The 54,062-nt window shown below is 71.6% G+C and carries 57 protein-coding genes, 1 tRNA gene and 1 pseudogene (2 of these 59 cut by a window edge); 30 read left to right on the top strand and 29 right to left on the bottom strand.

Features of this window, described 5'->3' with window-relative positions; translation table 11 throughout:
• From ACZ62B_RS23110 to ACZ62B_RS23095, 4 genes are all read right to left on the bottom strand, one after another.
• Positions 1 to 83, bottom strand: the beginning of a protein-coding gene (locus tag ACZ62B_RS23110; RefSeq protein ID WP_469691898.1) for a serine/threonine-protein kinase. 1,444 nt of this gene lie to the left of the window's left edge; the window shows 83 of its 1,527 coding nt (coding positions 1–83); its start codon is at positions 81 to 83; its stop codon lies beyond the left edge, outside the window.
• Positions 84 to 248: 165 nt separating this feature from the next.
• Positions 249 to 758 (bottom strand): hypothetical protein, encoded by a 510-nt coding sequence (locus ACZ62B_RS23105; RefSeq protein WP_468724954.1) that lies wholly within the window; start codon positions 756 to 758, stop codon positions 249 to 251.
• A 29-nt stretch (positions 759 to 787) separates the two neighbouring features.
• On the bottom strand, positions 788 to 1,057 hold the full coding sequence (locus tag ACZ62B_RS23100; RefSeq protein WP_469691896.1) for a DUF397 domain-containing protein: 270 nt from the start codon (positions 1,055 to 1,057) through the stop codon (positions 788 to 790).
• Positions 1,026 to 1,865: a helix-turn-helix domain-containing protein gene (locus ACZ62B_RS23095; RefSeq protein WP_469691894.1), complete on the bottom strand. Its 840-nt coding sequence runs from the start codon at positions 1,863 to 1,865 to the stop codon at positions 1,026 to 1,028. Before ACZ62B_RS23095 ends, ACZ62B_RS23100 begins: the two co-directional genes overlap by 32 nt.
• A 143-nt stretch (positions 1,866 to 2,008) precedes the next feature.
• Between ACZ62B_RS23095 and ACZ62B_RS23090 the strand changes: the two genes are divergently transcribed.
• Entirely contained in the window at positions 2,009 to 2,398 is a 390-nt protein-coding gene (locus ACZ62B_RS23090) for an ATP-binding protein (RefSeq protein ID WP_468725034.1), read from the top strand.
• Between the two features lie 123 nt (positions 2,399 to 2,521).
• Complete coding sequence (locus ACZ62B_RS23085) at positions 2,522 to 2,764, top strand: hypothetical protein (RefSeq protein ID WP_469691892.1); 243 nt, start codon at positions 2,522 to 2,524, stop codon at positions 2,762 to 2,764.
• 84 nt (positions 2,765 to 2,848) lie between these two features.
• On the opposite strand, the gene ACZ62B_RS23080 is transcribed toward ACZ62B_RS23085, so the two are convergent.
• Together ACZ62B_RS23080 and ACZ62B_RS23075 are read right to left on the bottom strand one after the other, a co-directional pair.
• The gene (locus ACZ62B_RS23080; protein ID WP_469691890.1) at positions 2,849 to 3,670 is read right to left on the bottom strand and encodes a serine hydrolase domain-containing protein; all 822 of its coding nucleotides are present in this window, start codon (positions 3,668 to 3,670) and stop codon (positions 2,849 to 2,851) included.
• Positions 3,671 to 3,688: 18 nt separating this feature from the next.
• Positions 3,689 to 4,159, bottom strand: coding sequence for a GNAT family N-acetyltransferase (locus ACZ62B_RS23075; protein ID WP_344564786.1), 471 nt, complete (start codon positions 4,157 to 4,159; stop codon positions 3,689 to 3,691).
• 96 nt (positions 4,160 to 4,255) lie between these two features.
• On the opposite strand from ACZ62B_RS23075, the gene ACZ62B_RS23070 reads away from it, so the two are divergent.
• The gene (locus ACZ62B_RS23070; protein ID WP_344564788.1) at positions 4,256 to 4,729 is read left to right on the top strand and encodes a MerR family transcriptional regulator; all 474 of its coding nucleotides are present in this window, start codon (positions 4,256 to 4,258) and stop codon (positions 4,727 to 4,729) included.
• Entirely contained in the window at positions 4,726 to 5,742 is a 1,017-nt protein-coding gene (locus tag ACZ62B_RS23065) for an aldo/keto reductase (RefSeq protein WP_469691888.1), read from the top strand. Before ACZ62B_RS23070 ends, ACZ62B_RS23065 begins: the two co-directional genes overlap by 4 nt.
• An 83-nt stretch (positions 5,743 to 5,825) precedes the next feature.
• On the opposite strand, the gene ACZ62B_RS23060 is transcribed toward ACZ62B_RS23065, so the two are convergent.
• From ACZ62B_RS23060 to ACZ62B_RS23050, 3 genes are all read right to left on the bottom strand, one after another.
• Positions 5,826 to 6,674: a DUF4429 domain-containing protein gene (locus ACZ62B_RS23060; RefSeq protein ID WP_344564792.1), complete on the bottom strand. Its 849-nt coding sequence runs from the start codon at positions 6,672 to 6,674 to the stop codon at positions 5,826 to 5,828.
• Positions 6,675 to 6,740: 66 nt separating this feature from the next.
• A complete protein-coding gene (locus ACZ62B_RS23055) occupies positions 6,741 to 7,958 on the bottom strand; it encodes an alpha/beta hydrolase (protein WP_344564794.1) in 1,218 nt (405 codons plus the stop codon).
• A gap of 54 nt (positions 7,959 to 8,012) precedes the next feature.
• A complete protein-coding gene (locus ACZ62B_RS23050) occupies positions 8,013 to 8,702 on the bottom strand; it encodes a TetR family transcriptional regulator (protein WP_344564796.1) in 690 nt (229 codons plus the stop codon).
• Between the two features lie 111 nt (positions 8,703 to 8,813).
• Between ACZ62B_RS23050 and ACZ62B_RS23045 the strand changes: the two genes are divergently transcribed.
• Both ACZ62B_RS23045 and ACZ62B_RS23040 read left to right on the top strand, forming a co-directional pair.
• Positions 8,814 to 10,433 carry an MFS transporter gene (locus ACZ62B_RS23045; RefSeq protein ID WP_344564798.1) on the top strand — a complete coding sequence of 540 codons (1,620 nt, stop codon included), beginning with the start codon at positions 8,814 to 8,816 and terminating at the stop codon, positions 10,431 to 10,433.
• 54 nt (positions 10,434 to 10,487) lie between these two features.
• Positions 10,488 to 10,796 (top strand): small hydrophobic protein, encoded by a 309-nt coding sequence (locus ACZ62B_RS23040; protein WP_344564800.1) that lies wholly within the window; start codon positions 10,488 to 10,490, stop codon positions 10,794 to 10,796.
• Between the two features lie 58 nt (positions 10,797 to 10,854).
• On the opposite strand, the gene ACZ62B_RS23035 is transcribed toward ACZ62B_RS23040, so the two are convergent.
• Complete coding sequence (locus ACZ62B_RS23035; RefSeq protein ID WP_344564802.1) at positions 10,855 to 11,610, bottom strand: potassium channel family protein; 756 nt, start codon at positions 11,608 to 11,610, stop codon at positions 10,855 to 10,857.
• Positions 11,611 to 11,681: 71 nt separating this feature from the next.
• On the bottom strand, positions 11,682 to 14,429 hold the full coding sequence (gene aceE, locus ACZ62B_RS23030; RefSeq protein ID WP_344564804.1) for a pyruvate dehydrogenase (acetyl-transferring), homodimeric type: 2,748 nt from the start codon (positions 14,427 to 14,429) through the stop codon (positions 11,682 to 11,684).
• 406 nt (positions 14,430 to 14,835) lie between these two features.
• On the opposite strand from aceE, the gene ACZ62B_RS23025 reads away from it, so the two are divergent.
• From ACZ62B_RS23025 to ACZ62B_RS23000, 6 genes are all read left to right on the top strand, one after another.
• Positions 14,836 to 15,273 carry a DUF3052 domain-containing protein gene (locus tag ACZ62B_RS23025; protein ID WP_030218400.1) on the top strand — a complete coding sequence of 146 codons (438 nt, stop codon included), beginning with the start codon at positions 14,836 to 14,838 and terminating at the stop codon, positions 15,271 to 15,273.
• Between the two features lie 109 nt (positions 15,274 to 15,382).
• Entirely contained in the window at positions 15,383 to 15,841 is a 459-nt protein-coding gene (locus tag ACZ62B_RS23020) for a peroxiredoxin (protein ID WP_344565073.1), read from the top strand.
• Between the two features lie 161 nt (positions 15,842 to 16,002).
• Positions 16,003 to 16,578: a calcium homeostasis/redox stress adaptation protein gene (locus tag ACZ62B_RS23015; RefSeq protein WP_073935773.1), complete on the top strand. Its 576-nt coding sequence runs from the start codon at positions 16,003 to 16,005 to the stop codon at positions 16,576 to 16,578.
• Positions 16,579 to 16,714: 136 nt separating this feature from the next.
• Positions 16,715 to 17,290 carry a TerD family protein gene (locus ACZ62B_RS23010; RefSeq protein WP_073935772.1) on the top strand — a complete coding sequence of 192 codons (576 nt, stop codon included), beginning with the start codon at positions 16,715 to 16,717 and terminating at the stop codon, positions 17,288 to 17,290.
• Between the two features lie 49 nt (positions 17,291 to 17,339).
• Positions 17,340 to 18,479, top strand: a complete 1,140-nt coding sequence (locus ACZ62B_RS23005) for a DUF475 domain-containing protein (protein ID WP_344564808.1) — start codon at positions 17,340 to 17,342, stop codon at positions 18,477 to 18,479.
• A 127-nt stretch (positions 18,480 to 18,606) separates the two neighbouring features.
• On the top strand, positions 18,607 to 19,344 hold the full coding sequence (locus tag ACZ62B_RS23000; protein ID WP_344564810.1) for a TerD family protein: 738 nt from the start codon (positions 18,607 to 18,609) through the stop codon (positions 19,342 to 19,344).
• A gap of 30 nt (positions 19,345 to 19,374) precedes the next feature.
• Here the strand turns inward: ACZ62B_RS23000 and ACZ62B_RS22995 are convergent, their stop codons facing one another.
• Positions 19,375 to 20,316, bottom strand: coding sequence for a TerD family protein (locus ACZ62B_RS22995; RefSeq protein WP_344564812.1), 942 nt, complete (start codon positions 20,314 to 20,316; stop codon positions 19,375 to 19,377).
• A gap of 182 nt (positions 20,317 to 20,498) precedes the next feature.
• On the opposite strand from ACZ62B_RS22995, the gene ACZ62B_RS22990 reads away from it, so the two are divergent.
• The 3 genes from ACZ62B_RS22990 to ACZ62B_RS22980 are packed head-to-tail and all read left to right on the top strand — an operon-like array spanning position 20,499 to position 25,155.
• Entirely contained in the window at positions 20,499 to 21,665 is a 1,167-nt protein-coding gene (locus tag ACZ62B_RS22990) for an HpcH/HpaI aldolase/citrate lyase family protein (protein WP_344564814.1), read from the top strand.
• 29 nt (positions 21,666 to 21,694) lie between these two features.
• Positions 21,695 to 24,343: a phosphoribosyltransferase gene (locus ACZ62B_RS22985; RefSeq protein ID WP_469691987.1), complete on the top strand. Its 2,649-nt coding sequence runs from the start codon at positions 21,695 to 21,697 to the stop codon at positions 24,341 to 24,343.
• On the top strand, positions 24,343 to 25,155 hold the full coding sequence (locus ACZ62B_RS22980; protein ID WP_344564816.1) for an HAD family hydrolase: 813 nt from the start codon (positions 24,343 to 24,345) through the stop codon (positions 25,153 to 25,155). Before ACZ62B_RS22985 ends, ACZ62B_RS22980 begins: the two co-directional genes overlap by 1 nt.
• A gap of 34 nt (positions 25,156 to 25,189) precedes the next feature.
• On the opposite strand, the gene ACZ62B_RS22975 is transcribed toward ACZ62B_RS22980, so the two are convergent.
• A complete protein-coding gene (locus ACZ62B_RS22975; RefSeq protein WP_468724926.1) occupies positions 25,190 to 25,981 on the bottom strand; it encodes a DedA family protein in 792 nt (263 codons plus the stop codon).
• 131 nt (positions 25,982 to 26,112) lie between these two features.
• On the opposite strand from ACZ62B_RS22975, the gene ACZ62B_RS22970 reads away from it, so the two are divergent.
• Positions 26,113 to 27,255: a sensor histidine kinase gene (locus tag ACZ62B_RS22970; protein ID WP_344564820.1), complete on the top strand. Its 1,143-nt coding sequence runs from the start codon at positions 26,113 to 26,115 to the stop codon at positions 27,253 to 27,255.
• On the top strand, positions 27,246 to 27,890 hold the full coding sequence (locus ACZ62B_RS22965; RefSeq protein ID WP_073935764.1) for a response regulator transcription factor: 645 nt from the start codon (positions 27,246 to 27,248) through the stop codon (positions 27,888 to 27,890). The genes ACZ62B_RS22970 and ACZ62B_RS22965 overlap by 10 nt, the downstream gene beginning before the upstream one ends.
• A 50-nt stretch (positions 27,891 to 27,940) precedes the next feature.
• Here ACZ62B_RS22965 and ACZ62B_RS22960 read toward each other — a convergent pair whose 3' ends face one another.
• From ACZ62B_RS22960 to ACZ62B_RS22950, 3 genes are all read right to left on the bottom strand, one after another.
• On the bottom strand, positions 27,941 to 28,156 hold the full coding sequence (locus tag ACZ62B_RS22960; RefSeq protein ID WP_073935763.1) for an FmdB family zinc ribbon protein: 216 nt from the start codon (positions 28,154 to 28,156) through the stop codon (positions 27,941 to 27,943).
• Positions 28,157 to 28,193: 37 nt separating this feature from the next.
• Complete coding sequence (locus ACZ62B_RS22955; RefSeq protein WP_344564823.1) at positions 28,194 to 29,633, bottom strand: hypothetical protein; 1,440 nt, start codon at positions 29,631 to 29,633, stop codon at positions 28,194 to 28,196.
• 74 nt (positions 29,634 to 29,707) lie between these two features.
• On the bottom strand, positions 29,708 to 30,526 hold the full coding sequence (locus tag ACZ62B_RS22950; RefSeq protein WP_469691883.1) for a DUF4097 family beta strand repeat-containing protein: 819 nt from the start codon (positions 30,524 to 30,526) through the stop codon (positions 29,708 to 29,710).
• A 207-nt stretch (positions 30,527 to 30,733) separates the two neighbouring features.
• Between ACZ62B_RS22950 and ACZ62B_RS22945 the strand changes: the two genes are divergently transcribed.
• Positions 30,734 to 30,805: transfer RNA gene (locus tag ACZ62B_RS22945), tRNA-Val, on the top strand.
• An 81-nt stretch (positions 30,806 to 30,886) separates the two neighbouring features.
• Here the strand turns inward: ACZ62B_RS22945 and ACZ62B_RS22940 are convergent.
• Entirely contained in the window at positions 30,887 to 31,228 is a 342-nt protein-coding gene (locus ACZ62B_RS22940) for a hypothetical protein (RefSeq protein WP_344564826.1), read from the bottom strand.
• A 66-nt stretch (positions 31,229 to 31,294) separates the two neighbouring features.
• Between ACZ62B_RS22940 and ACZ62B_RS22935 the strand changes: the two genes are divergently transcribed.
• Positions 31,295 to 31,528, top strand: coding sequence for a DUF2277 domain-containing protein (locus ACZ62B_RS22935; RefSeq protein ID WP_073935759.1), 234 nt, complete (start codon positions 31,295 to 31,297; stop codon positions 31,526 to 31,528).
• A 183-nt stretch (positions 31,529 to 31,711) separates the two neighbouring features.
• On the opposite strand, the gene ACZ62B_RS22930 is transcribed toward ACZ62B_RS22935, so the two are convergent.
• From ACZ62B_RS22930 to ACZ62B_RS22915, 4 genes are all read right to left on the bottom strand, one after another.
• Positions 31,712 to 32,314 carry a DedA family protein gene (locus ACZ62B_RS22930; protein WP_344564829.1) on the bottom strand — a complete coding sequence of 201 codons (603 nt, stop codon included), beginning with the start codon at positions 32,312 to 32,314 and terminating at the stop codon, positions 31,712 to 31,714.
• 276 nt (positions 32,315 to 32,590) lie between these two features.
• A complete protein-coding gene (locus ACZ62B_RS22925; protein ID WP_344564831.1) occupies positions 32,591 to 33,043 on the bottom strand; it encodes a DoxX family protein in 453 nt (150 codons plus the stop codon).
• A 249-nt stretch (positions 33,044 to 33,292) separates the two neighbouring features.
• Positions 33,293 to 34,939: an alkaline phosphatase D family protein gene (locus tag ACZ62B_RS22920; RefSeq protein WP_344564833.1), complete on the bottom strand. Its 1,647-nt coding sequence runs from the start codon at positions 34,937 to 34,939 to the stop codon at positions 33,293 to 33,295.
• A 101-nt stretch (positions 34,940 to 35,040) separates the two neighbouring features.
• Positions 35,041 to 35,685: an HNH endonuclease family protein gene (locus ACZ62B_RS22915; RefSeq protein ID WP_344564835.1), complete on the bottom strand. Its 645-nt coding sequence runs from the start codon at positions 35,683 to 35,685 to the stop codon at positions 35,041 to 35,043.
• Positions 35,686 to 36,089: 404 nt separating this feature from the next.
• On the opposite strand from ACZ62B_RS22915, the gene ACZ62B_RS22910 reads away from it, so the two are divergent.
• Entirely contained in the window at positions 36,090 to 36,671 is a 582-nt protein-coding gene (locus tag ACZ62B_RS22910; protein ID WP_085574683.1) for a TMEM165/GDT1 family protein, read from the top strand.
• A 206-nt stretch (positions 36,672 to 36,877) separates the two neighbouring features.
• Positions 36,878 to 37,540, top strand: coding sequence for an HAD-IA family hydrolase (locus ACZ62B_RS22905; protein ID WP_469691881.1), 663 nt, complete (start codon positions 36,878 to 36,880; stop codon positions 37,538 to 37,540).
• Between the two features lie 519 nt (positions 37,541 to 38,059).
• Here the strand turns inward: ACZ62B_RS22905 and ACZ62B_RS22900 are convergent.
• Positions 38,060 to 39,151 carry a peptidoglycan-binding domain-containing protein gene (locus ACZ62B_RS22900; RefSeq protein ID WP_469691880.1) on the bottom strand — a complete coding sequence of 364 codons (1,092 nt, stop codon included), beginning with the start codon at positions 39,149 to 39,151 and terminating at the stop codon, positions 38,060 to 38,062.
• Positions 39,152 to 39,312: 161 nt separating this feature from the next.
• On the opposite strand from ACZ62B_RS22900, the gene ACZ62B_RS22895 reads away from it, so the two are divergent.
• A complete protein-coding gene (locus tag ACZ62B_RS22895) occupies positions 39,313 to 41,433 on the top strand; it encodes an MDR family MFS transporter (protein ID WP_344564841.1) in 2,121 nt (706 codons plus the stop codon).
• A 48-nt stretch (positions 41,434 to 41,481) separates the two neighbouring features.
• Here ACZ62B_RS22895 and ACZ62B_RS22890 read toward each other — a convergent pair whose 3' ends face one another.
• A complete protein-coding gene (locus ACZ62B_RS22890) occupies positions 41,482 to 41,973 on the bottom strand; it encodes a GNAT family N-acetyltransferase (RefSeq protein WP_344564843.1) in 492 nt (163 codons plus the stop codon).
• Positions 41,974 to 42,131: 158 nt separating this feature from the next.
• On the opposite strand from ACZ62B_RS22890, the gene ACZ62B_RS22885 reads away from it, so the two are divergent.
• A complete protein-coding gene (locus tag ACZ62B_RS22885) occupies positions 42,132 to 42,806 on the top strand; it encodes a hypothetical protein (protein WP_344564845.1) in 675 nt (224 codons plus the stop codon).
• A 3-nt stretch (positions 42,807 to 42,809) separates the two neighbouring features.
• Positions 42,810 to 43,346 carry a hypothetical protein gene (locus ACZ62B_RS22880; RefSeq protein WP_469691878.1) on the top strand — a complete coding sequence of 179 codons (537 nt, stop codon included), beginning with the start codon at positions 42,810 to 42,812 and terminating at the stop codon, positions 43,344 to 43,346.
• Here ACZ62B_RS22880 and ACZ62B_RS22875 read toward each other — a convergent pair.
• A complete protein-coding gene (locus tag ACZ62B_RS22875; RefSeq protein WP_344564849.1) occupies positions 43,335 to 43,775 on the bottom strand; it encodes a DnaJ family domain-containing protein in 441 nt (146 codons plus the stop codon). The genes ACZ62B_RS22880 and ACZ62B_RS22875 overlap by 12 nt on opposite strands.
• Positions 43,776 to 43,876: 101 nt before the next feature.
• Here ACZ62B_RS22875 and ACZ62B_RS22870 point away from each other — a divergent pair, with 101 nt between their 5' ends.
• Complete coding sequence (locus tag ACZ62B_RS22870) at positions 43,877 to 44,269, top strand: FHA domain-containing protein (RefSeq protein WP_344564851.1); 393 nt, start codon at positions 43,877 to 43,879, stop codon at positions 44,267 to 44,269.
• A 24-nt stretch (positions 44,270 to 44,293) separates the two neighbouring features.
• On the opposite strand, the gene ACZ62B_RS22865 is transcribed toward ACZ62B_RS22870, so the two are convergent.
• Complete coding sequence (locus tag ACZ62B_RS22865; RefSeq protein WP_344564853.1) at positions 44,294 to 44,971, bottom strand: O-methyltransferase; 678 nt, start codon at positions 44,969 to 44,971, stop codon at positions 44,294 to 44,296.
• Positions 44,972 to 45,050: 79 nt separating this feature from the next.
• Positions 45,051 to 46,466: a glycine betaine/L-proline transporter ProP gene (gene proP / locus ACZ62B_RS22860; protein ID WP_344564855.1), complete on the bottom strand. Its 1,416-nt coding sequence runs from the start codon at positions 46,464 to 46,466 to the stop codon at positions 45,051 to 45,053.
• 392 nt (positions 46,467 to 46,858) lie between these two features.
• Between proP and ACZ62B_RS22855 the strand changes: the two genes are divergently transcribed.
• The 5 genes and pseudogenes from ACZ62B_RS22855 (at position 46,859) to ACZ62B_RS22835 (ending at position 51,589) form a co-directional block, all read left to right on the top strand.
• Positions 46,859 to 48,910 carry a bifunctional glycosyltransferase 87/phosphatase PAP2 family protein gene (locus ACZ62B_RS22855; RefSeq protein WP_469691875.1) on the top strand — a complete coding sequence of 684 codons (2,052 nt, stop codon included), beginning with the start codon at positions 46,859 to 46,861 and terminating at the stop codon, positions 48,908 to 48,910.
• Positions 48,911 to 49,027: 117 nt separating this feature from the next.
• A pseudogene (locus ACZ62B_RS22850) lies at positions 49,028 to 49,177 on the top strand (XRE family transcriptional regulator); the annotation flags it as partial.
• The gene (locus ACZ62B_RS22845) at positions 49,158 to 49,343 is read left to right on the top strand and encodes a DUF397 domain-containing protein (protein ID WP_344564859.1); all 186 of its coding nucleotides are present in this window, start codon (positions 49,158 to 49,160) and stop codon (positions 49,341 to 49,343) included. The pseudogene ACZ62B_RS22850 and the gene ACZ62B_RS22845, both read left to right, overlap by 20 nt.
• A complete protein-coding gene (locus ACZ62B_RS22840) occupies positions 49,343 to 49,999 on the top strand; it encodes a maleylpyruvate isomerase N-terminal domain-containing protein (RefSeq protein WP_468878665.1) in 657 nt (218 codons plus the stop codon). The genes ACZ62B_RS22845 and ACZ62B_RS22840 overlap by 1 nt, the downstream gene beginning before the upstream one ends.
• A 93-nt stretch (positions 50,000 to 50,092) precedes the next feature.
• Positions 50,093 to 51,589: a DUF4246 domain-containing protein gene (locus tag ACZ62B_RS22835; protein WP_469691873.1), complete on the top strand. Its 1,497-nt coding sequence runs from the start codon at positions 50,093 to 50,095 to the stop codon at positions 51,587 to 51,589.
• A gap of 88 nt (positions 51,590 to 51,677) precedes the next feature.
• On the opposite strand, the gene ACZ62B_RS22830 is transcribed toward ACZ62B_RS22835, so the two are convergent.
• The 3 genes from ACZ62B_RS22830 to ACZ62B_RS22820 all read right to left on the bottom strand — a co-directional run.
• Positions 51,678 to 52,097: an aggregation-promoting factor C-terminal-like domain-containing protein gene (locus ACZ62B_RS22830; RefSeq protein ID WP_344564865.1), complete on the bottom strand. Its 420-nt coding sequence runs from the start codon at positions 52,095 to 52,097 to the stop codon at positions 51,678 to 51,680.
• Positions 52,098 to 52,405: 308 nt separating this feature from the next.
• Positions 52,406 to 53,248 (bottom strand): ECF transporter S component, encoded by an 843-nt coding sequence (locus ACZ62B_RS22825; protein WP_344564867.1) that lies wholly within the window; start codon positions 53,246 to 53,248, stop codon positions 52,406 to 52,408.
• On the bottom strand, positions 53,245 to 54,062 hold the 3' end of the coding sequence (locus ACZ62B_RS22820) for an ABC transporter ATP-binding protein (protein WP_344564869.1). It continues 838 nt past the right edge of the window; only the last 818 of its 1,656 coding nucleotides appear in the window; its start codon lies off the right edge, out of view; it ends in the stop codon at positions 53,245 to 53,247. The genes ACZ62B_RS22825 and ACZ62B_RS22820 overlap by 4 nt, the downstream gene beginning before the upstream one ends.

Genomic DNA, 54,062 nt, shown 5'->3' with positions numbered 1-54,062 from the left:
CGCCCCATTCCGCCACTGCCGAGCCTGCCGAGGAGCCGGTAGGGCCCGACCTCCCGGGGATCGCCCGGTACCAGTTCGTCCAACGCTGCGCCCCTCCCCGTTCGTTGAGCCCCGAGCATATTCATCGGCGACGTACAGAGCCTGAACACCGCGTCCGGCGTCCGCCATGTGGAACACAACGCCGACGACCGCCCTCTCCCCTTCCTCCAGATGTGGCCGGCGCCGCTGGAGCCCGGGGGCGACCCGCGCTACGAGGTCGTCCACGGCGGCATCCGCCCGGACGGCGAGGAACCGGGACCGGGCGACGCGGCCCGCATCACGGACGCGAAGGATGTCGAGGCCGTCGCCGTCACCCCACCGAACTGCTCCTGTGGGAGCTGCGGGGCGAGCGAGCCGCCGCGCCGGCGCGACCGCGTTTCCGGGAGGAAAGGCACTTGGAGCAGGTGTGGGTGCGCGAGGCCCTGGAGGGCCGCGACGACCTGTGCCAGCGCGGAACGGGTCTGTTGCACGGCGGCCGGCAGGGAGCCGGTGTGCCGCTCCTCCTCCAGCAGCAGATTGCGCAGCGCCGTGTCCGGCGCCAGCGCGGTCCAGCCGCTACGGGCCTCCGGCGCCGGTACGAACAGGCCGAGCCCGGTGAGGAGTTGGAAGGCTTCGGCGAAGCTCGTTCGGGAGTGCTGATGACCGCGAACGGCGGCCCGCTCGGCGACGGTTGGCGCATCTCGCGCCTCGATGCGGTGTGCCCGGCGAGGGAACCGCATTGAGCCGTGCCGGCGACCCGATGCGCGGACTACCGCAGAGCGTCGACGAACGCCTGCCAGGCACCGGCGCCGACGGTGACGACCGGGCCGGAGGGGTTCTTGCTGTCGCGGACGGGGACGGTTCCGGTGGGGCAGGCGGGGGCGACCTCTACGCAATCACCGCCGGTGTTGCCGCTGTACGAGGACGTGCGCCAAGAGGCACCGTCGGTGACGGTGCATTCGACGCAATCCCCGCCGTTGCTTCCGCTGTAACTGGACTTACGCCACTCAACGTTCCTCAGTGCGGTGCTGGGTCGCATAGCGTTCCTCCATCACGCGGGTGATCAGTCTTGCCGAGTCCTCGGGGGAGAGGGCTGAGGCTTGAAGTCGAGCGTAGCCGACCGAGCGCTCCTTGATCACGTTCGGATTGGCCGTCATGTGACCCTGGTCGTAGCCGTCCATGTAGAACAGATCGGGGTTGTCGTCAAACCTCAGAAGATTGAACGACCCCATCATTCCGGCGTGTTGGCCCGGACGAAAGGGCAGGATCTGGACCTCCACCCAGGGATTGCTTCTGAAGGACAACAGGTGAGCGAGTTGCCGACGCATGACGTCGGGCCCACCGATCTCTCTGAGCAAAGCGGCCTCGTCCAGGACTGCCCAGAGTGCGGGTGGTTGGGCACGCTTGAGGATGCGCTGGCGCTCCATCCTGGCCGCCACCACCTCGTCCACCTTGCTGTGGTTCTCCACGCTGAGCACTGCCCGCGCGTACTCCTCCGTCTGCAACAGCCCGTAGACCAACTGCGCCTGGTACGTCGAGATGTACGCCGCCTTCGCTTCCATCTCCGCGTACGGCTGGAACCACGTGGGGAGTTGGCTGCGCAGCACCAGGCCGATGAGGCGGGAGAACAGGCCGTCCGTGCCGAGGGCCGCGTCCACGCGTTCGGAGAAGTCCCGCGTCGGGACCTTCTTCGTGGTCTCGATCTGGCCGATCAGCGAGCCCGTGCAGAAGATGATCTCGCCGAGCTGCCCCTGTTTGAGGCCGTGCGCCTCGCGCTGGCGGCGCAGTTCCCAGCCGTAGTAGTCGAGCGGGGAAGCGGTGGGGTCGAGCGACTGGATGTTGACCACGGCGGCACCTCACTTCAACGCCTCACGGCGTTCGTTTCGTTCCGTAGTCAAGCGTATGCGGAGCGTCGCATGATTATGACGTGAATCACGTAACTGATCCGCAGGCGGCGGACATCCGCACCGAGTACCACGCCGAGTTCGCCATGGGGGAGCACTCGGCCCGGCATCTGCGCCGCATCCTGCGGCTGTACCTCGTCGGCTCGGGACTGGCCGAGGTGACCGACGCCGCAGAGCTGGCGCTCACCGAGCTGGTCGCCAACGTCGTACGGCACGTGCCCGGCCGCCGCTGCCGCATCTGCTTCCTGCTCCGGCCCGGCGGAGTGCGGGTGGAAGTCGCGGACGACTGCCCGGAGCTGCCCGCGCGGACCGTCGGCGGCGGGCTCGGTGAGAGCGGGCGCGGGCTGGTGATCGTGGACGCGGTCGCCGACCGGTGGGGCGTCACCGTCCGTCCCGGCGGGCGGGGCAAGACGGTGTGGTTCGAGTGCCTGGGACGGTGTCGGGCGGCGCCCGTCGAGGCCGAGGCCGGACCCTGAGTCACCGGATCCCTGCGCGCCTTGAACCATCGTCGTGGCTCCGCCGTTGTGTCTCCTGTTCAGCCGCACAGGGTGCCGATGTCCTGCGTCGCAGGGTCCGGTTCCATCCACGAGGAGAGACGTATGAAGTCGTGGCGTTCCCGTATCGCCGCTGCCGCGATCGGTACCGCGCTGGTCACCATTCCGCTGACCGCGGCCCCGGCGTCCGCCGCCGGCACCAACCCCTGGGGCTACATAGCGATCTCCGGATGGAGGGACAAACTCGCGTGCGTGGACGACGGGCAGTACGCCCTCGCCCACGGGTACGTGAACTACTACTGCGACTGGGACGACCCGTACTGGGTCCTGTGGGCCCTCCCCGCGTAGGACCAGCCGCCGACGGGCGGCTGACCGGCGCGGGGAGCCGGGGCCGGCCGGTGGTCGTGGGGGCCGCCGGCCGGTGCGCGGGGCTCAGCCGCGCAGTTCCGCCAGCACCACGTCGGTGAACGGAGGCCACGCCTCGATCGCCCAGGGGCCGAAGGCGCGGTCCGTCAGGGCCACGCAGGCCGCGCCCGCGTCGGGGTCGATCCACAGGAACGTACCCGACTGGCCGAAGTGGCCGAAGGTGCGCGGGGAGGACGACGCGCCCGTCCAGTGCGGGGACTTGGAGTCGCGGATCTCGAGGCCGAGGCCCCAGTCGTTGGGGTTCTGGTGGCCGTAGCCGGGCAGGACGCCCTTGGTGCCGGGGTACTGGACCGTCATCGCCGCGGCGACCGTGCGCGGGTCGAGCAGGCGCGGCGCCTGCACCTCGGCCGCGAACCGCAGCAGGTCGTCCACCGTGGAGACGGCGTCCTTCGCCGGGGAGCCGTCGAGGGACGTCCGCGTCATCCCCAGCGGTTCCAGCACCGCCTGCCGCAGGTACTCCGCGAACGGGATCTCCGTCGCCTTCGCGACGTGGTCGCCGAGCTGCTCGAAACCGGCGTTCGAGTACAGCCGCCGCTCACCCGGTGCCGAGGTCGCCTTGTGCTCGTCGAAGGCGAGCCCCGAGGTGTGCGCGAGCAGGTGCCGGACCGTCGAGCCCTCCGGGCCTGCCGGTTCGTCCAGCTCGATCGCGCCCTCCTCGTACGCCACGAGCACCGCGTACGCCGCCAGCGGCTTGGTGACCGAGGCCAGCGGGAAGCGGTGCCCGGCGGGGCCGTGCGTGCCCAGGACGGTGCCGTCCGCCCGTACGACACCCGCCGCGGCGGTGGGAACCGGCCAGTTCTCGATCAACGCGAGGCTCTTCAGCGACATGCCGTCGAGCCTAAGCGCTCAGAGGGTCAGCTCCAGCAAGGGGTCCGGCTTGGGCCTGAAGCCCATCGCGACGTACAGCGGCTCCGCCTGCGCGGACGCGGTGAGGCGGACCCGCCGGGCGCCGCGCTCGCGGAACCACTCCAGCAGCGCCTCCATGCACCCGCGCGCGTAGCCGCGGCGGCGGGCGTCCGGGTCGGTGGCGACGCTGAAGACGTAGCCGTCGGTGCCGTGCGGATTGCGCGCGCCGCCGATGCGGTACTCCAGCGAGCCGGCCACCAGCGCCGCCAGCGCGCCCGGCCGCTCCGGATGGTCCACGACGAACGCCACGAAGGTGCCGTCCGGCTCGGACAGCCTGTCGCGCAGCACGGGCAGCGACTCGGCGTGCCAGGCCGTGGACGGGTCGGACAGGGGCATCGAGTCGATCATCACCTGGCGCAGACGCAGTACTTCCTCCGCGTCCTCGGGTGTCGCACGGCGTACAGAGATCATGGCCGTACGCTAATCAGCCACCCGCCTCCGCGTCCCGTCCGTTTCTCATCTTCGCCGCTTGCCTGGAGTGCACTCCAGGGTTTTAGCGTGGGGGTCATGACGGTGACGGAGACGGAGACCACCACGGGGGCCGGCGCGGACACCTGCGCCGGGCCGCCGCAGGGGGATCGGCGGCCGGACGGCGCGGACAAGTACACGATCAGCGAGGTCGTCGCCCTCACCGGGCTGACGGCGCACACCCTGCGCTGGTACGAGCGCATCGGGCTGATGCCGCACGTCGACCGGTCCCACACCGGCCAGCGGCGCTACAGCAACCGCGACCTCGACTGGCTCGCCCTCGTCGGCAAGCTCCGCCTGACCGGGATGCCGGTCGCGGACATGGTGCGGTACGCGGAACTGGTCCGCGCGGGCGACCACACGTACACCGAGCGTTTCGAACTGCTGAAGCAGACCCGCGAGGACGTGCTGTCCCGGATCGCCGAACTCCAGGGCACGCTCGCCGTGCTCGACCGGAAGATCGGTTTCTACGCGGACGCAGGGCGCGCCCTGGCGTCGGAGAGGGCACGATGACCAACGGCATGATCGGTACGGCGGCACTGGGCGAGGGCGGCCCCGAGGTGGGCGTGCAGGGCCTCGGCTGCATGGGCATGAGCTTCGCGTACGGGCCCACGGACGCGGACGCCTCCCGGGCGACCCTGGAGCGGGCCCTGGAGCTCGGCGTCACGCTGTACGACACGGCGGACGCGTACGGCGCGGGGGAGAACGAGCGGTTCCTCGCCCCCTTCTTCAAGGCGCACCGGGACGAGGTGGTCGTCGCCACCAAGTTCGCCCTGTCGATCCCGCCGGAGGACCCGACCCGGCGGGTCATCCGCAACGACGCGCCGTACATCCGCGAGGCCGTCGAGGCGAGCCTGAAGCGTCTGGACGTCGACGTGATCGACCTCTACTACATGCACCGGCGCGATGTGAACGTGCCGATCGAGGAGACCGTCGGCACCATGGCCGAGCTGGTGCGCGAGGGCAAGGTCAAGCAGCTCGGCCTGAGCGAGGTCACGGCCGGCGAACTGCGCGCCGCGCACGGGGTGCACCCGATCGCCGCCGTGCAGTCGGAGTGGTCGCTGTTCAGCCGGGACATCGAGGCGAAGGTCGTACCGGCCGCGCGTGAACTGGGCGTGACCCTGGTCCCGTACTCCCCGCTCGGCCGCGGCTTCCTGACCGGATCCTTCGCCGACGCCGACCAGGACCTGACGGCCGACGACTTCCGTCGTCAGATGCCCCGCTTCACGGGCGCCAACGCGACGGCCAACGCGGCGCTGCTGGACCCGATCCGCACCGTCGCCGAGGCCCACGACGCCACCCCGGGCCAGATCGCCCTGGCCTGGGTCCACCAGCAGGCGGAGCTCCACAACCTCCCGGTGATCCCGATCCCGGGCACCCGCAAGCCGACGAGGGTGGAGGAGAACACGGCGGCGACCCACATCACCCTGACGCGGGAGGAACTGGCCCTACTGGAGCCCATCGCCAAGAAGGTGGCGGGCACCCGCTACAAGGACATGGCGTTCACTTCCGCAGGCAGGGAGTAGAACAACCCACCCAGGGGCGCGGGGAACTGCGCGACCAGCCACAAACGGCCGTGGGCCGAAACACAACCGCACTAGGCGGAACGCTAAAGCTCCGCGAGCAACTCCGCCTTCTTGGAGGAGAACTCCTCATCGGTCACCAGGCCGGCCTGATGAAGCTCCCCCAAGTGCCGGATCCGCTCGGCGATGTCCGCGGGATCACGGCGCGCCCGCGCCGTGGATATCGCCGGCACCGGCGCGCAGTTGCGCACCGCGGCCAGCACGGCCGCCGCGAACGGCAACGACTCGTGCACGGGCCCGTACCCCAGCCCGAACACCACGGCGGCCGGATCCTGGTCGGCCTGCGCCGGCGGAGCCCCCGCGTCCCGCCGCAGCAACCGCAGATGCCCCTCGAACACCTCCGGCGACCGCCACTCCACCCCGCTCAGCTCACCCACCGGGAACCGCTGGTCCCCGGCCTTCCACTTCGCCGACGACGCCCCCGTCCAGAACCACCGGAACGCCACCGCGCTGCCGTCGAAGGTCGCCTTCCCGTCGTACGCCTTGAACTGCAGCGGCGCCTCGGGCGCGGCCACCAGATGGCGTTCGGCGGGCCCGGACTCGGTGAGCTGCGCGCGCAGTTCGTCGGCGTAGTACTCGGCGAGCGTCTCGCGTTCGGCGGGCAGCACCAGCCGGTAGGGGTCGCTGCTCTCCTTCAACTGCCCGGCGGCGGCCTCCATCAGCGGATCGGCACCGGGCCGGAGCTCGATCCGCAGGACCACCGTCCCGCGCTTCCCGGGCGCGAGGGTCACCCCCTCGACCGCCTCCAGCGGAACACGCCGCTCCCCGAGCGCCTGGAACAGCTTGGGTGTTCGAATCCCCCGTTCGTACCGGATGAGCACGGAGTCGGACTCGAACTCCCAGGCGGCATGAAATCCGGCCAGTACGTCACCCATGCGGCTCATCGTATGCGGCACGAGCTTCTCCGTCCCTTCCCCACGCATACCGCAGTATCTCCGCCTCTACGCGCGTCCGGTAGTGGTCGTACCGGACAAACCCGTCCGGCAGAGGTCGTCCTCGTCCGCACAGGACACCGCGCGGTATGCGCCAACACCGATCTCGGCGAAGTTCCGCAGACTGTCCGTGCCCGGTACGAAGTACCCGGCGTGGCCCTCGGCCTCCCGTGCCGACAGCACCCGCGCACCGAATTCCGCCGTCACCGGGTCGGCCCCGTGGCCCAGGCCGCCGAGCTCCAGGTACGGCACGTCCTGGATCCAGTCGTCGGCGTCCCGCATCGCCCACACCCGGGCGGTGGTGCGCAGTTGGGAGGCGTTCTCGACGCGCATGCCGGGGCTGCCGGCCACCGCGATGTCGGCCACCCGCTCCGGCAGACCGTGCGCGGCGATCCCGCACACCACGGAGCCGTAGCTGTGGCAGAACAGCGAGACCGGGGCGATCCCGGGCAGTCCGCGCACCAGCGCGTCCAGCCGCACCGCGCCGTCCTCGGCGCGCATCGCCGTGGCCGCGTCCATGCCGAGCCCGCGGGGGGCGGTGTAGTCGGCCCAGGCGATCACGGCCGTACGGGTCGTGGGGTCGGCGGCGCGCTCCGCCGCGTACAGGGACTTCGCCATGCCGGCGGGGGCCGAGTACGCGCGGTTCGTGCGCTGGAAGGTGAGCAGGTCGGTGTCGACACCGGGGACCACGACCGAGACCCGCTCGGCCTTGCGCAGGTCGCCGAAGACCTCGGCGACCCGGCCGGAGCCCGACGGGTCGAAGGCGAGGATGTGCCGGCCGGGGCGCATCAGCGCCTCGAAGCGGTCCATCCGGCGTGCCGCCTGCCGCTGGCCCGAGGCGGTGAGACGGCTGTCGTGCACGCGTTCGAGCTCGACCTTGCGGGCCTGCCCCAGCGCGATGCGGTTGGCGCGGTAGCGCAGCTGGACCGGTGCGCCGTTCATGTTGCCGACCGCGAGCGGGTAGCGGCGGGCGAGACTCGCGCGCTGCCCCACGGTGAGGGAGGCGAAGAACCGGGCCAGCCGCGCGGGCGCCGAATCCGGGTCCGGCAGCCGGTGGCCGGCTATCCGGCCGTGCTCCCACGCGTTGAGCGACGCCTGGAGCGGAGTGGGGTGGCGCTGATGGCGCAGCGCCGTCCAGCCCGTGGTCGCCAGCATCACGAAAACGACGGCGAGCGCGAGCAGCATGCGCCAGACGTTCAGTTGCGGGGAGGTGTCGAAGGAAGTCACTGAAAGGACACACTAGGAGAACGGGAGAGTCTCGCGTGACCCAAGTGACTGGGATCACGTTTCGTCGTGTCGATTCGGGGCTCGATCCGTACGCCAGTTCCCCGCGAGCGCGGGTCCCACGTGGTCCAGGCAGGTCGTCATCAGGTCCCGCATGGCCGACGCGCTGAAGTCGTCCCCGGCGGACCAGCGCCGCTCCGCCACCCGGATCACCCCGCCGAACGCGGCCACCAGGATCCTCGGCCGGGGGTCGGCGTCCACGTCGAGCCCCTCGCGCTCGGCGACGATGCGCGCCAGCTCCTCCTCCAGCTCCGCGGCGCGCCGCAGATGGGCGGCGAGCAGGGCGGGCGTCGACTCGATCACCCGGTAGACGCGCATGTGCAGTTCCAGGGGGACGAGCTGTTCGACGGCCTCGTTGATGCCGTCCCAGCTGTCCAGCACGGCCCGGCGCAGCACCTCCAGCGGCGCCTCGTCCGGCGGGCGGTCGCGTACGGCCTGGACGACGTGCGACTCCGCGAGCCGGGGGACGAAGAACGCCACCTCCTCCTTGCTCGCGAAGTAGCGGAAGAAGGTGCGCTGGGAGACGTCGACGGCCGCGGCGATGTCGTCGACGGTCGTCCCCTCGTACCCGCGCGTGGCGATCAGCTCCAGCGCGGCCCGGACCAGCGCGTCCCGAGTGCGCTGCTTCTTGCGCTCTCTCAGACCCGGCCGCGGCAGCGCACCCACGGCGGTCCCGACCGTCTCCATTGCCCCTCCTCGAACTGTTTCCCCAGTTCAGGCTATACGCAGATGTCCTGTCAGTAACCGACTAGTGAAATGGTTTGTCAACTGTCAGCGGCTGACATTAGTGTCGAACGTATGACTAGTCAGACCACCATCGACAAGACGGGGCCGGGGGACGGCACGCCGGCCGCCCCGTCGGACGGGACCCCGGGCAAGGGGCTGCGCGGGCACCCCTGGTACACCCTCATCACCGTCGCCGTGGGCGTCATGATGGTGGCCCTCGACGGCACCATCGTGGCCATCGCGAACCCGGCCATCGGCGCCGACCTGGGTGCCTCGCTGTCGGAGCTCCAGTGGATCACCAACGCCTACTTCCTCGCCCTCGCGGTCTGCCTGATCACCGCGGGCAAGCTCGGTGACCGCTTCGGCCACCGCCAGACCTTCCTCATCGGTGTCGTCGGCTTCGCCGCCGCGTCGGGGGCCATCGGTCTGTCCGACAGCATCACACTGGTCGTCATCTTCCGGGTCTTCCAGGGCCTGTTCGGCGCGCTGCTGATGCCGGCCGCGCTCGGTCTGCTGCGGGCCACGTTCCCGGCCGAGAAGCTCAACATGGCCATCGGCATCTGGGGCATGGTCATCGGCGCCTCCACCGCGGGCGGCCCGATCCTCGGCGGTGTCCTCGTCGAGCACGTCAACTGGCAGTCGGTGTTCTTCATCAACGTGCCGGTCGGCGTCCTCGCCCTCGCGCTCGGTGTGTGGATCCTGCTCGACCACCGCGCGGAGAACGCCCCGCGCTCCTTCGACCTGCTCGGCATAGCGCTGCTGTCGGCCGCGATGTTCTGCCTCGTGTGGGCCCTGATCAAGGCTCCGGAGTGGGGCTGGGGCGACGGCTACACCTGGAGCTTCGTCTTCGCCTCGATCGCCTGCTTCGGGGCCTTCGCCTTCTGGGAGACGAAGGTCAAGGAACCGCTGGTCCCGCTGGCCCTGTTCCGCTCCGTACCGCTGTCCGCGGGTGTCGTGCTGATGGTGCTGATGGCCATCGCCTTCATGGGCGGCCTGTTCTTCGTCACCTTCTACCTGCAGAACGTGCACGGCATGAGCCCGATCGACGCCGGTCTGCACCTGCTCCCGCTCACCGGCATGATGATCGTCGGATCGCCACTGGCCGGAGTGATGATCACCAAGGTGGGCCCGCGCATCCCGCTCGCCGGCGGCATGGCGTTCACCGCGCTCGCCATGTACGGCATGTCCACGCTGGAGACGGACACCGGCAGCGGTGTGATGTCCCTCTGGTTCGCCCTGCTGGGTCTCGGCCTCGCGCCGGTCATGGTCGGCGCCACCGAGGTCATCGTCGGCAACGCGCCGCTCGAGCTCTCCGGTGTCGCCGGTGGTCTCCAGCAGGCCGCCATGCAGATCGGCGGCAGCCTCGGTACGGCCGTGCTCGGCGCCGTGATGGCCTCCAAGGTGGACAGTGACCTCGAGGGCAACTGGGCGAAGGCCGGGCTCCCGCCGCTCACCCCGGAACAGGCCGACCAGGCCTCCGAGGCCGTGCAGGTCGGTGCGGCCCCCGTGGCCGGGGGCACCCCGGAGCAGATCGCCGCGAAGATCACCGACGTCGCCCACGACACCTTCATCTCCGGCATGAGCCTGGCGTCCCTGGTCGCCGCCGGAGTCGCCGCCGTGGCGGTGCTGGTCGCCTTCCTCACCAAGCGCGGTGAGAACGCGGAGGCGGGCGCGGGCGTCGGCCACATCTGAATTCACCGCGGAAGCGGGGGTACCCGCCATATCGGCCAACCCTTCAGGGAGTTGATGATGGCGAGCTTCGGACACCGAACGCGCGGGCACCCCCGCACACGTGGCCGGACGTGGTCACGGTCCGGGCCGGATCGCGCGACGCTCGGGGTCGTCGGAGCCGTGTGCGCGGTCGCCGGTTTCTTCGTGCTGGGGATCGTCCTCGGCCCGGTGGCGATCGTCTGCGGCTGGCTCGCCATGGGCCGAAGCCGGACGGGTCCCCGCCCGGTACCGGCCCTGGTCGCCCTCGTCCTGGGCGCCATCGACACGCTCCTGGCCGTCGTCTTCCTGGCCGGAGCGAGCACATCGGGTCACGGCATGTTCTGACCCGGAGGCCCGAAGAGGTAGTGATATCGAGGTGAGCCCCCGGCACGGCGCCGGGGGCTCACCCGTGTTCGGGCTGCGGCTCCGCGGCCGGGGCCGACTTCAGCGCCGCCACCTCGGCGCGCAGCGCCCGGACCTCCCGGGTGAGCGTCTCGATGGCCTCCGTCTGCCGCTGCTCCTCCGCGTCGTCCTTCTCGAAGCGGGCGATGAACCAGGCGGCGATGTTCGCGGTCACCACACCGAGCAGCGCGATCCCGGACAGCATCAGCCCCACGGCCAGCACGCGTCCCAGACCGGTGGTCGGCGCGTGGTCCCCGTAGCCCACGGTCGTCATCGTCGTGAAGGACCACCACACCGCGTCGTCCAGCGTCCGGATGTTGCCGTCCGGCGAGTCCCGCTCCACCGAGAGCACCGCGAGCGAGCCGAACATCAGCAGCCCGACCACCGCCCCGGCGACGTACGTCGTCAGCCTGATCTGCGAGGCCAGCCGGGCACGCTGCCCGACCAGCAGCAGCGTCGACACCAGCCGCAGCAGCCGCAGCGGCTGGATCAGGGGAAGCAGCACCACGCACAGGTCCAGCCAGTGCGTCCGCAGGAACACCCGGCGCCGTTCGGCGAGCGCGAGCCGGACGGCGTAGTCGACCGCGAACGCGCCCCACACCGTCCACTCCACGGCCGTGCACAGGGCGACCACGCCCTGGCTCGCGTCGGGCCGGACGATCGGCACGGCGTAGGCGACGGCGAAGACCAGGGCCAGGCCGAGGAGCGGCCGCTGGGTGCGGTGTTCCCAGCGGACCTGGGCGGAGTGCTGCTTCATGGCCCGCATCGTAGGAAACGGGACGGGGCGGTGCGCCCGCAGGTGCGCCGCCCCGCCGCCGGCCCCGCGCGTTACGCGTCGCCGCCCGCGACCCCCGGGTCCGCCGCCGCGACGTCCAGGAGCTGGTAGCGGTCGATGGCCTGCTTCAGCACCGAGCGGTCGAGGTGCCCCTCCCGCGCCAGCTCCGTCAGAACCGCCACCACGATCGACTGCGCGTCGATGTGGAAGAACCTCCGCGCCGCCCCCCGCGTGTCCGCGAACCCGAACCCGTCCGCGCCCAGCGACTGGTACGTCCCCGGCACCCACCGGGCGATCTGGTCCGGCACCGACCGCATCCAGTCGGACACCGCCACCACCGGTCCCTGCGCCGCCGCGAGCTTCCGCGTCACGTACGGGGTGCGCTGCTCCTCCTCCGGGTGCAGCAGGTTGTGCCGCTCGCAGTCCACCGCCTCGCGCCGCAGCTCGTTCCAGGAGGTCGCCGACCAGACGTCCGCCCTGACGTTCCACTCCTCCGCGAGGATCCTCTGCGCCTCGATCGCCCACGGCAGCGCGACCCCGGACGCCAGGATCTGCGCCGGGAGCGAGCCCGCCGTGCCCTCGCTGAAGCGGTAGAGGCCCTTGACGATGCCCTCCGCGTCGACGTTCTCGGGCTCGGCGGGGTGCTGGATCGGCTCGTTGTACACCGTCAGGTAGTAGAAGACGTCCTCGCCGTGCGGGTGCTTCTCGTCGGAGCCGTACATCCGGCGCAGCCCGTCCTGCACGATGTGCGCGATCTCGTAGCCGAAGGCCGGGTCGTACGCGACGCACGCCGGGTTCGTGGACGCCAGCAGCTGCGAGTGGCCGTCCGCGTGCTGGAGACCCTCACCGGTCAGCGTCGTACGTCCCGCGGTCGCACCCAGTACGAAACCGCGCGCCATCTGGTCGGCCATCTGCCAGAACTGGTCTCCGGTGCGCTGGAAACCGAACATCGAGTAGAAGACGTACACCGGGATGAGCGGCTCGCCGTGCGTGGCGTACGCCGATCCCGCCGCGATCAGCGAGGCCGTGCAGCCGGCCTCGGAGATGCCGTCGTGCAGCATCTGCCCGTTCGGCGCCTCCTTGTAGGCGAGCAGCAGCTCCCGGTCCACGGACTCGTACTGCTGGCCGAGCGGGTTGTAGATCTTCGCGCTCGGGAAGAACGAGTCCATGCCGAACGTGCGGTACTCGTCCGGCGCGATCAGCACGAACCGCTTGCCGATCTCCTTGTCCCGCATGAGGTCCTTGAGGAGACGGACGAAGGCCATGGTCGTCGCGATGGACTGCTGGCCCGAGCCCTTCTTCACGGTCGCGTACGTCTTGTCCTCGGGCAGCCGCAGCGGCTTCGACCGCACCACCCGCGTCGGCACGTACCCGCCGAGCGACTTGCGGCGGTCGTGCATGTACTGCATCTCCTCCGTGTCCGGCCCCGGGTGGTAGTAGGGCGGCAGACCGGACTCGAGGTCCTTGTCGGAGATCGGCAGGTGCAGCCGGTCCCGGAAGTGCTTGAGGTCGTCGACCGTCAGCTTCTTCATCTGGTGCGTGGCGTTGCGGCCCTCGAAGTTCGGGCCCAGCGTCCAGCCCTTGACCGTCTTCGCGAGGATCACCGTCGGCTGGCCCTTGTGCTCGGCCGCCGCCTTGTACGCCGCGTAGATCTTGCGGTGGTCGTGGCCGCCGCGCCCCAGGTGCAGGATCTGGTCGTCGGTCATGCCCTCGACCATCGCGCGCAGCCGGTGGTCGTCGCCGAAGAAGTGGTCGCGGATGTACGCGCCCGACTCGGTGGCGTACGTCTGGAACTGGCCGTCCGGCGTGGTGTTCATCCGGTCGACCAGGATCCCGTCCCGGTCCTGCGCGAGCAGCGGGTCCCAGGTGCGGTCCCAGATCAGCTTGATCACGTTCCAGCCGGCGCCCCGGAAGACCGACTCCAGCTCCTGGATGATCTTGCCGTTGCCGCGCACCGGGCCGTCCAGCCGCTGCAGGTTGCAGTTGACGACGAAGGTCAGGTTGTCCAGGCCCTCACGCGCGGCGAGGGTGAGCTGGCCCAGCGACTCCGGCTCGTCCATCTCGCCGTCGCCGAGGAACGCCCACACGCGCGAGCGCGAGGTGTCCGCGATGCCGCGCGCGTGCATGTAGCGGTTCATCCGCGCCTGGTAGATCGCGCCGATCGGGCCGAGGCCCATCGACACGGTCGGGAACTCCCAGAAGTCCGGCATCAGCCGCGGGTGCGGATACGACGACAGGGTGTACGGCGCCTTCGACTTCTCCTGGCGGAAGCCGTCCAGGTGCCGCTCGCTCAGCCGGTCCAGCAGGTACGCGCGGGCGTAGATGCCGGGGGAGGCGTGCCCCTGGAAGAAGACCTGGTCGCCGCCGTCGCCCTCGTCCTTGCCGCGGAAGAAGTGGTTGAAGCCCACGTCGTACAGCGACGCGGAGGACGCGAAGGTGGCGATGTGGCCGCCGACCCCGATGCCCGGCCGCTGCGCGCGGGAGACCATCACCGCGGCGTTCCAGCGGGTGGCGTTGAGGATCTTGCGCTCGATCTCCTCGTTGCCCGGGAAGAACGGCTCGGCGCGGGTCGGGATCGTGTTGACGTAGTCCGTGCTGCGCATCTCGGGCACGGCCACGCGCTTCTCGCGGGCACGTTCGATCAGTCGCAGCATCAGATAGCGGGCCCGCTCCCGGCCGCGCTCGTCGACCGCGGCGTCGAGGGAGTCGAGCCACTCCTGGGTTTCCTCGGGATCGAAGTCAGGAACCTGACTCGGAAGGCCGCCAATGATGATCGGGTTGCGATCGGATGCGGAAGCCACGCTGTTCCTTACCTGTCAGAGGGCCGTGAGACGGGCCGCTGTTTTTCACCGGTACGGCCCGGATTGCGCCGCTCCCCATGGTCCACCTCGGGGCCGTCGGCGTCATCTCTACCGGGAGGTAATCCGCGGTCGCGACCAGTACGGTGTGCATGGGGCTCGTCCATTCGAGTCTTCGTACACGTAGACGGTTCCCAAAGGGCCAAACGGGGCACAAAGGTGTGGTGTGCGTCACTTCGGGCCATGATGGTGTGCCTGGAGTTGCGGTGACCCGGCCAGGATCGTCACCGTTTCGGCGGTCTGCACGGCCGGGTACTTGCGCGATCCGTCCCGCCCGTGTGGACTACGGCCAATGCTTCGCGCACGCGCGTGGCTGAGATATTCCCAAGACATGATCAGGAGGCAACCCGTGAGCGCGACCGCGGACCACGCGGAGGAGCGGACGAACCCTGCCGCCAGGCTGGGGTTCCAGCCCGGGCAGGTGGTCCAGGAGATCGGCTACGACGACGACGTCGACCAGGAGCTCCGCGAGGCCATCGAGGGCGTCATCGAGAGCGACCTCGTCGATGAGGACTACGACGACGTGGCTGACGCCGTTGTGCTGTGGTTCCGCGACGACGACGGCGACCTGACGGATGCGCTGGTGGATGCCACCACGTACATCGAAGAGGGCGGCGCGATCCTGCTCCTCACGCCGAAGACGGGCCGTTCGGGCTACGTGGAGCCGAGCGACATCTCGGAGGCGGCCACCACGGCGGGCCTGACGGCGGCCAAGAGCGTCAGTGTGGGCAAGGACTGGAGCGGCAGCCGGCTGGCGACGCCGAAGGCGGCTAAGTCCAAGCGGTGAGCCACCCGCGGACGGGCCGGTCGCGTCACGCGTCGGCCCGTCCGTCGGCCTGTCGTGCTCCCTGCGTAGGGTGGTCGGAGCGAACCACCCCGAAGGGATGAACACGACGATGGCGATCCAGGTCGGCGACAAGGCCCCCGACTTCGAACTCAAGGACAACCACGGGGCGACCGTGAGGCTGTCCGACTTCCGCGGGCGGAAGAACGTGGTGGTGCTCTTCTACCCGTTCGCCTTCACCGGCGTGTGCACCGGTGAGCTGTGCGAGGTCCGCGACCGGCTGCCGCAGTTCTCCGACCGCGACACCCAGGTGCTCGCCGTCTCCAACGACTCCATCCACACCCTGCGCGTCTTCGCCGAGCAGGAGGGCCTGGAGTACCCCCTGCTCAGCGACTTCTGGCCGCACGGCGACGTCTCGCGCGCGTACGGCGTCTTCGACGAGGACAAGGGCTGCGCGGTGCGCGGGACGTTCATCGTCGACAAGGAGGGCGTCGTGCGCTGGACCGTCGTCAACGCCCTGCCGGACGCCCGTGACCTGAACGAGTACGTCAAGGCGCTCGACACCCTGTAGTCGCGTCAAAGCGCTCGACACCCGTGGATCCGGCCCGACACCCTGTGATTCTTCGGCCGCGGGGCCTGCGGCGGCCGGGAACCCGTCACTAGGATCGACTCGTTGATCCGACATCCAACGCACTACGGGGCACCCCGCCCCAGGACACCAATGGAGGACTCGTGGGAGTCAGCCTCAGCAAGGGCGGCAACGTATCGCTGACCAAGGAGGCGCCGGGCCTGACCGCGGTCATCGTCGGTCTGGGGTGGGACATCCGCACCACGACCGGTACCGACTTCGACCTCGATGCCAGCGCCCTGCTGCTGAACAGCGGCGGCAAGGTCGCCAGTGACGCGCACTTCATCTTCTTCAACAACCTGAAGAGCCCGGACGGATCGGTCGAGCACACCGGTGACAACCTCACCGGTGAGGGCGAGGGCGACGACGAGCAGATCAAGATCAACCTCGCCGGGGTCCCCGCCGACATCGAGAAGATCGTCTTCCCTGTCTCCATCTACGACGCCGAGAACCGCCAGCAGTCCTTCGGCCAGGTGCGCAACGCGTTCATCCGCGTCGTCAACCAGGCCGGCGAGGCCGAGATCGCCCGTTACGACCTGAGCGAGGACGCCTCCACCGAGACCGCCATGGTCTTCGGTGAGCTGTACCGGCACGGCGCGGAGTGGAAGTTCCGCGCCATCGGCCAGGGCTACGCCTCGGGCCTGCGCGGCATCGCGCAGGACTTCGGCGTGAACGTCTGAGAGGCCCTGCGGGGCGGCCACGCCCGAGCCCGGCCGCCCTCCGCGGCCACACCGCCCGGCGCCGCACGGTTTACGTGCGGCGCCGGACGCGCAGGACCACCTGAGAAACATCACCACCCGGGGAGGGACCAGCATCATGGGCGTCACGCTTGCCAAAGGGGGCAACGTCTCCCTGTCCAAGGCCGCACCCAACCTCACACAGGTCATGATCGGACTCGGCTGGGACGCGCGCTCCACCACCGGAGCCGACTTCGACCTCGACGCCAGCGCGCTGATGTGCAGCGGCGGCCGGGTCATGGGGGACGAGTGGTTCGTCTTCTACAACCAGCTCAAGAGCCCGGACGGCTCGGTGGAGCACACCGGTGACAACCTCACCGGTGAGGGCGACGGGGACGACGAGTCCCTGCTGGTCGACCTCCCCAAGGTGCCGGCTCAGTGCGACAAGATCGTCTTTCCGGTCTCCATCCACATGGCCGACGAGCGCGGCCAGACCTTCGGCCAGGTCAGCAATGCCTTCATCCGCGTGGTGAACCAGGCGGACGGCCAGGAACTCGCCCGTTACGACCTGAGCGAGGACGCGTCCACCGAAACCGCGATGATCTTCGGCGAGCTCTATCGCTATCAGGGCGAATGGAAGTTCCGTGCGGTGGGGCAGGGGTACGCGTCGGGGTTGCGGGGCATCGCTCTAGACTTCGGAGTCAACGTTTCGTAAAGCCGATCACGGCAGCGGGGGAGACCCGTTAACACACCTGGGGTAGCCAGTGGTTCTGAAAACCTTCGGCTGGTCGTTCGCGGTCACCGCGCTCGGCCTGGTCGCAGCGATCCTCTTCGGGGGGTGGACCGCCTTCGGAATCGTGGCGATCCTCTCGATCCTCGAGATCTCGCTGTCCTTCGACAACGCGGTGGTCAACGCCGGCATCCTGAAGAAGATGAATGCCTTCTGGCAGAAGATCTTCCTCACCATCGGCATTCTGATCGCCGTCTTCGGCATGCGGCTGGTCTTCCCCGTCGTCATCGTCGCCGTCAGCGCCCAGCTCGGCCCGATCGAGGCCGTCGACCTCGCGCTCAGCGACAAGGACCGTTACCAGGAACTCGTCACCGACGCCCACCCGGCGATCGCCGCGTTCGGTGGCATGTTCCTGCTGATGATCTTCCTGGACTTCATCTTCGAGGACCGGGAGATCAAGTGGCTGGCGTGGCTGGAGCGCCCGCTGGCCAAGCTCGGCAAGATCGACATGCTGTCGGTCTGCATCGCGCTGATCATCCTGCTGATCTCCGCCATGACCTTCGCCACCCACGCCCACCAGCACGGCGGCACGCACGTCGACAAGGCCGAGACGGTCCTGCTCGCCGGTATCGCCGGTCTGATCACCTACATGATCGTGGGCGGGCTCTCCGGCTACTTCGAGGACAAGCTCGAAGAGGAGGAGGAGCACGAGCACGAGGAGGAGGAGAAGGCCGCCCGCGAGGGCAAGCCCCGCACGGTGGTGGCCATGGCCGGCAAGGCCGCGTTCTTCATGTTCCTCTACCTGGAGGTCCTGGACGCGTCCTTCTCCTTCGACGGCGTGATCGGCGCCTTCGCCATCACCAACGACATCGTCCTGATGGCCCTCGGCCTGGGCATCGGCGCCATGTACGTGCGGTCCCTGACCGTCTACCTGGTCCGCCAGGGCACCCTGGACGAGTACGTCTACCTGGAGCACGGCGCGCACTACGCCATCGGCGCCCTGGCGCTGATCCTGCTCGTCACCATCCAGTACGAGATCCCCGAGCTCATCACCGGCTCCATCGGCGTCATCCTGATCGGCTGGTCCTTCCTGTCCTCCGTGCGCCGCAACAAGCGGCTCGCGGAAGCCGAGGGAAACGCAGGCGACAAGACTGAGGTCACCTCCGGGGTGTGACAGCCCTCCGGGTGAGGAACGCTCTCGACGGGGCGGCCACCGAGGACCACTCCTCGGGGCCGCCCCGTCGGCCGTCCGGGAGTTCCGGCGGCCCGAGCGGGGTTCGGCGACTGGACTTGGGGCGGGAATGGGTTTCCTGGACGGACTGTGGCGCGGACGTGAGAGCGCCTTCGACTCGGGCAGCGCGGCCAGCAACGCCATCGAGCTGACCAAACGGCACGGTCAGGTGTCCCTGACCAAACAGGGCGCGGCCACCGGCCATCTGCGGATCAACCTGAGCTGGCGGATGCGGACCTCCGACTTCGGCGGCTCCCAGCGGGAGAGCCTGCTGCGCCACCCCCTCAAGGCGCTCAAACCGCCGGAGGTCGTCGGCCACAGCCAGTCCATGGTCAACGTCGACCTCGACCTCGGCTGCCTGTACGAGCTCCAGGACGGCACCAAGGGCGTGGTCCAGCCCCTCGGCGGCTTCCTCGGCGACGTCAACGCCGCGCCGTACGTCAAGCTCAGCGGCGACGACCGGTTCGGGTCCGGCTCGGGCGAGACCATGTACGTCAACCTGGACCACCGCGAGAACATCAAGCGCCTGCTGGTCTTCGCCTACATCTACGACCAGACACCCGCGTTCGACCGCACGCACGCCATGGTCACGCTCTACCCCAGCAGCGGCCCGCGGATCGAGATCGGCCTCGACGAACGCCACCCCCAGGCCCGTTCCTGCGCCGTGGTGATGATCGAGAACGTCAAGAACGAGATCCTCGTCCGCCGCGAGGTGAAGTTCGTGTACGGATTCCAGGCGGAGCTGGACCGGCTGTACGGGTGGGGGCTCCAGTGGGGGAGGGGCTTCAAGACGAAGGCCGATCGCTGAGAAGCCCTTGATCGCGCGGGTGCCGGCCCGTCAGCGCCCGATGAACTGCGGGCCCTGCGGCGGAAGCCGGAAGTCCGGGTCGGGGGAGGCGGCGGCCGGCGGCGGGAAACCGTACCCGCCCGGCGCCCCCGCGGCGGCCGTGGCGGGCGCCGGCGGGTAGCCGTAGGCGGGCTGGCTGGTCGGCTGCGGATAGCCGTAGGCCGGCTGCGTGGCCGCGGGCTGCTGCGGCGGATAGCCGTAGGCGGGCTGCGCGGGCACCCCCGCCGGCTGCTCGGGCGGCAGCGGCCGGGACACCTCGGGCACCGGCGGGGCGAGCTGGGCCTGCGGCTGCGTCAGGGCCTCGGAGGAGGTCCGGTCGGAGGCCGGTACGTGCGCCGTCGGGGGCGGAAGCTGGGTGACGTCCGAGGGGTCGGGCTCCTGCGCGGCCTCCGACTCGTCCACCGAGATGCCGAAGTCGGTCGCCAGGCCCTTCAGGCCGTTCGAATAGCCCTCGCCGAGCGCCCGGAACTTCCAGCCCTCACCGCGCCGGTACAGCTCACCGCAGATCAGCGCGGTCTCCTCGCCGGTCTCCGGCTTGATGTCGAAGTACGCCAGCGCGTCCCCGTCGGCGGCCTGCGCGTCGTACAGCAGGATGCGCAGGTCCCGTACGCGGTCGAAGGCGACGCCGTCCGCCGACGCGACGAGCAGAATCCGGCCGACACCGGACTCGACACCGGCGAGATCCGTCTGGATCGTGTCGGTCAGGCCCTCGGCGACGCGCTTCTTGCCGAGTCGCCACACCTGCCCGGCAGGGTGCCGTGGCTGGTTGTAGAAGACGAAGTCCTCGTCGGAGCGCACACGACCGTCGGGGCCGAGGAGCAGCGCGGAGGCGTCGATGTCCGGCACCCCCTGCCCGGGCGACCAGCGCAGCACGGCACGTACCGTGGTGGCCTCGAGAGGGACGTTCGACCCCTTGAGCATCGCGTGCGTCATGCGGCCATCCTGCCTTCTCCGTCCTGGTCACGACAACGCGGGGGGTTGGGGTCGACACGGCGGGGTTACCTGAAGTTCATGCCCCGAGGGAACCGCTGACATGGATCCCTACGTACTATTACCGGCCACCTTCCGACATTCCACGGATTCCATAGATTCCAGAGAGGCCACGGGGGAGTTCAATGCGTCATTTCGGGCACATCGCCCCTGCGGTGCGGAAACGTCTCTTCTACCGGGAGCCCGGCGAGTTCACGCCGGATTCCCCGGCCCGGCTGCTCTCCGCGGCCCTCGGCGCCACGCTCTACAGCCCCGCGACCCGGCCCCGGCTCGCCGACGACGTCGTCAAGCAGGGCGGACGCGGTGTGGTCTCCATGGTGTTGTGCCTGGAGGACTCCATCGACGACGCCGACGTGCCCGCCGGTGAGGAGAACCTCGTACGGCAGTTCACGGACCTGGCCGGGCGGCCCGGGGCGGACCTGCCGCTGCTGTTCATCCGGGTCCGCACCCCCGAGCAGATCCCCGACCTCGTCCGCCGCCTCGGCCCCTCCGTCGCGCTGCTGTCCGGATTCGTACTGCCGAAGTTCACCGCGGAACGCGGCCTGCCGTTCCTGGAGGCGCTGGCCACCGCCGAGGCCGAAAGCGGCCACCGGCTCTTCGCCATGCCCGTGCTCGAGTCGCCCGAACTGCTCTACCGCGAATCCCGCGTCGAGACCCTCGAAGGCATCTTCCGCGCCGTCGACAAGTACCGCGACCGCGTCCTCGCACTGCGTCTGGGCGTGACCGACTTCTGCTCCTCCTACGGGCTGCGCAGGGGCCCCGACATGACGGCGTACGACATCCAGGTCGTCGCCTCCGTGATCTCCGACGTGGTGAACATGCTGGCCCGGGCCGACGGCACCGGATTCACCGTGACGGGGCCGGTCTGGGAGTACTTCCGGGTCCAGGAACGCATGTTCAAGCCACTCCTGCGGCAGAGCCCCTTCCACGAGGTGCAGGCCGTGGCACTGCGCGAGAAGCTGATCGAACACGCCATGGACGGCCTGCTGCGAGAGATCTCCCTCGACCGGGCCAACGGCCTGCTGGGCAAGACCTGCATCCACCCCTCGCACGTACTCCCCGTGCACGCGCTGTCCGTCGTCAGCCACGAGGAGTTCAGCGACGCCCAGGACATCCTCCGGCCGGAACGCGGCGGCGGGGGTGTACTCAGGTCCGCCTACACGAACAAGATGAACGAGGTGAAACCCCACCGCGCCTGGGCCGAGCGGACCCTGCTGCGCGCCGAGGTCTTCGGCGTCACCAACGAGGACATCGGCTTCGTGGAACTGCTCGCGGCAGGTCTGGCCGAGTGACCGGGACGGAGAAGACTGTGAACGAGGGGATGCGCCACCCGGCGCGTCACGCGACCCGGACCGGCGAGGACATATGGTCCGGCAGCTGGGTCACGGAGCGGCTCGGCGTCGAACTGGCCGGGGACGAGAGCCTGCCCGGACTGCTGGGGCTGGCACTGCGCCGCAACCCCAAGCGGGCCCACCTGCTGGTCTCCAACGTCCTCGGCAAGCACGTCCCCCAGTCCCCGTCCGTCGTGTACGGCCACGGCGTCGCGCTCGGCCGCCGGGTGCGGGAGCTGCTGGGCGACTCGGCGGAGGACGCGGTGGTCCTCGGCTATGCCGAGACCGCGACCGGTCTGGGGCATTCCGTCGCCGACGGCCTGGGCGCCGCACCCTATCTGCACTCCACCCGCCGCCCGGTCGCGGGAACCGCCACGGCCGGCGGCTTCGAGGAGTCCCACTCCCACGCCACCTCCCACCTGCTGCTCCCGGAGAACCCGTCCCTGTTGGCCGGGGACGGCCCGCTGGTCCTGGTCGACGACGAGTTCTCCACGGGGAACACGGTGCTGAACACCGTCCGGGATCTTCACGCGCGGTATCCGCGGGGGCGGTACGTCGTGGTCGCCCTCGTCGACATGCGGTCGCCCGCGGACGCCGGACGGCTGGACGGGTTCGCCCGCGAGATCGGGGCACGCATCGACCTGGTGACGACCGCGTCGGGCACGGTGCGGTTGCCTGACGGCGTCCTTGAGAAGGGGCAGTCCCTGGTGGCGCGGTACGAGAGTGCCGCGGGGAGTGGCCGGGCGTCCGCGGCTGCGTCGGGGCCGGCCGCGCGGTTCCCCGCGCCCCTCGAGGGAGATGCCCGCCCCCCGAGCCCGGAAGCCGACGCCCGGACAAACCCCCCGGGGGCGCGGGGCGCAGTCGAAACCGCGGCTGCCGCCGCGCGGGCGCGACCGGCCACAACCGGCCCGCACCCGAACGACGAGCGCACCACACGAGTGGACCTGCGCTGGCCGGACGGCCTCCCCGACGGCGGCCGCCACGGCTTCACCCCCACGCACCGAGCCCGCCTCGAACACGCACTCCCCGGCATGGCGGCCCGCCTCGCGAAGGCACTCCCCGATGACGCGCACCGCGTCCTCGTCCTCGGCTTCGAGGAGCTGATGTACGCCCCGCTGCGCCTGGCGGACGAGCTGGAGCGGACCGTCCGCGCCGACGTGCGTTTCTCCACCACCACCCGCTCGCCCGTCCTCGCCGTCGACGACCCCGGCTATGCGATACGCACCCGCCTGGTCTTCCCCGCCCACGACGACCCCGCCGACGGCCCCGGCGAGCGCTACGCCTACAACGTCGCCGGCGGCGGCTTCGACACCGTCGTCGCCGTCGTCGACTCGGCCGCCGACACCCCCGCACTGCACGCGCCCGACGGCCTGCTCGCCCGGCTCGCCGCGCACACCCCGCAGGTCCTCCTCGCGGTCGTACCGTCCTACGTACCCGCAGCCCAGGACGCCCGACCGGACGCCCCCGAAAGGCCCGCCACCATGCTGCCCGAGCCCCTCAGAGGCCCCGCCTTCTCCTCGTACGCGCCCGAGGAGGTCGGCTGGCTGCTCCAGGACCTCTCGGACGTGACGCTGGAGGCGCCGACCGAGGAGCGCGAGGAGGCCATCCAGAGCGGCGGCGCCCACTACGCGGAGTCGCTGCCCGTGGAGTACCAGCCGAGCGAGCGGTACCAGGAACTGTTCCACGCGGCCCTGAACGAGTCGGCGGCCCGCCTGGCCCACGCGGTGGGCGTGGTCACCGAGACCGTGCTCGCCGAACGGTCTCCCCGCCCGGTGCTCGTCTCCCTGGCCCGCGCGGGCACCCCCGTGGGCATCCTGATGCGCCGCTGGGCGCAGTACCGCCACCATCTCGCCCTCCCTCACTACGCTGTTTCGATCGTCCGCGGCCGGGGCATCGACGCCACCGCGCTGCGCTGGCTGGCCGCCCACCACGACCCCCGGGACGTGGTCTTCGTCGACGGCTGGACCGGCAAGGGCGCCATCACCCGCGAACTCGCCCAGGCCGTCGAGGAGTTCGAGAAGACCGAGGGCGTCACCGGCTTCGACCCGGAGATCGCGGTCCTGGCCGACCCCGGCTCCTGCGTCCGCACCTACGGCACCCGCGAGGACTATCTGATCCCCTCCGCCTGCCTCAACTCCACGGTGTCAGGCCTGATCTCACGCACCGTTCTCCGCGCCGACCTGGTCGGCCCGCACGACTTCCACGGCGCCAAGTTCTACCGCGAACTCGCCGGCGCGGACCTCTCGGTGGCCTTCCTGGACGCCGTCTCCGCCCGCTTCCCGGAGGTCACCGACGCCGCCTGCGCCCAGGCCAAGGAACTCCTCTCCACCGACCGCACCCCCACCTGGGAGGGCTGGGCGGCGGTCGAACGCATCAGCGAGGAGTACGGCATCCACGACGTGAACCTCGTCAAGCCCGGCGTCGGCGAGACCACCCGGGTGCTGCTGCGCCGGGTGCCCTGGAAGGTGCTCGCCCGAGCCGGAGCCGGCAGCGACCTCGACCATGTACGCCTCCTCGCCCAGCAGCGGGGCGTCCCCGTCGAAGAGGTCGACGGACTCCCCTACACCTGCGTCGGACTGATCCACCCCCGCTACACCCGCGGCGCCACCGGCGCCGACGGCAAGGCGGTGACCCGCTGATGCCCGTCATCGTCGCCAGCGACCTCGACCGCACACTCATCTACTCCGCCGCCGCCCTCGCCCTGACCATGCCGGACGCACGGGCACCCCGGCTGCTGTGCGTGGAGGTCCACGAGAGCAAGCCCCTGTCCTATATGACGGAGACGGCGGCACAGCTCCTCACCGACCTCGGCGACGAGGCCGTGTTCGTCCCCACGACGACCCGCACCCGCAAGCAGTACCAGCGCATCAACCTCCCCGGCCCGCCGCCGACCTACGCGATCTGCGCCAACGGCGGGCACCTCCTCGTCGACGGCGTGTCCGACCGGGACTGGCACGCCCGGGTGCTCGCCCGGCTGGCCGACGAGTGCGCCCCGCTGTCCGAGGTGCAGGACCATCTGCTGCGGACCGCCGACCCGGTCTGGGTGCGCAAGCACCGGGTCGCCGAGGACCTCTTCGCCTACCTCGTCGTCGAGCGGGAACTGCTGCGCGAGGAGTGGGTGAAGGAACTCGGGGAGTGGGCGGAGAACCGCGGCTGGACCGTGTCCCTCCAGGGCCGCAAGATCTACGCCGTGCCGGGGCCCCTCACCAAGAGCGCGGCCATGCGCGAGGTCGCCCGCCGCACCGGAGCCGATCTCACCCTCGCCGCCGGCGACTCCCTCCTCGACGCCGACCTGCTCCTCGCCGCCGACCGGAGCTGGCGCCCCGGCCACGGCGAACTCGCCGACGCCGAATGGACGGCCCCCGCGATCAGGGCCCTCCCCGAGCGGGGAGTCCTGGCCGGCGAGCGCATCCTGCGCGAGTTCCTGCAGACGGTGCGCTCACCTCGGTGAGACCGTACGACCGGGAGGCCGTGCGGCCGGGGCGTCAGCGGTGGCGTCGCAGGCTCATCGTGTCGGCGGAGTCGTACCCGTGGGCGGGTGCGTCCCCGCCGGCGTGATCGGCACCGGCGGCCGGGTGCGACGGGCGTATCCGGTCCGTGCCGGCTCGCCCGTCCCGCCGACGGCGGCGGCCGTCGCCCGAGCGCAGCATCCGCAGGACCACGAACGCCACCAAGGCCAGCGCGGCCACGCCGAGGACCACCTTCGAGTACGCCGACACGATGGTCGACACCTGCTCCCAGTTGTCCCCCAGCGCATACCCCGCGAGCACGAACACGGTGTTCCAGATCGCGCTGCCCAGCGTGGTCAGACCGAGGAACAGCGGCAGCCGCATGCGCTCCACACCGGCCGGCACCGATATGAAACTGCGGAAGAGCGGAATCATCCGGCCGAGGAACACCGCCTTCGGCCCGTGCCGCAGGAACCAGGCCTCCGTCCTCTCGATGTCCGCGACCTTCACCAGCGGCAGCCGCTCCGCTATCGCCACCGTCCGGTCCCGGCCGAGCAGCGCGCCCACTCCGTACAGCGCGAGCGCACCGATCACCGAGCCGGCGGTCGTCCACAGCAGCACGGCGAGCAGACCCATCCGCCCACTGCTCGCGGCGAACCCCGCCAGCGGCAGGATCACCTCGCTGGGGATGGGAGGGAAGAGGTTCTCCAGCGCGATGGCGAGGCCGGCCCCGGGGGCGCCCATGGCGTCCATGAGGTCGTTGACCCACTGCGGTCCGGCACTCCCGTCCGCTGCCGCTGTGATCGTGTGCGCTGCGATGGCTGTCATGCCTGCCACGCTAGAGAACCGGAGCTGAAGGAACGCTGAGGAAAGCCGCACGATGCCCTGTGGTACTCCGCAGCCGCAATTGCGGTTTTCCGCAGTGTGTTCCCATGCCGCGTACGACTAGCCTCGCGATCATGCGAGACATGGTGCGGCGCGTGACGCGGTGCGCGGTGGGGCTGATCTGGGGCGCCGCCGCGGCCGTCGTCGAGCTGCTCTACACACTCCTGGCCGGCCTGCTCCTCCTGCTCGTCGTGGCCTGGCCGCGCGGCCGTCGCGCCGTGCTCCGCCCGGTCCTCGCGGGCGCGCGGAGCCTGACGGAACTGAACCGCACCCGGCTGCGGACATGGCTGAGAGCACACACCTCACCCGCGTACGAGGACACGCAGGCCCTGGGGTACCTGGCCTGCCGCTGGACCCTGGGTGTCCTGGGCGCGGTGGTGATGCTCTCGGTGGCGATCGGCCTCGGGTACGGCACGTCGTGGCTGTACCTCTGGCTGCTGGTCGACGACATACGCAACACCGCGTCGATCGTCTACACGTCCCTCGGCGGCCTCTTCCTGCTCTTCCTCGCCGTGCAGGGGATACTCGCCGTGGCCGAGCTGGAGGGGAAGCTGGCCCGCCGCCTGCTGGGCCCCCGCCACCAGGACGCGCTGGAGCGGCGCATCGCCGAACTGTCCGCGAGCCGCGCGGCCGTGGTCGACGCGGTGAACGACGAGCGGCGGCGCATCGAGCGGGACCTGCACGACGGAGTGCAGCAGCGTCTGGTCGCGCTCGGCATGCTGCTCGGCCGCGCCCTGCGCAGCGAGGACCCGGCCCGCACGGACCGGCTGCTGCGCCAGGCCCACGGGGAGAGCCGGCAGGCCCTGGACGACCTGCGCGAGGTGGCGTGGCGGATCTACCCCACCACGCTGGACGAGGCAGGACTGCGGGCGGCGCTGGAGACGGTGGCCGAGCGGGCCTCCGTCCCGGTACGGGTGGAGTACGGGCTCGCCGGGGAGCCCGAGCGGGCGGTGGGGACGGTCGTCTACTTCGTCGTCTGCGAGGCCGTCACCAACGCGGTGAAGCACGCGACACCGACCCGGATAGTGGTCGAGGTCGGATCGAAGGAAGGAGCGTTGTACGTGAGTGTCGAGGACGACGGCAAGGGCGGTGCGAACGCGACGGGCAGCGGACTGTTCGGCCTCGCCCGCCGGGTTGCCGCACTCGACGGTCGTCTGGAGGTGCGCAGTCCGCCGGGCGGGCCGACCCTGGTGACCGCGGAGCTGCCATGCGCCTGATCCTGGCCGAGGACTCCACCCTGCTCAGAGAGGGCCTGGTACGGCTGCTGGCGGAGGAGGGACATCAGGTGCTGGCCGCGGTCGGCAACGCGGAACTGCTGCTGCGGGCGGTCGCCGAGGACCCGCCGGACGTGGTGGTCGCCGATGTGCGGATGCCGCCCACGCACACCGACGAAGGACTGCGCGCGGCCCTGGAGATCCGCCGGCGCTGGCCGTCCGTGGGGGTGCTGGTGCTCTCGCAGTACGTGGAGAAGCGGTACGCGACCGAGCTGCTGACCGGTGAGTCGGAAGGAGTCGGCTATCTGCTCAAGGACCGTGTCGTCCAGGTCGACGAGTTCCTGGACGCCCTGGAGCGGGTGGCGCAGGGACGCGCCGCCTTCGACCCGGAGGTCGTACGGCAGCTGCTCGGCCGCACGACCCACACCGACCCGCTCGCCCGCCTCACCGCGAGGGAGCAGGCGGTGCTGGCCGAGATGGCGCAGGGGCACACCAACGCCGCCATCGCGCGGCGGCTGCACATCTCGCAGAGCGCGGTGGAGAAACACACCAACGCGATCTTCGACAAGCTCGGACTGACAGGGGGTGAGGGCTATTCACGCAGGGTGCTCGCGGTGCTGCGCTACCTCGGCAGCTGACGTGCGGCCGGCGTGCGGCCGGCGTCCGGTGCCGTGGCCCTCGGCGGGGATCAGCCGCAGCAGCCGCCACCGCAGCAGCCGCCGCCACCGCCGCCCGCGCGGGGAGCCGGGGCCGCGGCGGTACCGGCCACCGCGACCGTGGAGAGGAGCTTGACCGTGTCGTCGTGACCCGCCGGGCAGGCCGCGGGCGCGGAGGACTCCGCCATGGGGCGGCTCAGTTCGAAGGTGTCGCCGCAGGTCCGGCAGCGGTACTCGTAGCGAGGCATGGGCACAGGTTAACCGGCTCGGCCGGCCCTGTGACGGTCAGTGGGCGGAGCCGCCGCGTTCCTCCCGGATCCGGGCCACCACACGGCTCACCGTCGCCCGTACCTCCTCCGTCTCCGTCAGGAAGTGCCAGTAGTCGGGATGGCGGCCCTCCAGTCCGGCGACGGCCCGCTCCAGACGGGCCACGGAGTCGTCCAGGGGGCGGGCGTGGCGCGGGTCGGGGGTGTTGCGGCCGGCCATGGCCAGACGCTGGGCGTCCCGGATGGCGAACCGGGTGCGTTCGATCTCCTGCCCGGGGTCCTTCTGCACCGCGTTCAGCCGCCGCAGCCGGTCACCGGCGGCCGACACCGCCTCGTCGGTCGTGTTCAGCAGCGCCCGTGCGGTCGACAGCAGAGCGGTCGCGTCCGCCCAGCGCTGCTCCTCGCGGGCCGCCCGGGCCTCGGCGAGTCTCGCTTCCGCCCGGCCCACGTTCTCCGAGGCGACGTCGGGGACGTGCTGCAGGTCCTGCCAGCAGGCGGCGGTGAAGCGTCGGCGCAGTTCGCTGAGGACGGGTTCGACCTGTTCGGAGCGGGTGGTGAGGGCCTGGGCGCGGGTGCGCAGGGAGACCAGCCGGTGGTCGATCTCGGCGGCCCGTTCCGGCAGCCGGTCGGCTTCGACACGGACCGCCTCGGCCTCGCGCGTGACCCGCTCGGCCCGCTCCAGGGTCCCCGGCACGCCGTGCTGCCCCGCGCCCTGGTTCAGCTTGGTCAGCTCCGGGGAGAGCGCGGCGAGCCGGGCGGCGAGGTCGTCGGCCCTCAGGCCCGATCCGCGTGCGGTGTCGAGGGCGTTCGAGGCGGCGAGCAGCGTCTGCCGGGCGCGTTCGACGGCGGGCGCGAGCCGGGCGAGCTGGGTCTCGGCCTTGCCGAGGAGGGAGTCGAGCCCGTCGGTGAACCGGTCCAGCTCCTGCTTGACCCGGCCGAGCTCGTCCTTGGCGGCGGTCAGCCGGTCGCGGGCCTGGGAGGCGGCCGAGGCCTCCAGGTCGTCGCGGTCCAGGTCATGGGCGTCGACGGCGCTGATGTACCGGTGGCTGGCCTCGTCGATGCGCCGGCCGAGCGCCTCGAAGTCGGCGACGGCGCGGCGGGCGGCGGGGGAGTCGTCGACCGCGGTGATCGTCTCGATGGAGATCCGCAGGTCGCGCTGGGCGGTGTCGAGTTCGTAGAAGGCGGCGGCCGCCGCGTCCTTGGCGGCCTGTGCCTCGGCCCGCTGGTTCTCGGCCCGCCCGCCGAACCAGCGCCGCGTCCCGCCCCCGGCGAACGCGGCGGGCAGCACCAGCGCCGCGACCAGCGGCATCCCCACGAGAGCGAGCACGTCCCGCAGCGCGCCGCGGGCCCGGCGGACACCCGGCCGCGGAGGAAGAGGAGGCGGAGGAGGCACGGCACGACGCACGCGAGGCACGCGCGGCTCCGACGGCGAGTACGGCTGCGCTGGTGTCGCCGTCACATCCCTCTCCCGTACTGTCGTTCGCCCTGCCCGATGTCATTCTCCCACCGGTAGAGGACGAAGACACGGGTCGGTCAGTTCGCCGTGCGGACGGTGAGTTTGCCGTCGCCGGTGCGTGCGGTCACCACGTGGGAGCTGGAGTCGTCGCGGGGCACGGACACGTCCTCGGCGCCGTCACCGGTCTCGGTGTCCACGCGGTAGGAGGCCCGCGGCAGGTCGATCGTCAGGGAACCGTCGCCGCTGCGGGAGTCCACCAGGTCGGGTACGGCGGCCAGTTCGAGGTGGACCGAGCCGTCACCGCTGTGGGTGCGCACCGTACGGGAGGAGACCTCCGCGCGCACGGACCCGTCACCGGTGCGCAGTTCCAGCGGCCCGGTGGAGTCCGTGACACGGACCGAACCGTCCGTCGTACGGATGCTCAGCGCGTCGCGGAAGCCCCGCGCCCGCACGCTGCCGTCCTTCTCCTCGACCTTGACGGAGACGCCGCGGGGCACTTCGATGCGGTGCTTGGTGGAGCAGTCGGCGACGATCCCGGAGCACTTCTCCCGCAGCACCAGCCGGTCGCCGTCCATGGACCAGGTGACCTCCGGGTCCGTGCCGATGGCGACGGTGCCCTGGAACCACCGGGTGACCCCGATCTTGCCCGAGGGGTTCTCGTCCGAGGCGACGATCTCGAGGGCGGAGTCGTCGGAGTCGATGGTGAGGGTCCTGCCGGGCAGGCCGAAGGACCTGTGGTCGGGTTCGTCGTCGTCGGAGGCCGACGCCCCGCAGGCGCTCACGCCCGCGACGATCACCACGGTGGACCCGGCGAGGGCGAGGGCGCGGGTCCACGCGGCACGGCGGCCGGAGGCGGGGCCGGTGATCCGGGCGGTACGGGTGGTGGTGCGGGTCATGACGGTCTCCCCCTGGGACGGACGGTGGCGCTCACCGGCGGTGTCCGGGCGCTCTTCGACCGTACGGACGGGGAGCCCGCGGGGGGATCCGGGCGGCTGGCGGATCCGGGGTGGGGATATCCCCCGGTGATCGCCGGTGGGGTGTGCCGGTCCGTGCCCCCGGCCATGTAGGCTGTCGACTCGACCTGGGCGCACGGCCCGGGTCCCGGGTGCGTAGCTCAGGGGTAGAGCGCCTGCCTTACAAGCAGGATGTCGGCGGTTCGAAACCGTCCGCGCCCACCGGGACACAGGGCCTCCGGAGTTGCTCCGGGGGCCCTTGTCGTTGTGCCTCCCCGGTCCGGTCTGGTCATTCCGCCCGTCCTACGAAGGCTCCTTAGTGTCCTCGCGGGCGTGCTTGAGCCGGGAGCGGGCGTGCATGCGGTCGGCGCCGGTGAGTTCGGCCCAGTAGCGGTGGGTGCTGACGAACACCGCGAGCTCGTGTTCCCGCTGCCGGAGCTTCTCCACCTCGGCCTGTTCGTCGGCGGTCCAGCCGGGTGAGGCGGGGCGCTCGATCTTGCGCCAGCCGTTGTCGTCGCTGAAGCCGTCGAGGGGCTCGACCGACCAGGGGAGCCGCTTCAGCAGGGCGGACAACTCGCCCTGGACCTGTCGCAGTTCCTCCTGACCGGCGAGGAGGTCACTCGGAAAATCGTAGGTCGCAGCCACGGCCCAATGATACGCCTGTTCGATTTTGGGTAGCGAGTTACCAAGAGGGCGCGTCAGACTGAGGGCATGTGCCGGAGTATCAAGACCCTGCGTCCGCCCGTGCAGCCCGAGGAGGCCACGGAAGAGGAGATCAGGGCTGCCGCCCTGCAGTACGTGAGGAAGGTGTCCGGGTTTCGGGCGCCGGCCGCCCATAACCGTGAGGTGTTCGAACGGGCGGTGGAGGCGGTTGCCTTGGCGACGGCCGAGTTGCTGGACGGGCTGGAGGTGCGTGGGGGCGCGGCGCGGCGGGCGGCGGGGTAGGGCCTTGCCGGTGCCGGTGCCGGTGCCGGTGCCGGTGCCGGTGTCAGGGCTGGGCGGGGGGTGTTGCGCGGCCCGGCGTTTGCGGGGTGCCGCTGCGCCCACCCGTGCCGCCCCAGCGGCACGACTGCCCGCAGCTGGGTGGACGGGTGCTGCCCCAGCGGTGCGAGTGCTCGCGGTTGGGGGCTATGAGGCTTCCGAAGGGCGTGGGCGGCGGCGCATCAGGTAGCCCGCGCCTGCGCCCGCTGCGAACAGTGCGCCCACCGATACCGCCGTGGCCAGCCAGGTCGCGCCCAGCCAGTGGGCGCCGAAGTAGCCGAGGGCCACGCTGTACGTGGCCCAGGACAGCCCGGCCAGGGCGGACCAGGGGAGGAAGTCGCGGGCGCGGTGGCGTGCGGCGCCGGCGCCGAGGGAGACCACCGAGCGTCCGGCCGGGGCGAAGCGGGCGAGGACGACCAGCGCGCCGCCGCCCCGGGCGAGCGCCGCGCCGAGACGTTCCTGCGCGCTCTTCAGCCGCCGCGAACGGGCGATCGCCCTGTCCAGCCGGGCGCCGCCGCGCCAGGCGAGGCGGTAGGCCACCAGGTCGCCCAGGACGGAGGCGGTGGCGGCGCACAGCGTCAGCACCAGGATGTCGGGCACGTCGGTCGCCGTGCCCGCGGCCGCCGCCGTGGCCGCGGTGATCACCAGTACTCCGCTCGGCAGGACCGGGAGGAACACGTCGAGCAGGACCGAGAGGGCCACCACCGCATAGATCCATGGGCTGCCGACCAGCGACCCCAGACTTTCCACCCGAACTCCCCGTGGCTCCCCCGCAGGGCCGCGCCGTGCCGCGCTGACGCGGGGAGCGGCAGGAGTGGCAGGAGTGGCCGATGACAGCCATACAGCGTACGCCCGGTGAGTGACAGAAAGGTCACGGGGGGTTCGTGCGGTCGGCGCCCGACGTTCCCTTTCTCTTTCCCCGCGCAAAGGGGAAGGGTGCCCTCCCCCCTTTGCGCGGGGAGGGCACCCGTGCGCCCCGTGGGCTCGTACGCCCCGTGCGCTCGTGCGCGCCCGTGGGGAGGACGGTCAGGCCGTCACCGGGGTCCGTTCCGCCTCCCGTTCGCCGTTCGCCGACGAGTGCTTGGTGAACAGGCGGTCTAGGCCGAGCGCTCCGGAGCCGGTGAACACCAGCAGGAACATGGCCCAGCAGTACATGGCCGCGCCCTCGCCGCTGTTCTCTATCGGCCACAGGGCCTGGGGCTGGTGGACCTTGAAGTACGCGTAGGCCATCGCGCCGGACGAGATGAACGCGGCGGCGCGGGTGCCGAGGCCGAGCAGGACCAGGGTGCCGCCGACGAGTTCGATCAGGGCCGCGTACCAGCCGGGCCAGGTGCCGGTCTCGACGGTGCCGCCGTTGCCGTCCGCGCCGCCGAGCAGGCCGAGCAGGTCCACGGCGCCGTGGCAGGCGAAGAGCAGTCCGACGACGATGCGGAACATGCCCAGGGCATATGGCTGGGCGCTGTTGAGGCGTCCGGTCATGTGGGGGGTCTCCTTCGGTCAGGCCGGCCCCGGGTGGGGCCGGTCCAGGGGACGGAACCGAGTCGACTCCCCACGTTAGGTGTCCCTAACTCATACTTGCAAGTTCAACATTTAGCCCTTGGGTTTGTCCTGATTCGACTGTTCAGGCGCCCGCACCCGCCGGTCAATACGGCGTTCGCCCCGCCGCCATGACCATCGGCGTGACCGAATCCGCACCATGGTTCACAGGCGACTCACAGGTTCCGTTCCTCACCGGCTCAGCCGGGTCTCCGCCACGCTCCTGAGCCGCGTCCCGGTCTCCTCCTGCTGCGCGTGCTCAAGGCGCAGCACCGCCGAACGCCCCTGTGTCGTCAGCGTCATGAGCTGGTTGCCGAACCAGGGCCCGCCCGTTTTGCGCCAGGTGACCGGCGGCGGGCCGAGGCGGCCGTGCCGCGCGAACAGGCGGCCGAGGAGCCGGGCGGCCCCGCCCCAGCCCACGCGGAAGCCGAGCCTCATCGACAGCGGAATGGAGTTGTGGACCGGCGAGCAGGTCAGCTGCACCACCCGGGAGTCCGGGCCGGTGCCGTCCGGCCAGCTCGGCTCGGCGACATAGGCGTGGTGGACGTCCCCGGAGAGCACGCACACCGTCGCCGGCGCATCCGGCCCCGTACCGGCCTCGGCGATCAGCTCCGCCAGGTCGCCGAACGACTCCGGGAAGGCCGCCCAGTGCTCCAGGTCCGCCCCGCGCCGCAGCTTCTCCCCGAGCCGCGCCCAGCGGGCGCCCTTGTCGCCCCGGCACAGCACGGAACTCCACGCCTCGACGTCGTGCACCAGATGGGGCAGCAGCCAGGGCAGGGACGTGCCGATGAGCAGGTGGTCGTAGGAACCGCGCTCCTCCAGGGCCTGTTCGCGCAGCCAGTCGGCCTCGGCCGCGTCGAGCATGGAGCGCCGGCCCTCCTCCAGGACGCGGGCCGCGCGGCTGTCCACCATCACCAGGCGCACCCGGCCGAAGTCGCGCCGGTAGCTCCAGCGCACGGTGGCCGCGTCCGCCTCGGCCATGGAGGCGAAGGCGCGCAGCGCGTCGGTGCCGTCGTCGGCCGCCCGGACGGACGCGTACAGCGGGTCGGCCTCCAGTTCGGCGGGGGAGAGGTTGCCCAGGTGCTGGTGGACCCAGTACGACATCAGGCCGCTGAGCACCCGCTCGCGCCACCACGACGTGGCGCGCATGTCGGAGACCCAGGAGGCGGAGGTGTTCCAGTCGTCGATCACGTCGTGGTCGTCGAAGATCATGCAGGTGGGCACGGTGGACAGCAGCCAGCGCACCTGCGGGTCGAGCCAGGACTCGTAGTAGAGGTGGGTGTACTCCTCGTAGTCCGCCACCTGGCCGCCCGGGGGCTCGTCCAGGTCGCGGCGGGCGGCGAGCCACTCGCGGGTGGCGTCGGAGGTCTCGTCGGCGTACACCTGATCGCCGAGGAGCAGCAGGACGTCGGGGCGTTCGCCGTCCGGGTCGGCGGCGATGCGCTTCGCCAGGGCGTCCAGGGCGTCCGGGCCGACCGGGTCGGGCTCCCCGGTGGGCGGCGAGGCCCAGCGGCAGGAGCCGAACGCGATGCGCATGCGGTCGTCCGGTCCCGGGGTGGGGATGACGGACGGCGGGAGCGACGGGAAGGGGTCCTCGGCCGGCGGCCACACCCGGGTCTCGTCCAGGAAGACCTCGTACGGGGTGGCCGTGCCCGGTGCGAGGCCGGTGACGTGGACGAGCGCGTAGTGGTGACCGGCGACGCGGAAGGTGCCGGCCGTCCCGCCGGTCCCGTCCGCGCAGCGCACCTCGACGGTGCCCGGGTGGCCGGTCTCGACCCAGAGGGTGGCGGACGAGCCGTCGATGTACCTCAGCAGTGGTCCGAGCCGCAGTCCGGCCATGGTGACCCCTTCCTCCGTCGCCCCGTACGGTACGCAGCGACGGAGGCCGCCGGGGAGATTTGCGCACCCGGCAATTCGTCTCGGCGGTTCGCGGGTCCGTCTCAGCAGCTCGCGAGGTGGTTCTGCAGGGCCGACTTCTCGGCGGAGTCGACCGACAGGTCGTAGTAGTACTTCACCTGGACCCAGGCGCGGACGTAGGTGCAGCGGTAGGCCGAGCGCGACGGCATCCAGGTGGCCGGGTCCTGGTCGCCCTTGGACTGGTTGACGTTGTCCGTGACGGCGAGGAGCTGCGGGCGGGTCAGGTCGTTGGCGAAGGACTGGCGGCGCGAGGTGGACCAGGAGTCGGCGCCAGAGTCCCAGGCCTCGGCGAGCGGGACCAGGTGGTCGATGTCGACGTCGGAGGCGGCGGACCAGGTGGCGCCGTCGTACGGGGAGTACCAGCTTCCGCGGGTGGCGGCGCAGGAGGAGTCGGTGACCACGCCCGAGCCGTCGCGCTTGAGGACGGTCTCGCGGGTGTTGCAGGTGCCGGACTGGGTGATCCAGTGCGGGAAGAGGTCGCGGTCGTAGCCGGTGCGGTCCTCGGTGCGTACGTCGAGGGCGGCGAGGTAGCCGCGGGCGGTGGCGGCGCTGACCGGGGTGGGGAGGGCGGCGGAGGCGGTCGGTCCGTTGAACAGGCCGACGGAGGCTATGAGTCCGGTGAGCGCCGCGACTATGCTGAGCTGTCGACGCGCGTAGAACTTCGGCATGCGAACTCCCTTGTGGGGTGGGGCCGTTGACGTGCGGACAGGGGAATGCTCGGCACGCCGGGTGGCCGGGAGGGGTGGATCCGGTAAGAAGCTAATGACGCGTGCATGACACGTCTATGGTTCAGGCGTGAAATTTCCGCGTACGAGGTCCGGCGCGGACCTCGCGTACCATGGACGGCGCAGAAGGGGAGTAGCTCTTCGCCGGACCGTCGACATACTGCTCAGCTCGCCTGAGCCGGCGCCCGGAGGCGGGCCTCGTGACGCGAGGCCGCCCAGCGAGACCTTCGGCAAGCAGTGCACGCCCGTGCCGTACGGCACGGGTGCCGCGTGTGCTGCCGTGCCGAGGTGTCCCGTGGAATCGCGCAGCACTCTCGGTGGGGCAGTCCCGACCGATTGAGGAACCGTTGATCAGTCTGACCGTGACGGCCGTCGTCTTCGGCGTCGTCTTCCTCGCCGAACTGCCGGACAAGACCGCGCTCGCCGGCCTCGTCCTCGGCACCCGCTACCGCGCCTCCTACGTCTTCGCCGGTGTCGCCGCCGCCTTCGCGCTGCACGTCGTGCTGGCGGTCGCGGCCGGAAGCGTGCTCACGCTGCTGCCGCAGCAGATCGTGCACGCGATCACCGGTGTGCTCTTCCTGGGCGGCGCGGCGGTGCTGCTGATGAAGAAGGGCGAGGACGAGGAGGAGGTCCGCAAGCCGGAGAACCAGTCCTTCTGGAAGGTCTCCGGGGCCGGGTTCATGCTGATCCTGGTCGCCGAGTTCGGCGATCTGACGCAGATCATGACGGCCAACCTCGCCGCCCGCTACGACGACCCGCTCTCCGTCGGCCTGGGCGCGGTGCTCGCGCTGTGGGCGGTCGCCGGGCTCGGCATCGTCGGCGGAAAGGCGCTGATGAAGCGGGTTCCGCTCAAGCTGATCACGCAGATCGCGGCGCTGCTGATGCTGGGTCTTGGCGTGTGGAGCCTGTGGGAGGCGATCGCCGGGTGAGGCCCCGCCGCGCGGGCCTCGCGCGGTGACGGCGGGCCGAAACCTCGGTGAACGGTCGGCGAAGGAGGTGGCGGGATGCCGGGTTTGTTTTGTACCGTGGATGAACAAAGTGGCTCCCGCCCGTTTCCCCTGACCGGCGGGCGGGGTCACTCTGTCCCCCGGGCCACCCCGCCCGAAGCCCCCTCCTCCGCGCCTTGGAGCTGCCGATGACGGCCACCGCCGTACTCACCGCCCGCGCCCTCCTGCTGGACATGGACGGCACCCTCGTCAACTCCGACGCCTCCGTCGAACGCGTCTGGCGGCGCTGGGCCGACCGGAACGGGCTCGACGGCGACGAGGTCATGAAGGTCGTGCACGGGCGCCAGGGATACGCCTCGATGGCCCTGCTGCTGCCCGGCCGCCCGATGGAACAGAACCACGCCGACAACGCCCGCATGCTCGCCGAGGAGACCGCGGACACCGAGGGCGTCGTCGAGGTGCCGGGCGCCCGCGCGTTCCTCACCTCCCTGAAGGGGCTGCCGCACGCGCTCGTGACCTCCGCCGACGTCGCCCTGTCGACGGCGCGGATGGCCGCCGCCGGCCTCGAGCAGCCCGACGTGCGGGTGACGGCGGAGTCCGTCGGCGCGAGCAAGCCCGACCCCGAGGGCTTCCTGAAGGGCGCGGCGGAACTGGGCGTCGACCCGGCCGACTGCGTGGTCTTCGAGGACTCCGGCGCGGGTATCGCCGCGGGCCGCGCGGCGGGGATGCGGGTCGTGGGAATCGGCCCCCGGGCCGGCTTCCACACCCCGGACGCGCTCGTACGCGACCTGACGCAGGTACGGGTGGAGGCGGCGGCCGACGGCACGATCCGGTTGCACATCACGGAGTAGGTCTCAGGGGGCCGTGCCCTCACGGCCCGGGCTTCCGGCTCCGGGCGCGTCCGGGGCGCGGCCCGTACCCGATCCACCCGACGTGCCCGGTCGCGATACGACCCGGGGCGCGGGCGACCGCGACGCGCACGGGCCTGCTCCGCAGCGGCTTCCGAGGCTTCGCGGAGCCCCTTCCGGTTGCCGCGGGCGCCGTGCGGTCCGGTGTGGTTCCGGCCCGGTTGCCGCCCCGCGCGAGCCCTGTCCGCAGCGGCTTCCGAGGCCCCGTGGGGCGGCGGGCCGGGTGCTCTCCCGGTCGCTGTGGACGCTGCGTGGCCCCCGTCCGTAGTGGCCTTCGAGGCTCTGTGGGGCGGCGGGCCGGGTGCTCTCCCCGTTGCCGTGGACGCCGTGTGGGCCGGTTGTGGCCCGCGCGGGCCTCGTCCGCAGCGGCTTCCGAGGCTTCGCAGGGCGGCGGGCCGGGTGCTCTCCCGCCTGCCGTGGGCGTCGTGCGGGCCGGTGTGGCCCTGCGCGGGTGCAGGGGCGTTACGGCTCCTGGGTTTCCGCCTCCAGGCGGGCCCGGGTTTCCGGGCCGTAGACGCTCAGTTCGGACTGGAGGCCCCAACGCCACTGGAAATTGCGCAGGGCTTCCTCCACGCGGTGGTTGAACTGGCCGTTGATGTCTTCGTTGTAGAGCCACACCTCCCTCAGGCGGAGCTGGAGCTCGGAGACCTCAGGACCGCGGTCGCCGCGGCGCAGCACCGGGCCGGTGCTGTCGCCTTCGCCCTCCTCCGTGTCCTCGGCGGAGTCGGTCGGTGCCGTGGTCGTCGGGGTCGAGGACGGTTCGGCGGACGTCGACGGGCTCGCCGACGTGGTGGAGGCCGACGGTGACGGCGAGGCCGACGCGCTCGCGCTCGCCGACGGGGAGGCCGACGGAGAGGCGGACGACGACGGCGCGGCGGAGGACGCGCTGGTCGACGGCTCCGCGGAGGGCGAGGAGGACGACGGGTCCGGGACGCTCGCCCTGACGTCCTTCGGCGCCGCGTCGTCCCGGGACGGCGTCTCGTAGGAGAACACTCCGCTCGCCCATCCCGCCGCTCCCACCACGATGACCACGGCCCCGGCGACCGCGAACAGCGCCCCGCGGCGGCGCCGGCGCGGCGGGTTCTCGTCGGCGCGCGCCGGGCCGGGCGCGGCGGGGACGGCCGCGAGGGGCCGCGTGGTGTCGAACAGGTGCAGATCGGTGGCGTTCGGCCGGGCCGTCCCGGGCGCCAGCGGCGTCGGCAGGACGGACGTCGAGTCCGCCGCGCCGGGCGCCGCCTCCGCCGGGACGGCGCGCAGGGGCATGGTCTCGTCGGCCGCCCCCGGGGCGCCGGGCTCCTCCGCGGCCGGAGCGGACGTCCCCGCCGCGCCGGCGGCCTCCGTCGGCCCGTCCGGCGTACTCCGCCCGGCCCCGCCGTCCAGCTCGACGTACGGCCGTATGCGCAGCGGATCGAAGTCCTCCGCGGCTGCCGCCTCCGCCGTACGGGCGTCGCGCAGGGCGTCGGACGCGCGGACGGTGCAGGCGCACGACGGCGTGTTGTCGCTGTTTCTGGGTGCGCCGCACTCCGGGCACGGGTTTCCGTTCGGCTGTTCCACGTGTTCGTCCCTCCCCTCGCGAACTCCAGAGATTATGCAGATCTTCTTCACAGTCCCGCCCGCGCGCCCCCGGAATCCAAAATTCCGGGAGGACTCAACAGGCCATAACAGGTCACACCGATCACGATGGACTAGGGAACCAGTTCTCTGTGGAGGTCTTCATGGCCGGGGACGCGCGCCGTACGACGCCGAGGGTGAGCAACGCGGGACCCGCACCCGGCGCCGGACCACCGGGCCGTGACGCCGGCGGTCATGACGCCGGCGGCCGTGACGGCGGCGACCGGGAGCACGTGTCCGGGAACGTCGTGGTCTCGATCGGCGCCCTGCTGCTCGGCCTGCTGCTCGCCGCCCTCGACCAGACCATCGTCGCCACCGCGCTGCCCACCATCGTCAGCGAACTGGGCGGCCTGGAGCACCTGTCCTGGGTGGTCACCGCGTATCTGCTGGCCTCCACCGCCGCGACCCCGCTGTGGGGCAAGCTCGGCGACCAGTACGGGCGCAAGAAGCTCTTCCAGACCGCCATCGTGATCTTCCTGGTGGGCTCGGCGCTGTGCGGCGCGGCGCAGGACATGCCCCAGCTCATCGCGTTCCGCGCGCTCCAGGGCCTGGGCGGCGGCGGACTGATCGTGCTGTCGATGGCGATCGTCGGCGACCTCGTCCCGCCCCGCGAACGCGGCCGCTACCAGGGCCTGTTCGGGGCGGTGTTCGGCGCGACGAGCGTCCTCGGACCGCTGCTCGGCGGACTGTTCACCCAGCACCTGAGCTGGCGCTGGGTGTTCTACATCAACCTGCCCGTCGGGATCGTCGCGCTCGCCGTGATCGCGGCGGTGCTGCACATCCCGCGCCGGCGGACCAAGCACGTCATCGACTACCTCGGCACCTTCCTCATCGCCTCCGTCGCCACCTGCCTGGTGCTGGTCGCCTCCCTCGGCGGCACCACCTGGGAGTGGGCGTCGCCGCAGATCATCGGGCTCGCGGTGCTCGGCGCGCTGCTCGCCGTGGCCTTCGTGGCGGTGGAGCGGCGGGCCGCCGAACCGGTGCTGCCGCTGAAGCTGTTCCGGGTGCGCACCTTCACGCTCTCCGCCGTGATCAGCTTCATCATCGGCTTCGCCATGTTCGGCGCGATGACCTATCTGCCGACCTTCCTCCAGGTGGTCCAAGGCGTCACCCCCACCATGTCCGGCGTGCACATGCTGCCGATGGTGGCCGGCATGCTGCTGTCCTCCACCGGCTCCGGCCAGATCGTCAGCCGCACCGGCCGCTGGAAGGTGTTCCCGATCGCCGGCACCGCCGTCACCACCCTCGGACTGCTGCTGCTCCACCAGCTCGACGCGGACAGCTCCACCGCCGAGATGAGCGCCTACTTCTTCGTCTTCGGCCTCGGACTCGGCCTGGTGATGCAGGTCCTGGTGCTGATCGTGCAGAACGCCGTCCCCTACGAGGACCTCGGCGTCGCCACCTCCGGCGCGACCTTCTTCCGCTCCATCGGCGCCTCGTTCGGCGTCGCCATCTTCGGCACGATCTTCGCGAGCCGCCTCGGCAGCGAGCTCGCCGACGCCTTCCGGGGAACGCGGCTCCCGCCCGGCGTCTCGGCCGACTCCCTGGAGGCCGACCCGCGCGGCATCGCCGCCCTGCCGCCCGCCCTGCGCCCGCCGGCGCTCGACGCGTACGCCACCGCCATCACCGACGTCTTCCTGTACGCCGTGCCCATCGCCCTCCTCGGGTTCGCGCTGGCCTGGTTCCTCAAGGAGGACCGGCTGCGCGCCTCGGTCACCGCGCCCGACGTCACCGAGACGCTCGCCAGCAACCCCGTCGAGCGGTCCTCGTACGACGAGGTGTGCCGCGCGCTGTCGGTGCTCGGCACCCGCGAGGGACGCCGCGAGATCTACCGGAAGATCACCGACCGCGCGGGCTACGACCTGCTGCCCGCGACGAGCTGGCTGCTGCTGCGCATCAGGAAACACGGCTCGGTGGAGCCGGCCCGGCTCGCCGAACGCAGCCCCATCCCGCTGAACGTCGTCCTCGAGGCCGCCCGCCAGGCGGAGATACGGCACCTCGCCGTGCGCCGGGGCCTCGACATGGTGCTCACCGACGAGGGGCGCCAGGTGACGGAACGGCTGGCGCGGGCCCGCGAGGAGTCGCTGGCCGAGCTGCTCGGCGACTGGTGGGGGCCGGACCGCCCGACCGACCTGGTGCGGCTGGTGCACGAACTGAACGACGAGCTGTGCGGCTCCCAAAGCGAACGCCCGCACGACGAACGGGCGGTGACCCGGACCGGGTGAGGCGCGTCCTCGACCCAGCCCCTCAGCTCAGCCCCTCAGCTCAGCCCTTCAGCCCAGCTCCTTGGCGAACCAGTGCTCGGCGTACGGGTCGGCGTTGTGCGGCCCGGTCTCCGTGTAACCGAGCCGGGCGTACAGCGCCCGCGCCTCGACGAGGTCCCCGCGCGTGTCCAGCACCATCCGGGTGGCGCCCGCGGCACGGGCCGCGTCCTCGGCGGCCCGCACCAGCAGCGCCGCCCCGCCCCTGCCCCGCATCCCCGCGTACAGGAACACCCGGGTCAGCTCGGCCGTCGTACCGGCCGGCAGCCGGACGCCCGCACTGCCGGCCGGCTCACCCGCGTACCGCGCGACCAGCAGCAGACCCTCCGGCGGTGCGAGGTCGGCCCCCGACACGGCGGCGATCTCCCGCTCCAGTTCCTCGGGAGCGGTCCGCCGCCCCTCGTGCAGCAGGTACCAGCGGTCGCTGACCTCCGTGTAGTACGCCCGCCACAGCGCGGCGGCGACGGGGGAGTCGTACGGTTCCGGGGCCACGGTCCACACCATGCCCGCATTCTCGGCGGGTCCCCCGGCCGGCCCGCAAGCGAATAAGCAGTGGCGGACCGTGACGGCCCCGAACCGTTTGTGCGCGAACCTTCGGGCAACCCGGAGGACGAACCGGCTCGAGAGGAGTGCCGGTCCGGCCGAGAACCCGGAAGGCATCCATGTCCACTGGCCTGATCATTGCGTTGATCGTGATTGTCGCGGTCGTTGTCGCCGCCGCGGCCGTGCTGACCCTGCGAGCCCGCGGCCCGCGGCACGGCACCGGTCTGAAGCGGCGCTTCGGACCCGAGTACGACCGTGCCGTCGCCCGGCACGACGGGGACACCAAGGCCGCCGAGCGGGAGCTCGCCGAGCGCGTGGAGCGCCACGGCGACCTGCGCGTACGGCCGTTGGAGCCCGCCGAGCGGGAGAGGTACGAAGTGCGCTGGACGGCCGTCCAGGAGCGGTTCGTCGACGCGCCGCGCGACGCGGTCGCCGAGGCGGACCGGCTGATCGCCGAACTCGCCGCCGCCCGCGGCTTCCCCGCCGACGGGCACTACGAGGAACAGCTCGCCGCGCTGTCCGTGCACCACGCCCACCACGTCGAGGGCTACCGGCGCGTGCACCGGGTGGCGCAGGCCCGCGCGAACGGCGCGCACGACGCCGGTGCGGGCACGGAGGAGATGCGCGAGGCCGTCGTCGAGGCCCGCGCGCTGTTCGAGGAACTGGTGCGCCCGTCCCGGCACGAGGCCGGACGCCACCGCGCCGGCGCGGACGGCGACCGTACGTCCCCGGCCGTCGGCCGCGGCCACCGCACACCGTCGTTGTTCCACCGGCACCAGGCGAAGGAGAGCTGACCGATGACCGACGCGACCCGACGCCCCGGCGACACCCCGCCCGTCGAGGGGCACCGCACCACCCCCGACGCTCAGGGCGACGCCCCGGACGCGGGTGCCCGCGGCTTCGATGCCCGTGAGGAAACCGGCCGCACAGCCCCCGGCGGCGAGAGCCCGCCGCCCGCCGCACACCCGAGGCCCGACGCCACCGCCACCGCCCCCGCCCCCGCCGGCACCGGTACGCACCACGACGCCGACCGGGCACCCGTCGCCCGTCTCCTCCGGCTCGACGACACCGACGAGCTCACGGCGCGGTTGCAGCACGCCGTGGCCGGGTTCGTCGACGCGCCGCGGGACGCCGTGCGGGAGGCCGATCGCGCGCTGGAGGAACTCACCGAGCGTTTCACGGACGCGGTGACCGAGCGGCGCCGTACCCTGCGGCGGTCCTGGCAGACCGACGGCGCCGAAACGAGCGGCACCGCGTCCGCGACCGACACCGAGCAACTGCGGCTCGCCCTGCGGGACTACCGCGAGCTGGCGGAACGACTGCTACACGCCTGAGCCGTCCGAGCCGTCCGGCCCGCCCGCCGCCGCCCGGCGCTCCCGCCACTGCCGTACGACGTCCTCGACGTCGTACGGCCTCTTGCCCAGCGGGGGGCCGGGCGGCGGCTTGAACATCATGTCGCTGATCTTCGCGTTGATCTCCGTGAGGATCTTCCGCACGATCCGCTCCGAGGGCGCCGCGAGGGCCGCCTCCAGCGCGTCCTCGGCCTCCTTGCGCAGGGCCAGCGCAGGCGGCAGCACCGAGAAGCCCTCGCGGGCCATCTTCCGCTTGACCCACCACAGTTCGTCGTAGGTGGTCTCGACCTCGCGGGGGAGCGGCTTGCCCACCCCCGCCAGCTGCTCGAACTCGCCGCGGGCCTCCGCGTCGCGGATCTGCTTGTCGACCCAGCTCTCGAAGTCGACGCCGGGTGGCTTTCGCTCGGTCATGAGGCCATTGTGCCGGACGCCGTGGAGCCGGGCGTTTTATCATTCGGCGGCAGCGGGGCCGGGCCTCTCCGGTCCGCCAGGACGTCTCAGGAGGAGCCCACGTGCTCGAACTCACCATGGCCGCGGTGTCCGCGGCGGAAGCGGGTGCCACGGCCGGCATGCTCATGGCCGACGCGCCCAGCGAGCCGGGCACCGTGCTGCGGGTGGGCCGGGACAAGTCCCTGTGCCGGCTCTCCACGCCGGACGACTGGCTGTTCGTCTCGCGGGTCCACCTGGAGTTCCAGTGCGCGCCGGACGGGACCTGGCAGCTGACCTGGCTGCGCGGCTCCCTGCCCGAGCCGTCCTCCGAGGTCCGGCTGACCATCGGCGAGTACGCCCACCCGGTCGCCTACGGCGGCACCGTGGCGCTGCCCCGGGGCGGCAGCGGCGAGGTCGTCGTCCAGGACCGCACCGCCCCGCGCAGCGTCAACGTGGGCTTCTACCACGAGGTCTGAGACACGCGGCCCGGGAGCACGGGCTCAGGCCAGCACCCGGGCCAGCGCGAAGCCGTCGTAGTCCTTGGCGCCGACCGTCTGGATCGCCGTACCGCTCAGCCGGGGGTGGCCGCCGATCAGGTCGAGGGCGGCGCGGGTGCCCAGCACGTCCGGGTCGGTGTTGTCCGGGTCGGCCACCCGGCCGCCGCGTACCACGTTGTCGAGGACGATCAGGCTGCCCGCGCTGGTCAGCCTGAGCGCCCACTCCACGTAGTGCGGGTTGTTCACCTTGTCGGCGTCGATGAAGACCACGTCGAACGGCGGCGGGTTCTCGTCGGCCAGCCGGGGCAGCGACTCCAGCGCCGCGCCCACCCGCACCTCGACCTGCTTGTCGAGCCCCGCGCGGGCGATGTTGCGGACGGCGACCTCGGCGTGGCCGGGGTCGTACTCCAGGGAGATCAGCCGTCCGTCGGCGGGGAGGGCGCGGCCCAGCCAGATGGTGCTGTAGCCGCCGAGCGTGCCGATCTCCAGGATGTTCCTGGCCCCCTGCAACTGGGCGAGGAGCTGGAGCAGCTTGCCCTGCAGGGCCGAGACGGCGATCGGCGGGAGCCCGGCGGCGTCGCTGTCGCGCAGGGCCGCCGCCAGGGCGTCGTCGGGGGCGTCGGGCAGGAGGCGGCCGGTGAAGTAGTCGTCCACCTTCTGCCAGAGCTGCGACTCGCTCATGCACCTGTACCTTCCGTACGGCTGGTTAGCTAGCCTAACTAGTGCCGCTGACGAAGATACGCCGCGCCTCCGCCGCCCGTCAGGCGTTCTCCCGGTGTGTCCCGGCCGCCTCGGCCTCCAGCGAGGGCGCCGACCCCGGCAGCGGGCGGCCCGCCGACTCGGCCATGCGCCACACCGCGAAACCGCCGATCACGGCCGCCGCCATCATGTAGTAGGCGGGCATCATCATGTCGCCGGTCGCGCCGATCAGGGCCGTGACCACCAGCGGGGTGGTGCCGCCGAACAGGGACACCGAGACGTTGAAGCCGATCGACAGCGAGCCGTAGCGCACCCGGGTCGGGAACAGCGCGGGCAGCGCGGACGGCATGGCGGCGGTGAAGCAGACCAGCAGCAGGCCGAGCGCGCCCATGCCGACGGCGACCGCGAGCAGACCGCCGTCGCGGATCAGCAGCAGCGCCGGCACGGACAGCACCAGGAACCCGGCGCAGCCGGCCGCGATCACCGGGCGGCGGCCGACCCGGTCGGTCAGCGCGCCGGCGAACGGCTGGACGATCATCATCAGCACCATCACGCCGAGCACGACGACCAGGCCGTGCGTGGCGTCGTAGCCCAGCTCACTGGTGAGGTAGCTCGGCATGTACGACAGCAGCATGTAGTCGGTGACGTTGAAGACCAGCACCAGGCCCACGCACAGCAGCAGCGCGCGCCACTGGCCGGTCACCATCTCCCGCAGCGGCACCTTCGGGCGCTCGCTCTCGGCCTTGGCGACCTCGGCCGCGAACGCCGGGGTCTCCTCCAGGCGCATCCGCAGATAGAGGCCGACGATGCCCATCGGGCCCGCGATCAGGAACGGGATCCGCCAGCCCCAGGAGAGCAGGTCGTCCGACGACAGCAGCGCGGTCATCAGGGTGACCAGGCCCGCGCCGCCGATGTACCCGGCGAGGGTGCCGAACTCCAGCCAGCTGCCGAGGAAGCCGCGCCGCTTGTCGGGGGCGTACTCGGCGATGAAGGTGGACGCGCCGGCGTACTCGCCGCCGGTGGAGAAGCCCTGCACCAGCCGGGCCGCCAGCAGCAGGACCGGGGCGCCGACGCCGATCGCGGCGTAGGACGGGATCAGGCCGATGGCGAAGGTGCCCGCCGCCATCATGATCATGGTGAGGGCGAGGACCTTCTGCCGTCCCACGCGGTCGCCGAGCGGGCCGAAGACCATGCCGCCGAGCGGACGGACCAGGAAGGCCGCGGCGAAGGCGCCGAACGTGGACAGGAGCTGGGCGGTGGGGTCGCCCGAGGGGAAGAAGACCTTGCCCAGCGTGACCGCGATATAGCTGTAGACACCGAAGTCGAACCATTCCATCGCGTTGCCGAGCGCCGCCGCCTTCACGGCGCGCCGGACGAGCGCGGGGTCGGTGACGGTGGGGGCGGAGGTGTGCGCGGCGCCGGACTCCGGCGAGGCCTTCCGCGGGGACGGGGGAGCGGCGACCGTGGCAGTCGTCAAAACTTCGCTCGCCTACCTTTCGACGGGGACAGGGGCGGGTCCGCGCGGCGGCGCTGTCGGGCGGTCCGAAGGGGACGACGATAGGCGCACTCGGCCCTTCCACGGACGGTGTGCAAATGGCTGCACACTGCACATAAATGTGGTGTGCGCAGGGGCGCGACCCCGCGCGGATGCGCCCCGCCCGATGGTCCGTTGTGACCCTTCTCGCGTCATTCGCGGGCAACGCGATCCCCCACGGACTATCGTCATCCGGACAAAAGTGAGAATGACGTCAGGTGGGGCCGCGGTTCCCCGCGTCCTTGTCCAGGGGTGGGCGAGCCTCACCGGGTTCGCGGAGCGAATCCCCACGCACGGGACGCGCGGAGCGAAACGGGGCGGGAGGTCGGCGAGGCGTGGCGAACGCGGAGCACAGTGAGCGACCGACGGAGACTCCCGGGGCGACGGCCGCCGACGGCACCCGGGCACGGCTGCGCGCCGCGCGCCTGGCCCTGTGGCTGCTGGCCGCCGTCCTGGCCGCACGCCAGGTCGCCGTCGTCCTCACCACACCGAGCGGGGAACGGCTGACCGCCCTGGAGACCTGGGTGGGCCCCGAGGGCGTCCTGCACGTCAGCGGCTCCCTCTACGACTCCACCCGGTTCACCGGCACCCCCTTCGGCGGGCTCGTCCTCAAACCCCTCACCCGCCCCGCCGAACAGGCCCTCGGCTGGGGCTGGACCTTCGGCACCCTGCTCCTGGTCGTCGCCCTCGGACTGATCGCCGCCCGCGCCCTGCCCCGGCCGGTCGGCCGCCGCACCGCGATCCTCGCCGGGCCCGTCGCCATCAGCCTGCTCATGCTGTCCCTGCCGGTGCGCAGCACCCTCTGGCTCGGCCAGACCAGCATCATCCCGGTCCTGCTCGTCCTGCTGGGCTGCTTCGTCGCGCGGGGACAGCGCGTCAGCGGCGTACTGACCGGTGTCGCCGCCGCCCTCCAGCCCACCCTCCTCCTCTTCGCCCCGCTGCTGTGGTTCACCGGCCGCCGCCGGGCCGCCGCCGCCACGGGCGTCGCCTTCGCCGCGGCCACCGCGCTCGCCTGGGCCGCGATGCCGCACGACTCCCACACCTACTGGGTGCACCACCTGGCGGGCACCGGCCTCGGCGGTCCCGCCGACGACCTCGCCAACCAGTCCCTGCACGGCGCCCTGCTCCGCCTCGGCCTCCGGGGCCCGCTGGAGATCGGCCTCTTCCTGCTGCTCGGCGCGGCCGTCGTGATCCTCGCCCTGCGCCGCGCGGTGCGCTACGCCCACGACGGCCAGCTCCTGCTCGCGGTCGCCGTCACCGGCTGCGCCGCCATCGTGGTCGCCCCGACCGCGTGGCAGCACCAACTGCTGTGGGTGCTGCTCGCCGCCGTCGGCCGGGCCGGCAGACGCGCCCGCGACCGCCTGGTGTGGCCCGTCGCCGTCGTCCTGGTGATGACGCTGCCGGCGAAGACGATGCTGCCGAACATGGCGTTCCTGCACCCGCTGCGCGACAACACCGTCCTCCTGGCCGCCCTGGCCGCCGCCACCGCGGCCCCCTTCCTCTCCCGCGGCTCGCCGTACTTCCGCACCCCGGTCCCGACCCCGTACGCCCCGCCCGTCCCGGCCCGCTTCGGGTTCGTCCCGCTGCTGCCGTTCCTGCGCCGGGTGCTCATCCGCCCGAACCTCCTGCTCGAGGTCCTGCTGATCCGCGTCACCTACACCGCGTACGCCCAGGTCCGCCTCGCCGTGACCGGTGGCAGCAACTCGGCGGGCCGCGCCCGCGCCGAGGAACACGGACGGCAGATCCTCGACCTCGAACGCCTGCTCCACATGGACATCGAGCACGCCGTCAACCACGCGGTGGTGAAGATCGGCTGGCTGCGGGAGTTCTTCGACTTCTACTACACGTCGTTCCACTTCGTCGTCCCGCTGACCGTCCTCGGCCTGCTCTACTGGCGCCGCCCCGTCGACTACCGCTGGGCCCGCGCGAGCCTGGGCTTCGCCACGCTCCTCGCCCTGGTCGGCTTCTGGCTCTACCCGCTCGCCCCGCCCCGCCTGATGCCCGGCCTCGGCATCGTCGACACGGTCCACGGCGTCCAGGACTTCACCCAGCCCGACTACGGCACCCTCACCCACCTCACCAACCAGTACGCGGCGATGCCGTCGCTGCACTTCGGCTGGTCCCTGTGGTGCGGACTGGTGATCGCGGTCATCGCGCCGAAGCCGTGGATGAAGGCCCTCGGCCTCCTCCACCCCCTGTTCACGGCCTCCGCGATCGTCACCACCGGCAACCACTGGATCCTGGACGCGGCCGGCGGCGCGGTCGTCGTCGCCGCCGGCTTCGGCCTGACGTACCTGTTCCAGGGCCCGCGCGCCCGCACGACGACGGCCGCCGCCGGACTCGGCGGCGAGCCGTCGACGCCGGTGAGGGACCGTACTCCGGGCTGAGCCGGTACTCGCCGGGCGCGCTCGCGCCCCGCCCGCACGCCGGGTGGGTCCAGCGGCGCAAAGCGCTCACCCTTGACGAAGGGTGTGCCGAGGGCCGCCGAGCCTGACTGCTCCTGCGGTGAGGCGGAGGCGACCGCGAATCCGGACACCGTGGACGACTGCTCGCTCCGTTACGATCACCCGCAGGCTGCCGCACTCCCGCTCAAGGACTCGGCGGAACTGATCCGGGGCGTGAGGGAGGAACGCTATGGAGATCAACCGGCGTGAGTCCGGCTACGGCAGTGGCCAGGGCGGCAACTGCGTTGAGATCGCCGAAGTTCCCGGCTCCACCGTCACCGTCCGGGACTCGAAGAACCCGGCGGGCCCGATCCTCCCCCTTCGCCCCGCCACCTTCACCGCCCTCCTGACCTGGACGACAACCGAATGGTCGTGATGACCCACTTCTCGCGCTCCTGGACCGCCCTGCTCGCCGCGGTCGCCGACCTCCCGGACGAGGACTTCGAGCGCCCCTCCGGCTGCGTCGGCTGGCTCGTACGGGATCTGGTGTGTCACCTGGTCATCGACGCCCAGGACGTCCTGATCACCCTGGTCACCCCCGCCGACACCGAGCCGACGGCGGACGCGACCACCTACTGGGACCTGGTCGACCCCCCGACCGGCGACGACCCCCTGGACGCGCTGATCCCCCGTCTGGCGGCCGCGTACGGTGACCCGGCCCTGCTCAAGTTCCACCTGGACGACGTGGGTTCCGCAGCCGGCCGTGCTGCCGAACTGGCCGACCCGGCGGCCCGCGTGAGCACGCAGGACAAGGTCCTGACCGCCGGCGACTACCTCTCCGCGTACGTCCTCGAATGGACCCTGCACCACCTGGACCTGATCGCCCACCTGCCCTCGGCCCCCCAGCCCCCCACGGAAACCCTCGCGGCGGCCCGCGCGGCCCTGGAGAAGATCGCCGGTGCCGCGTTCCCCGCCGAACTCCCCGACGCGGACGTACTCCTGGTCGGTACGGGACGCCGTACGGCGACCGCCGAGGAGAGGGCCGCGCTGGGCGGCGGCCTCGCCGAGAGGATTCCGTTCGTCCTCGGTTGAGCGCGAACCGGGGCCTCACACGACCACGGCTGCGGTGTCAGTCCGCTGAAGTACTCTTCCCGCCACCGCACACCGACTGGGGGACCAAGAAAATTGTCTGACCTGTCCGCTTTCCCGCTGCCCTTTCACGCTGCGCGTTCCATATCGTTCGCGAAGCCCCGGACACTGCGGGAACTTCAGATGATGCAGTGCAGCTCGCACATCCGGGCGAAGCCCGGGTGGTTCGACAAGATGAACGACGCCGACATCGTCGCCAGGTGGACGCGGGAAGCGCTCGCCCAGGGCCTCACCGAGGCGCAGGTTCGTTACGTGCTCGACGAACTCCGGCATTACGCCGCGCTGCGGGACGGGCGAACCGGCGTCGAGGTGTCCGCCGTCGACGGGGTGTGGCAGTCGGACACGCTGGTCGACGACGGGCTCAGGTCCCGGTTGCGCGAGGCGGTCCGGGTGCTGGAGGAGGTCCCCGAAGCGGAGCGGGACTGGCATCCCGGCTCCGACGGCCAGGTGCTGGATCTGGTGCATCCCTCACTGTTCTGCCTGGTGAGAGAGGCGAGCGGGGCGCCCGAGGAGGCCTGGCGGAACTCGACGGACCGCTACTCGAAGTACGAGTTCTCGGAGAGGTTCCAGTGGCTGCCCACGGACGTCGACGTCGACGAGGACGGCGATGTCGTCTTCCGTTCGTACGTCAACAACGTCCACCCCGAGACCCATCGCGAACTGGCCGCCGTGCTGCCGGAGCTGTTCGCGCGCTTCCGCCCGCTGTGGGAGAACGTGCTCACCGATCTGCGCTACCCGCGCCCCCTGCGGATCAAGGCCGACCCCTACTCCTGGTACGACGAGGACCCGGACGAGCCGGTCGAACCCGACGGCGATGACGACGACGCCTACGACGCGTACGAAGCGGCCATGGACGAGTGGTGGGAGAACCGCCGCCCGGTCGTCCCGGACGCCCCGGCCTTCACCCCGCCCGAGCCGCCCGACGACTCCGGCCGGGTCGACCTGCGCGGCCGTCGTCTCCAGGTCATCGTCAAGCTCGCCACCATCCACCTCACCCCGGACAAGCCCGAGTACCAAGGCGGCTCCTGGCACGTCGAGGGCATGCTGAACGAGCGGATCGTCTCGACCGGCATCTACTACTGGGACAGCGAGAACATCACCGAGAGCCGGCTGAGCTTCCGGACGGCGCTCGACGACCCGAGCTACGAACAGAACGACGACAACGGCATGCGTGAGGTCTACGGCCTGGAGAACGAGGACGCGCTGAACCAGGTGCTGGGAGCGGCGTCGACCCCGGCGGGCCGCTGCCTGGCGTTCCCGAACGTCCTGCAGCACCGCGTCGGCTCGTTCCGCCTCGCGGACCCCACCCGCCCGGGACATCGCAAGATTCTCGCGTTCTTCCTGGTCGACCCGTCGGAAAGGATCGTCTCGACCTCCGACGTGCCGCCGCAGCAACCGTGGTCCGACACCTCGACCATGACGCTCGAACAGGCCAGGGGCTACCGCGAAGAACTCATGCGGGAACGCAAGTTCTTCGTCGACGAACACAACGAGCAGCTCTACGAACGGGAGTTCTCCCTCTGCGAGCACTGAGGGCCGAGGCGGGACGACGAAGGCGGCGGCCCCGGGGATCGTGGGGTCGCCGCCTTCGGTATGGGGGGTGTGGTGCTGCCAGTACCTGTCAGTACCAGTGGTTGGCCTGCCAGAAGGACCAGGCGTCGCAGGCGCTGCCGTAGCGGTCCTTCATGTAGTCCAGGCCCCACTTGATCTGGGTGGCGGGGTTGGTCCTCCAGTCGGAGCCGGCCGAGGCCATCTTGGAGGCGGGCAGGGCCTGGACCAGGCCGTAGGCGCCGCTGGAGGCGTTGGTGGCGGTGGGGTTCCAGCTGCTCTCGTGCTGGACGATCTTCGAGAAGCACTGGAACTCGGCCGAGTCGCCGATCATCTTCTTCGCGGTCGCCTGGGCCGAGGAGGCGCTCGTCGTGGTCGCGGCCTGGGCGGGCGCGGCGGCGATCAGGGTGCCGCAGGCGGCGGCCGCGAGGGCGGCGCCGGCGAGGGCCTTCTTCGGGGTGGCGACGGTGCGGAGGAGGGAAGCGGCGGACACAGGCGGCCTTTCGGTCGGGAACTGGGAGGTCGCCGTATGCCCGGTGCCGTACGTACGTCCGTCGTACGGCGGGGCATGTGTCGGCGCCGCGACCCGTGAGGGGCGTCGGCGCCTGGCGACCGCTCCACAGAAACAAATCCCGGGATTGCCCGCAAAGGTCCCTTTTACTAAGCGCGGTCGCAGAAGGGGGCGGGGCGCGGGGGTGTTCGCGGCGGCGCCCGCGGGGGCCCGGCTACGGCCCTGCTTCGTATGTGACCCGGGTCATGTGGGGTCCTTCACCCACTCGTTCACGGGGTGCGAGCGGCTGCTCACCGAGTGGTGTCCGTGAAGGTGACCGGCGCCTCGAAGGCCGCCCGGCGGGTGGCGCGGCGCAGGGCCTTCAGGACCGGGGTGCCGAGGGTGAGGGTCAGGGCGACCGTGACCAGGGCCCTGCCCAGGTCCCAGCCGAGGGACGTGGCCAGGCAGTACGCCAGGAAGCGGGCCAGGTTGGCGGGGAGCGACGCGTCGGGGGAGAAGGAGATGTTCGAGGCCAGGGCGGACATGAAGGGCCAGCCCGCCATGTTCATCACCGTGCCGTAGGCGAAGGCCGCCAGGAAGCCGTACACCGCGAGCAGACAGAGCTCCGCGCGCCCGCGCAGCCGGTCGGCGCCCGGCAGCAGGGCCGCGCCCATCGTGAACCAGCCCATCGACAGCATCTGGAACGGCAGCCAGGGGCCGACACCACCGGTGAGCAGGGCGGACGCGAACATCGTCACCGAGCCGAGGACGAAGCCGAAACCGGGGCCGAGGACCCGGCCGCTGAGGACCATGAGGAAGAACATGGGCTCCAGGCCGGCCGTGCCCGCGCCGATGGGGCGCAGGGCCGCGCCCGTCGCCGCGAGGACGCCGAGCATCGCCACCGCCTTCGGGCCCAGGCCCGATTCCGAGATCGTCGCCGCCGCGACCGCCACCAGCAGGACCAGGAGGCCCGCGAAGAGCCACGGCGCGTCCTGGGCGTGGGCGTTCACGGAGGAGTCGGGCGGGGCGAGGAAGGGCCAGCCGACGCCCGCCACGCCCACCGCGCTCACCAGGGCGAGGGCCGCCCAGGAGCGGGGGCCCAGGCGGACGGCCCGGGTCTGGCGCTGGGCGGGCGGGCCTTCGGCGGCGGTCATCGCAGTGCCTCCCGGACCTGGGAGACCGTGAGCCAGTGCTGCGGGGCGAGGATCTTCGCCACCTGCGGGGCGAAGGACGGGGACGTCACGACCACCTCCGCCGCCGGGCCGTCCGCGATCACCTCGCCCTCGGCGAGCAGCACCACCCGGTGGGCGAGTTCCGCCGCCAGCTCCACGTCGTGCGTGGCCATGACGATCGCGTGGCCCTCGGCGGCCAGTCCGCGCAGGATCGTCACCAGGCGGGCCTTCGCCGCGTAGTCCAGGCCGCGGGTCGGTTCGTCGAGGAGGAGCAGGGGCGGGCGCGCGGTCAGGACGATTGCCAGGGCGAGGGTCAGGCGCTGGCCCTCGGACAGGTCGCGGGGGTGGGTGTCGTCGGCCACCGAGGGGAGCAGCTCCGTCAGCAGGGCGCGGCAGGTGCCCGGCTCGGCGCCCGCGTCCTCGTCGGCGGCCGCGCACTCCGCCGCGACCGTGTCGGCGTACAGGAGGTCGCGGGGTTCCTGCGGGACCAGGCCGACGCGGCGGACCAGGTCGCGGGGGCGGGTGCGGTGGGGGACCGCGTCACCGGTGCGGACCGAGCCCGAGGAGGGGGCGACCAGGCCCACGAGCGCGCCGAGCAGCGTCGACTTCCCGGCGCCGTTGCGGCCCATGAGGGCGATCGTCTCGCCGGGGGCGACGGTCAGGTCGACCCCGCGCAGGGCCTGGACGCGGTCGCGGCGGACCGCGAGGGAGCGGACCTCGGCCACGTGGGCGGGGGCCGGGGCGTCGGGCTTCCTGCGCGGGAACAGGCGCCTGGTGGTGGTCGGCGGCGGCGCGG

Source organism: Streptomyces sp. NPDC053426, from assembly GCF_055585405.1.
The sequence above is the reverse complement of the archived record's forward strand: the minus strand, read 5'-3'. Positions and strand labels throughout refer to the sequence as shown.

Excerpts from the sequence above, each read along its gene's own strand:
- ACZ62B_RS23105 (WP_468724954.1), bottom strand. The coding sequence starts at position 758 with ATGCGGTTCCCTCGCCGGGCACACCGCATCGAGGCGCGAGATGCGCCA.
- ACZ62B_RS23100 (WP_469691896.1), bottom strand. The coding sequence starts at position 1,057 with ATGCGACCCAGCACCGCACTGAGGAACGTTGAGTGGCGTAAGTCCAGT.
- ACZ62B_RS23090 (WP_468725034.1), top strand. The coding sequence starts at position 2,009 with ATGGGGGAGCACTCGGCCCGGCATCTGCGCCGCATCCTGCGGCTGTAC.
- ACZ62B_RS23085 (WP_469691892.1), top strand. The coding sequence starts at position 2,522 with ATGAAGTCGTGGCGTTCCCGTATCGCCGCTGCCGCGATCGGTACCGCG.
- ACZ62B_RS23080 (WP_469691890.1), bottom strand. The coding sequence starts at position 3,670 with ATGTCGCTGAAGAGCCTCGCGTTGATCGAGAACTGGCCGGTTCCCACC.
- ACZ62B_RS23075 (WP_344564786.1), bottom strand. The coding sequence starts at position 4,159 with ATGATCTCTGTACGCCGTGCGACACCCGAGGACGCGGAGGAAGTACTG.
- ACZ62B_RS23070 (WP_344564788.1), top strand. The coding sequence starts at position 4,256 with ATGACGGTGACGGAGACGGAGACCACCACGGGGGCCGGCGCGGACACC.
- ACZ62B_RS23065 (WP_469691888.1), top strand. The coding sequence starts at position 4,726 with ATGACCAACGGCATGATCGGTACGGCGGCACTGGGCGAGGGCGGCCCC.
- ACZ62B_RS23060 (WP_344564792.1), bottom strand. The coding sequence starts at position 6,674 with ATGGGTGACGTACTGGCCGGATTTCATGCCGCCTGGGAGTTCGAGTCC.
- ACZ62B_RS23050 (WP_344564796.1), bottom strand. The coding sequence starts at position 8,702 with ATGGAGACGGTCGGGACCGCCGTGGGTGCGCTGCCGCGGCCGGGTCTG.
- ACZ62B_RS23045 (WP_344564798.1), top strand. The coding sequence starts at position 8,814 with ATGACTAGTCAGACCACCATCGACAAGACGGGGCCGGGGGACGGCACG.
- ACZ62B_RS23040 (WP_344564800.1), top strand. The coding sequence starts at position 10,488 with ATGATGGCGAGCTTCGGACACCGAACGCGCGGGCACCCCCGCACACGT.
- ACZ62B_RS23035 (WP_344564802.1), bottom strand. The coding sequence starts at position 11,610 with ATGAAGCAGCACTCCGCCCAGGTCCGCTGGGAACACCGCACCCAGCGG.
- ACZ62B_RS23020 (WP_344565073.1), top strand. The coding sequence starts at position 15,383 with ATGGCGATCCAGGTCGGCGACAAGGCCCCCGACTTCGAACTCAAGGAC.
- ACZ62B_RS23010 (WP_073935772.1), top strand. The coding sequence starts at position 16,715 with ATGGGCGTCACGCTTGCCAAAGGGGGCAACGTCTCCCTGTCCAAGGCC.
- ACZ62B_RS23000 (WP_344564810.1), top strand. The coding sequence starts at position 18,607 with ATGGGTTTCCTGGACGGACTGTGGCGCGGACGTGAGAGCGCCTTCGAC.
- ACZ62B_RS22995 (WP_344564812.1), bottom strand. The coding sequence starts at position 20,316 with ATGACGCACGCGATGCTCAAGGGGTCGAACGTCCCTCTCGAGGCCACC.
- ACZ62B_RS22990 (WP_344564814.1), top strand. The coding sequence starts at position 20,499 with ATGCGTCATTTCGGGCACATCGCCCCTGCGGTGCGGAAACGTCTCTTC.
- ACZ62B_RS22985 (WP_469691987.1), top strand. The coding sequence starts at position 21,695 with ATGCGCCACCCGGCGCGTCACGCGACCCGGACCGGCGAGGACATATGG.
- ACZ62B_RS22980 (WP_344564816.1), top strand. The coding sequence starts at position 24,343 with ATGCCCGTCATCGTCGCCAGCGACCTCGACCGCACACTCATCTACTCC.
- ACZ62B_RS22975 (WP_468724926.1), bottom strand. The coding sequence starts at position 25,981 with ATGACAGCCATCGCAGCGCACACGATCACAGCGGCAGCGGACGGGAGT.
- ACZ62B_RS22970 (WP_344564820.1), top strand. The coding sequence starts at position 26,113 with ATGCGAGACATGGTGCGGCGCGTGACGCGGTGCGCGGTGGGGCTGATC.
- ACZ62B_RS22965 (WP_073935764.1), top strand. The coding sequence starts at position 27,246 with ATGCGCCTGATCCTGGCCGAGGACTCCACCCTGCTCAGAGAGGGCCTG.
- ACZ62B_RS22960 (WP_073935763.1), bottom strand. The coding sequence starts at position 28,156 with ATGCCTCGCTACGAGTACCGCTGCCGGACCTGCGGCGACACCTTCGAA.
- ACZ62B_RS22950 (WP_469691883.1), bottom strand. The coding sequence starts at position 30,526 with ATGACCCGCACCACCACCCGTACCGCCCGGATCACCGGCCCCGCCTCC.
- ACZ62B_RS22935 (WP_073935759.1), top strand. The coding sequence starts at position 31,295 with ATGTGCCGGAGTATCAAGACCCTGCGTCCGCCCGTGCAGCCCGAGGAG.
- ACZ62B_RS22925 (WP_344564831.1), bottom strand. The coding sequence starts at position 33,043 with ATGACCGGACGCCTCAACAGCGCCCAGCCATATGCCCTGGGCATGTTC.
- ACZ62B_RS22920 (WP_344564833.1), bottom strand. The coding sequence starts at position 34,939 with ATGGCCGGACTGCGGCTCGGACCACTGCTGAGGTACATCGACGGCTCG.
- ACZ62B_RS22915 (WP_344564835.1), bottom strand. The coding sequence starts at position 35,685 with ATGCCGAAGTTCTACGCGCGTCGACAGCTCAGCATAGTCGCGGCGCTC.
- ACZ62B_RS22905 (WP_469691881.1), top strand. The coding sequence starts at position 36,878 with ATGACGGCCACCGCCGTACTCACCGCCCGCGCCCTCCTGCTGGACATG.
- ACZ62B_RS22895 (WP_344564841.1), top strand. The coding sequence starts at position 39,313 with ATGGCCGGGGACGCGCGCCGTACGACGCCGAGGGTGAGCAACGCGGGA.
- ACZ62B_RS22890 (WP_344564843.1), bottom strand. The coding sequence starts at position 41,973 with ATGGTGTGGACCGTGGCCCCGGAACCGTACGACTCCCCCGTCGCCGCC.
- ACZ62B_RS22885 (WP_344564845.1), top strand. The coding sequence starts at position 42,132 with ATGTCCACTGGCCTGATCATTGCGTTGATCGTGATTGTCGCGGTCGTT.
- ACZ62B_RS22880 (WP_469691878.1), top strand. The coding sequence starts at position 42,810 with ATGACCGACGCGACCCGACGCCCCGGCGACACCCCGCCCGTCGAGGGG.
- ACZ62B_RS22875 (WP_344564849.1), bottom strand. The coding sequence starts at position 43,775 with ATGACCGAGCGAAAGCCACCCGGCGTCGACTTCGAGAGCTGGGTCGAC.
- ACZ62B_RS22865 (WP_344564853.1), bottom strand. The coding sequence starts at position 44,971 with ATGAGCGAGTCGCAGCTCTGGCAGAAGGTGGACGACTACTTCACCGGC.
- ACZ62B_RS22845 (WP_344564859.1), top strand. The coding sequence starts at position 49,158 with ATGGAGATCAACCGGCGTGAGTCCGGCTACGGCAGTGGCCAGGGCGGC.
- ACZ62B_RS22840 (WP_468878665.1), top strand. The coding sequence starts at position 49,343 with ATGACCCACTTCTCGCGCTCCTGGACCGCCCTGCTCGCCGCGGTCGCC.
- ACZ62B_RS22825 (WP_344564867.1), bottom strand. The coding sequence starts at position 53,248 with ATGACCGCCGCCGAAGGCCCGCCCGCCCAGCGCCAGACCCGGGCCGTC.